This is a genomic window from Tessaracoccus massiliensis, from assembly GCF_000826065.2.
GTDB lineage: Bacteria > Actinomycetota > Actinomycetes > Propionibacteriales > Propionibacteriaceae > Arachnia > Arachnia massiliensis_A.
Genome location: NZ_LN623538.1, coordinates 1 through 56,307 on the forward strand (window position 1 = coordinate 1; position 56,307 = coordinate 56,307).

General features: G+C 67.7%; 54 protein-coding genes and 4 tRNA genes (1 of these 58 only partly in view). 26 read left to right on the forward strand and 32 right to left on the reverse strand.

Annotation, left to right across the window (positions count from 1 at the left end; genetic code table 11):
- Positions 1-140 precede the first annotated feature (140 nt).
- The 6 genes from BN1186_RS00875 to BN1186_RS00895 form a co-directional block, all read right to left on the reverse strand.
- Positions 141-596 (reverse strand): hypothetical protein, encoded by a 456-nt coding sequence (locus BN1186_RS00875; RefSeq protein ID WP_040281666.1) that lies wholly within the window; start codon positions 594-596, stop codon positions 141-143.
- Positions 593-721, reverse strand: coding sequence for a hypothetical protein (locus BN1186_RS16180; RefSeq protein ID WP_281278420.1), 129 nt, complete (start codon positions 719-721; stop codon positions 593-595). Before BN1186_RS16180 ends, BN1186_RS00875 begins: the two co-directional genes overlap by 4 nt.
- A gap of 4 nt (positions 722-725) precedes the next feature.
- A complete protein-coding gene (locus BN1186_RS00880; protein WP_040281669.1) occupies positions 726-1,037 on the reverse strand; it encodes a hypothetical protein in 312 nt (103 codons plus the stop codon).
- Positions 1,038-1,046: 9 nt separating this feature from the next.
- Entirely contained in the window at positions 1,047-1,274 is a 228-nt protein-coding gene (locus BN1186_RS00885; protein WP_040281671.1) for a hypothetical protein, read from the reverse strand.
- A complete protein-coding gene (locus BN1186_RS00890; RefSeq protein ID WP_040281673.1) occupies positions 1,271-2,059 on the reverse strand; it encodes a phage antirepressor KilAC domain-containing protein in 789 nt (262 codons plus the stop codon). Before BN1186_RS00890 ends, BN1186_RS00885 begins: the two co-directional genes overlap by 4 nt.
- A gap of 63 nt (positions 2,060-2,122) precedes the next feature.
- Entirely contained in the window at positions 2,123-2,374 is a 252-nt protein-coding gene (locus BN1186_RS00895) for a helix-turn-helix domain-containing protein (RefSeq protein WP_180348991.1), read from the reverse strand.
- A gap of 96 nt (positions 2,375-2,470) precedes the next feature.
- On the opposite strand from BN1186_RS00895, the gene BN1186_RS00900 reads away from it, so the two are divergent.
- The 4 genes from BN1186_RS00900 (at position 2,471) to BN1186_RS00915 (ending at position 4,185) form a co-directional block, all read left to right on the forward strand.
- Positions 2,471-2,794, forward strand: a complete 324-nt coding sequence (locus BN1186_RS00900) for a helix-turn-helix domain-containing protein (protein WP_040281677.1) — start codon at positions 2,471-2,473, stop codon at positions 2,792-2,794.
- A gap of 34 nt (positions 2,795-2,828) precedes the next feature.
- Positions 2,829-3,239 carry a hypothetical protein gene (locus BN1186_RS00905; RefSeq protein ID WP_139650725.1) on the forward strand — a complete coding sequence of 137 codons (411 nt, stop codon included), beginning with the start codon at positions 2,829-2,831 and terminating at the stop codon, positions 3,237-3,239.
- Positions 3,240-3,252: 13 nt separating this feature from the next.
- Entirely contained in the window at positions 3,253-3,831 is a 579-nt protein-coding gene (locus tag BN1186_RS00910; protein ID WP_052459619.1) for a hypothetical protein, read from the forward strand.
- A gap of 272 nt (positions 3,832-4,103) precedes the next feature.
- Positions 4,104-4,185: transfer RNA gene (locus tag BN1186_RS00915), tRNA-Leu, on the forward strand.
- Between the two features lie 27 nt (positions 4,186-4,212).
- Here the strand turns inward: BN1186_RS00915 and BN1186_RS00920 are convergent.
- Together BN1186_RS00920 and BN1186_RS00925 are read right to left on the reverse strand one after the other, a co-directional pair.
- Positions 4,213-4,866: an IMPACT family protein gene (locus tag BN1186_RS00920; RefSeq protein ID WP_074436873.1), complete on the reverse strand. Its 654-nt coding sequence runs from the start codon at positions 4,864-4,866 to the stop codon at positions 4,213-4,215.
- Positions 4,859-5,338 (reverse strand): peroxiredoxin, encoded by a 480-nt coding sequence (locus BN1186_RS00925; protein WP_040281683.1) that lies wholly within the window; start codon positions 5,336-5,338, stop codon positions 4,859-4,861. The genes BN1186_RS00920 and BN1186_RS00925 overlap by 8 nt, the downstream gene beginning before the upstream one ends.
- A gap of 70 nt (positions 5,339-5,408) precedes the next feature.
- On the opposite strand from BN1186_RS00925, the gene BN1186_RS00930 reads away from it, so the two are divergent.
- From BN1186_RS00930 to BN1186_RS15870, 5 genes are all read left to right on the forward strand, one after another.
- Entirely contained in the window at positions 5,409-5,732 is a 324-nt protein-coding gene (locus BN1186_RS00930; protein WP_040281685.1) for a DUF3618 domain-containing protein, read from the forward strand.
- Positions 5,729-6,052, forward strand: a complete 324-nt coding sequence (locus tag BN1186_RS00935) for a GroES family chaperonin (protein WP_040281687.1) — start codon at positions 5,729-5,731, stop codon at positions 6,050-6,052. Before BN1186_RS00930 ends, BN1186_RS00935 begins: the two co-directional genes overlap by 4 nt.
- Positions 6,053-6,093: 41 nt before the next feature.
- Positions 6,094-6,975 (forward strand): MerR family transcriptional regulator, encoded by an 882-nt coding sequence (locus BN1186_RS00940; RefSeq protein ID WP_052459620.1) that lies wholly within the window; start codon positions 6,094-6,096, stop codon positions 6,973-6,975.
- A 28-nt stretch (positions 6,976-7,003) separates the two neighbouring features.
- Entirely contained in the window at positions 7,004-7,954 is a 951-nt protein-coding gene (locus BN1186_RS00945) for an NAD(P)/FAD-dependent oxidoreductase (protein WP_040281689.1), read from the forward strand.
- Between the two features lie 155 nt (positions 7,955-8,109).
- Positions 8,110-8,589, forward strand: a complete 480-nt coding sequence (locus tag BN1186_RS15870; RefSeq protein ID WP_246043194.1) for a hypothetical protein — start codon at positions 8,110-8,112, stop codon at positions 8,587-8,589.
- Here BN1186_RS15870 and BN1186_RS00955 read toward each other — a convergent pair.
- Positions 8,572-9,879: an ISL3 family transposase gene (locus BN1186_RS00955; RefSeq protein WP_040281693.1), complete on the reverse strand. Its 1,308-nt coding sequence runs from the start codon at positions 9,877-9,879 to the stop codon at positions 8,572-8,574. The genes BN1186_RS15870 and BN1186_RS00955 overlap by 18 nt on opposite strands.
- A gap of 111 nt (positions 9,880-9,990) precedes the next feature.
- Here BN1186_RS00955 and BN1186_RS00960 point away from each other — a divergent pair, with 111 nt between their 5' ends.
- The gene (locus BN1186_RS00960) at positions 9,991-11,784 is read left to right on the forward strand and encodes a heavy metal translocating P-type ATPase (protein WP_246043195.1); all 1,794 of its coding nucleotides are present in this window, start codon (positions 9,991-9,993) and stop codon (positions 11,782-11,784) included.
- Positions 11,785-11,863: 79 nt separating this feature from the next.
- Here BN1186_RS00960 and BN1186_RS00965 read toward each other — a convergent pair whose 3' ends face one another.
- From BN1186_RS00965 to BN1186_RS00975, 3 genes are all read right to left on the reverse strand, one after another.
- Complete coding sequence (locus BN1186_RS00965; RefSeq protein WP_040281695.1) at positions 11,864-12,469, reverse strand: CueP family metal-binding protein; 606 nt, start codon at positions 12,467-12,469, stop codon at positions 11,864-11,866.
- An 85-nt stretch (positions 12,470-12,554) separates the two neighbouring features.
- Positions 12,555-13,646: a sensor histidine kinase gene (locus BN1186_RS00970; protein WP_052459621.1), complete on the reverse strand. Its 1,092-nt coding sequence runs from the start codon at positions 13,644-13,646 to the stop codon at positions 12,555-12,557.
- Entirely contained in the window at positions 13,646-14,335 is a 690-nt protein-coding gene (locus BN1186_RS00975; protein WP_040281698.1) for a response regulator transcription factor, read from the reverse strand. Before BN1186_RS00975 ends, BN1186_RS00970 begins: the two co-directional genes overlap by 1 nt.
- A 156-nt stretch (positions 14,336-14,491) precedes the next feature.
- Between BN1186_RS00975 and BN1186_RS00980 the strand changes: the two genes are divergently transcribed.
- Positions 14,492-15,094, forward strand: a complete 603-nt coding sequence (locus BN1186_RS00980; RefSeq protein WP_040281700.1) for a DUF305 domain-containing protein — start codon at positions 14,492-14,494, stop codon at positions 15,092-15,094.
- 108 nt (positions 15,095-15,202) lie between these two features.
- Here the strand turns inward: BN1186_RS00980 and BN1186_RS00985 are convergent.
- Together BN1186_RS00985 and BN1186_RS00990 are read right to left on the reverse strand one after the other, a co-directional pair.
- Positions 15,203-15,278 (reverse strand) — tRNA-Lys (locus BN1186_RS00985).
- Positions 15,279-15,361: 83 nt separating this feature from the next.
- Positions 15,362-15,694, reverse strand: coding sequence for a thioredoxin family protein (locus BN1186_RS00990; protein ID WP_040281702.1), 333 nt, complete (start codon positions 15,692-15,694; stop codon positions 15,362-15,364).
- A gap of 97 nt (positions 15,695-15,791) precedes the next feature.
- Between BN1186_RS00990 and BN1186_RS00995 the strand changes: the two genes are divergently transcribed.
- Positions 15,792-17,243, forward strand: coding sequence for an HNH endonuclease (locus tag BN1186_RS00995; protein WP_040281704.1), 1,452 nt, complete (start codon positions 15,792-15,794; stop codon positions 17,241-17,243).
- Positions 17,244-17,249: 6 nt separating this feature from the next.
- Here the strand turns inward: BN1186_RS00995 and treS are convergent, their stop codons facing one another.
- The 5 genes from treS to wrbA all read right to left on the reverse strand — a co-directional run bounded on the left by treS (position 17,250) and on the right by wrbA (position 23,752).
- Positions 17,250-19,037 carry a maltose alpha-D-glucosyltransferase gene (gene treS / locus BN1186_RS01000; RefSeq protein WP_052459622.1) on the reverse strand — a complete coding sequence of 596 codons (1,788 nt, stop codon included), beginning with the start codon at positions 19,035-19,037 and terminating at the stop codon, positions 17,250-17,252.
- Positions 19,034-20,053, reverse strand: a complete 1,020-nt coding sequence (locus tag BN1186_RS01005; protein WP_040281706.1) for a DNA topoisomerase IB — start codon at positions 20,051-20,053, stop codon at positions 19,034-19,036. The genes treS and BN1186_RS01005 overlap by 4 nt, the downstream gene beginning before the upstream one ends.
- A gap of 32 nt (positions 20,054-20,085) precedes the next feature.
- A complete protein-coding gene (gene nadE, locus BN1186_RS01010; protein WP_040281708.1) occupies positions 20,086-20,928 on the reverse strand; it encodes an ammonia-dependent NAD(+) synthetase in 843 nt (280 codons plus the stop codon).
- Positions 20,929-20,976: 48 nt separating this feature from the next.
- Positions 20,977-22,941 (reverse strand): heavy metal translocating P-type ATPase, encoded by a 1,965-nt coding sequence (locus BN1186_RS01015; RefSeq protein ID WP_082031051.1) that lies wholly within the window; start codon positions 22,939-22,941, stop codon positions 20,977-20,979.
- Positions 22,942-23,152: 211 nt separating this feature from the next.
- Entirely contained in the window at positions 23,153-23,752 is a 600-nt protein-coding gene (gene wrbA, locus BN1186_RS01020; RefSeq protein WP_040281711.1) for an NAD(P)H:quinone oxidoreductase, read from the reverse strand.
- Positions 23,753-24,155: 403 nt separating this feature from the next.
- On the opposite strand from wrbA, the gene BN1186_RS15875 reads away from it, so the two are divergent.
- The 3 genes from BN1186_RS15875 to BN1186_RS01035 all read left to right on the forward strand — a co-directional run bounded on the left by BN1186_RS15875 (position 24,156) and on the right by BN1186_RS01035 (position 26,829).
- Positions 24,156-24,386 (forward strand): beta-galactosidase small subunit-related protein, encoded by a 231-nt coding sequence (locus BN1186_RS15875; protein ID WP_040281713.1) that lies wholly within the window; start codon positions 24,156-24,158, stop codon positions 24,384-24,386.
- Between the two features lie 22 nt (positions 24,387-24,408).
- A complete protein-coding gene (locus tag BN1186_RS01030; protein ID WP_040281969.1) occupies positions 24,409-25,806 on the forward strand; it encodes an MFS transporter in 1,398 nt (465 codons plus the stop codon).
- Between the two features lie 159 nt (positions 25,807-25,965).
- Positions 25,966-26,829 (forward strand): recombinase zinc ribbon domain-containing protein, encoded by an 864-nt coding sequence (locus tag BN1186_RS01035; RefSeq protein WP_246043196.1) that lies wholly within the window; start codon positions 25,966-25,968, stop codon positions 26,827-26,829.
- Here BN1186_RS01035 and BN1186_RS01040 read toward each other — a convergent pair.
- Both BN1186_RS01040 and orn read right to left on the reverse strand, forming a co-directional pair.
- Positions 26,822-26,897: transfer RNA gene (locus BN1186_RS01040), tRNA-His, on the reverse strand. The two genes, BN1186_RS01035 and BN1186_RS01040, sit on opposite strands and share 8 nt — an antisense overlap.
- Before the next feature lie 65 nt (positions 26,898-26,962).
- A complete protein-coding gene (gene orn / locus BN1186_RS01045; RefSeq protein WP_052459623.1) occupies positions 26,963-27,616 on the reverse strand; it encodes an oligoribonuclease in 654 nt (217 codons plus the stop codon).
- A gap of 58 nt (positions 27,617-27,674) precedes the next feature.
- Here orn and BN1186_RS01050 point away from each other — a divergent pair.
- Positions 27,675-27,747, forward strand: a tRNA-Arg gene (locus tag BN1186_RS01050).
- A 5-nt stretch (positions 27,748-27,752) separates the two neighbouring features.
- On the opposite strand, the gene BN1186_RS01055 is transcribed toward BN1186_RS01050, so the two are convergent.
- The gene (locus BN1186_RS01055) at positions 27,753-28,340 is read right to left on the reverse strand and encodes a 2'-5' RNA ligase family protein (protein ID WP_040281715.1); all 588 of its coding nucleotides are present in this window, start codon (positions 28,338-28,340) and stop codon (positions 27,753-27,755) included.
- Between the two features lie 22 nt (positions 28,341-28,362).
- On the opposite strand from BN1186_RS01055, the gene BN1186_RS01060 reads away from it, so the two are divergent.
- From BN1186_RS01060 to BN1186_RS01070, 3 genes are read left to right on the forward strand one after another with little or no spacing between them, the layout of a single operon-like run.
- A complete protein-coding gene (locus tag BN1186_RS01060) occupies positions 28,363-29,763 on the forward strand; it encodes a PrsW family intramembrane metalloprotease (protein WP_139650733.1) in 1,401 nt (466 codons plus the stop codon).
- The gene (locus BN1186_RS01065) at positions 29,760-31,484 is read left to right on the forward strand and encodes a GTPase family protein (protein WP_052459625.1); all 1,725 of its coding nucleotides are present in this window, start codon (positions 29,760-29,762) and stop codon (positions 31,482-31,484) included. The genes BN1186_RS01060 and BN1186_RS01065 overlap by 4 nt, the downstream gene beginning before the upstream one ends.
- The gene (locus BN1186_RS01070) at positions 31,481-33,112 is read left to right on the forward strand and encodes a GTPase (RefSeq protein WP_040281717.1); all 1,632 of its coding nucleotides are present in this window, start codon (positions 31,481-31,483) and stop codon (positions 33,110-33,112) included. Before BN1186_RS01065 ends, BN1186_RS01070 begins: the two co-directional genes overlap by 4 nt.
- 1 nt (position 33,113) lies before the next feature.
- Here BN1186_RS01070 and BN1186_RS01075 read toward each other — a convergent pair whose 3' ends face one another.
- The gene (locus BN1186_RS01075) at positions 33,114-33,605 is read right to left on the reverse strand and encodes a hypothetical protein (RefSeq protein WP_040281719.1); all 492 of its coding nucleotides are present in this window, start codon (positions 33,603-33,605) and stop codon (positions 33,114-33,116) included.
- Between the two features lie 518 nt (positions 33,606-34,123).
- The gene (locus tag BN1186_RS01080) at positions 34,124-36,253 is read right to left on the reverse strand and encodes a PHP domain-containing protein (RefSeq protein WP_052459626.1); all 2,130 of its coding nucleotides are present in this window, start codon (positions 36,251-36,253) and stop codon (positions 34,124-34,126) included.
- 171 nt (positions 36,254-36,424) lie between these two features.
- Here BN1186_RS01080 and ettA point away from each other — a divergent pair, with 171 nt between their 5' ends.
- Entirely contained in the window at positions 36,425-38,104 is a 1,680-nt protein-coding gene (gene ettA, locus BN1186_RS01085) for an energy-dependent translational throttle protein EttA (protein ID WP_040281723.1), read from the forward strand.
- Positions 38,105-38,108: 4 nt separating this feature from the next.
- Positions 38,109-38,597 carry a hypothetical protein gene (locus tag BN1186_RS01090; protein WP_040281725.1) on the forward strand — a complete coding sequence of 163 codons (489 nt, stop codon included), beginning with the start codon at positions 38,109-38,111 and terminating at the stop codon, positions 38,595-38,597.
- A gap of 105 nt (positions 38,598-38,702) precedes the next feature.
- Here the strand turns inward: BN1186_RS01090 and BN1186_RS01095 are convergent, their stop codons facing one another.
- Together BN1186_RS01095 and BN1186_RS01100 are read right to left on the reverse strand one after the other, a co-directional pair.
- Positions 38,703-41,558, reverse strand: coding sequence for an FAD-binding and (Fe-S)-binding domain-containing protein (locus tag BN1186_RS01095; protein ID WP_040281727.1), 2,856 nt, complete (start codon positions 41,556-41,558; stop codon positions 38,703-38,705).
- Positions 41,559-41,563: 5 nt separating this feature from the next.
- Positions 41,564-42,019: a MarR family winged helix-turn-helix transcriptional regulator gene (locus tag BN1186_RS01100; protein WP_040281729.1), complete on the reverse strand. Its 456-nt coding sequence runs from the start codon at positions 42,017-42,019 to the stop codon at positions 41,564-41,566.
- Between the two features lie 109 nt (positions 42,020-42,128).
- Between BN1186_RS01100 and BN1186_RS01105 the strand changes: the two genes are divergently transcribed.
- Both BN1186_RS01105 and BN1186_RS01110 read left to right on the forward strand, forming a co-directional pair.
- Complete coding sequence (locus tag BN1186_RS01105; RefSeq protein ID WP_040281731.1) at positions 42,129-43,964, forward strand: AMP-dependent synthetase/ligase; 1,836 nt, start codon at positions 42,129-42,131, stop codon at positions 43,962-43,964.
- 3 nt (positions 43,965-43,967) lie between these two features.
- Positions 43,968-44,834: an acyl-CoA thioesterase gene (locus tag BN1186_RS01110; RefSeq protein WP_052459627.1), complete on the forward strand. Its 867-nt coding sequence runs from the start codon at positions 43,968-43,970 to the stop codon at positions 44,832-44,834.
- Here the strand turns inward: BN1186_RS01110 and BN1186_RS01115 are convergent.
- Genes BN1186_RS01115 through BN1186_RS16190 form a run of 4 tightly spaced genes read right to left on the reverse strand, consistent with a single transcriptional unit; the run spans position 44,794 to position 50,260 of the window.
- On the reverse strand, positions 44,794-45,606 hold the full coding sequence (locus BN1186_RS01115) for a DNA-formamidopyrimidine glycosylase family protein (RefSeq protein WP_040281733.1): 813 nt from the start codon (positions 45,604-45,606) through the stop codon (positions 44,794-44,796). The genes BN1186_RS01110 and BN1186_RS01115 overlap by 41 nt on opposite strands.
- A complete protein-coding gene (locus BN1186_RS15880) occupies positions 45,599-45,865 on the reverse strand; it encodes a hypothetical protein (RefSeq protein ID WP_052459628.1) in 267 nt (88 codons plus the stop codon). Before BN1186_RS15880 ends, BN1186_RS01115 begins: the two co-directional genes overlap by 8 nt.
- Positions 45,792-47,783 carry an Lhr family helicase gene (locus BN1186_RS16185; protein ID WP_281278427.1) on the reverse strand — a complete coding sequence of 664 codons (1,992 nt, stop codon included), beginning with the start codon at positions 47,781-47,783 and terminating at the stop codon, positions 45,792-45,794. The genes BN1186_RS15880 and BN1186_RS16185 overlap by 74 nt, the downstream gene beginning before the upstream one ends.
- A complete protein-coding gene (locus tag BN1186_RS16190; protein ID WP_052459629.1) occupies positions 47,690-50,260 on the reverse strand; it encodes a DEAD/DEAH box helicase in 2,571 nt (856 codons plus the stop codon). The genes BN1186_RS16185 and BN1186_RS16190 overlap by 94 nt, the downstream gene beginning before the upstream one ends.
- A 271-nt stretch (positions 50,261-50,531) precedes the next feature.
- On the opposite strand from BN1186_RS16190, the gene BN1186_RS01125 reads away from it, so the two are divergent.
- The 3 genes from BN1186_RS01125 to BN1186_RS01135 all read left to right on the forward strand — a co-directional run bounded on the left by BN1186_RS01125 (position 50,532) and on the right by BN1186_RS01135 (position 53,859).
- On the forward strand, positions 50,532-51,887 hold the full coding sequence (locus BN1186_RS01125; protein WP_139650752.1) for a type 2 periplasmic-binding domain-containing protein: 1,356 nt from the start codon (positions 50,532-50,534) through the stop codon (positions 51,885-51,887).
- A gap of 95 nt (positions 51,888-51,982) precedes the next feature.
- A complete protein-coding gene (locus BN1186_RS01130; RefSeq protein WP_040281737.1) occupies positions 51,983-52,933 on the forward strand; it encodes a carbohydrate ABC transporter permease in 951 nt (316 codons plus the stop codon).
- Entirely contained in the window at positions 52,933-53,859 is a 927-nt protein-coding gene (locus BN1186_RS01135; protein WP_040281739.1) for a carbohydrate ABC transporter permease, read from the forward strand. The genes BN1186_RS01130 and BN1186_RS01135 overlap by 1 nt, the downstream gene beginning before the upstream one ends.
- 72 nt (positions 53,860-53,931) lie before the next feature.
- On the opposite strand, the gene BN1186_RS15325 is transcribed toward BN1186_RS01135, so the two are convergent.
- Both BN1186_RS15325 and BN1186_RS01140 read right to left on the reverse strand, forming a co-directional pair.
- Positions 53,932-54,087 carry a hypothetical protein gene (locus BN1186_RS15325; protein ID WP_180348993.1) on the reverse strand — a complete coding sequence of 52 codons (156 nt, stop codon included), beginning with the start codon at positions 54,085-54,087 and terminating at the stop codon, positions 53,932-53,934.
- Between the two features lie 347 nt (positions 54,088-54,434).
- Positions 54,435-56,307 carry the 3' portion of a beta-galactosidase gene (locus BN1186_RS01140; RefSeq protein ID WP_139650735.1) on the reverse strand. It continues 3,695 nt past the right edge of the window, so 1,873 of the gene's 5,568 nt are visible here — the last part of the coding sequence; the start codon falls outside the window, past its right edge; its stop codon occupies positions 54,435-54,437.

The following is a 56,307-nucleotide window of genomic DNA, read 5'->3' on the forward strand; positions in this document are numbered from 1 at the left end:
GGCCGACGCAGCAGCCGCCATCGCTGAGCGCCTGGACGCCACCATCACCGCAGCCCTGCCTGCCTAACCCCCATAGACCGGGAGGGGCGCTGACGAGCTCTATATGGGGGATAGGGCGCGCCCCTCCCGGTCTATGGGGGTTAGGCAGGCAGGGCTGCGGTGATGGTGGCGTCCAGGCGCTCAGCGATGGCGGCTGCTGCGTCGGCCTTGGCCTCCGCGCTAGCGCGCCACGTCAGGAACTCAGAGCCGGGACGGGCGGCGGCCCACTCGACGACCTCGCCGTCGGCGTTGAGCACGTCGTCGCCGTCGACCTTCAAGCCGGCCTTGAGCGCGGCCAGCGCGATGGGGTCGATGGCACGCACGATGATGTGCGGCGCGTGCTCCTCGGCCCACGCCAGCAGCGCGGCCTCGTCGACGGCGGCGGTGGGCTTGCGGCGGGTGATGGACACGTCACCGAAGCGGGACTCCAGCGACTTGGCGCCGACGGCCTGCCTGTACTCCTCGGCCGCCTCGACCGCGTCAGCCAGCGCGGCTTTCAGGCCGGACTCCAATAGCTTGAGCGCGGCGTAGCGCTCGGCGGGATTGAGTGTGGTCACGACGCCTTCTCCTCCTTCTGCTGGTCGCGTAGGCGTCCTTCGAGGTAGTCGATGAACGTCTTGGCCTCGCGGCTGGTGAGGTCGCCGGTGGTGGCGAAGCGGCCGGAGCCGTCACAGGCGCTCATGCCGTCACGTCCTGCTGGGCTCGTCGTCGGGCTCGTCGTCCCAGGTGTCGGCCAGGGCGAGAGCCTCGGCCACGGCGGCGACCACCGCGGCCTGAGTGAGCCCCAGGCTGTGGGCGACGTGCTCCAGCGGCAGGGTCGGCTCGTCGGCTCGGGCGAGGACGTCGCCGCGTGCAGCATCGACCACAGCCTCAGCAGCGGCGACCAGCTCGTCAACGACGGCGCGGGGCACGGGGCCGTTGCAGGCGTGCAGCTCGGTGGAGTGGGTCAGCAGGGTGGAGTAGAGGGCGTCGATGGCGGTGTTCAGTCTGGTGAGCATGTCGGGCTCCTATGCGTCGGGAAGGTTGTTGATCCACTCCGCGCCGGCGGCTGCGGTCACGAAGCGTTTGCGGCTGCCGGGCTGCCGCTTCGTGGCGAGTGGGGGCCAGCCGTTGACCGTGGTGGTCGCGTTGGCGCAGCGGCGGATGGTGTCGATGGAGTGGTGAGTGAGCGCAGCAAACTCGGCCAGCGATGACAACGGCGGCAGATTCAGCTCGGCGGCGGTGTACTCGGTCATGCGATCACTTCCGCCTCGTCGAGCAGGTCGCTCAGGTCGCTGATCCCGCCGAGCTTGCGGTGCAGCGCGGACAAGCCCTTGGCTGTGATGCGCAGCGTCGGCGCGGGAATCTCGTAATCACCGGTGCGGTGATTCAGGAACGGTCCGCTCAGCTTGTGCGCGAGCCGTCCGGCGTCAATCTGCGCCTGGTAGGCGTGCCAGGCGTTGCGCGGACCTTGGCGGAACGTCCAGCCGATGGTGTGCATGTAGTCGAACAGGCGGTTGCGACCCATGCTGATCTGCGGGTCACGGGCGAGCACCTTGGCCGCATGATCCACGGACATGTCGCCGTCCGTGGCCGCCATGTGCGCCCACGCCCTGGCGGACGGTTCCAGCTCTGCGACCTTCTGCCGCTCCAGCTCCAGCGCATCCTCGGCCTCCACGACCATGAGCGCCAGTTCGCGGCGGGTGAGCTCACGGGCCACGCCGTAGCTGCCGGTCTTGCGGATCGAGGGGAGCACCTCGGTGGTGATCCAGCGGCGGAAGGTTGCTGCCTCGGGCTTGTCGCTGCGGATGACCACCTCGTACATGCCGGCCTCGGAGACGATGGTCGTGTGCTGCGTGCCGCCGGCGGTGGGAAGGGGGTACGTCTGGCGTACCCCCCCGTCCAGGCGGTCCTTGATCTGCGATGCCGAGCGCGTGAGGCCGAGCACCTTAGCGAGGTCATTGAGGACGAACCACGGCTCGCCGTCGATGGTGACAACCCGAACTGGGGTATCTTGGTAGCTGAAGAGTTCAAGATTCATGGTCTTGTCCTTTCTTGGCCCTCGGCGCTGCATACGTCGGGGGCCGTTTACGTGTGTGGCGGGCTAGGCTGCGGCTGTGGAAACGGCGCGCTGCTCGGCAAGCAGGGAGAAGTTGGTCAAGGTGGTGCCAAGCAGTCGTGCGACTGCGGCGAGCTCAAACACGCGGAAGGACTGCGTGCCGCGAAGCTTCCGGTTGAGCGTCACCAGTGGGATGCCTGTCTCGTCGGACACCTCGCGCTGGGTGAGCTTGGCCCCCCTGATGGCCTCTCCGACCACGGCACCCATTGCCTGATCGAGTTGATGAACTGTAGTCATGCGGCACACTCTAGTAGTCAAACGGAACAGGCGCAAGCTCATATCTGCATCTCTTTGGCATTGATATGTAGTCGTGAAGACGTTAAGCTATGCCATATGGAACAGCATGAGTTGGAGCTCTGGGCGCAAGCAGTCGCCGCAGCGCTGCGCGCCGAGCGCGGCGTGGCCGGCATCAGCCAGGCGGAGGTTGAGCGACGCACCGGCATCACCCGGACGTCGTACCGGCTCTACGAGTTGGGCAAGCGCAACCCCGACGTGACGCAGCTCGCGCACATCGCGGAGGCGTTCGGCATCCCCTTCTCGCGGCTCATGGCAGCGATCGAGCAGCGCGCCGCCCTGGCTGTCTCTGACGCCGACGACATGACGATGGCCGCATGGGACAAGCGCCGCGAGCCGGACCACGAGGGCGGCGGGCTCTGAAGGATTGTCAGAGCGCTCTGGTGTGATGCACAGCATGACGGGGGACATCATCTGGCCCGACGGGTGGCGACTCGACATCGAGGCGCTGCCCGCCGGGTTCTATGGCCTGACGGACTTCCAGCAGCGACGCTCGGTTGTCGCGGCAGGGCTGCACCCGTGGCTCCACCGGGCCACGCTCGTGCACGAGTCCATCCATGCCGCCGACGGCCCAGTGCCGCGCTGGCTGGAAGGCCGCGAAGAACGGCGCGTGCACCGCGAGACGGCCCGGCGGATGATTCCGCTGGGTGAACTTGTCCATGTTTTGCAGATCACCACCGACGCTCGCGTGGCTGCTGCCATGCTGGAGGTGCCCGTCGCGCTCGTCTGGGCGCGGCTCCAGGGCCTGCACCCGTCAGAGAGGCACGCGGTGAGGCGTGCGATCGAGAACGCCGCGCATGCGGCATGAAGGAGAGATTGCGATGAGCATCGAAACGACCAAGCCCAGCAAGCCTTGGTACAAGAAGTGGTGGGTGATTGTCCTCGCCGTACTGTTCGTGCTCGGCATGATCGGCAGCCTGCTCGATGATGACACCGACGAGGCTTCGCCGGCGCCGACGCCCACGGTAACGGAGACCGCGGTGGCGCCCGAACCCCAGCCTGAGCCGATGCAGGAGCCGACCACGGAAGAGCCGCCTGCTGAGGAGGCAACAGGGGACGCGCCGGTCGAGACTCAGCCACCCGCAGATGAGCCGTCCGACGAGCAACGCTTGGCCGCCGTGGAGGAGGCGCTGCTCGTCGGCACCGACATGGCCCCGACGTGGACGCTGCCGATTACGGGCATGGAGTTGCGCAGCGACACGCTCTTCGTCCGCTACCAGGAGTCACTGGCCGACACTGAGAAGGTGGAGCTTGGGCAGTACCTACACAACTTCCTGCGTGCAGCGCCGGAGGATCTGGAAATCGACACCTTCGTCATCACCGACACGAGCGGTATCGATTTCAACGTGTTCTGCGGCAAGACGATCTGCGCCGGCAGCATCTGGGACATCGATTCGTGACGCTTGACCTCGTCCTACGGCTGGCGCTCGACGGCGACGACGTGTCCTGCGTCGAGGCGCTCGGCATCCGCCGGCACCTGGTGATCCAGCGGGCGCTCGGGCTGGCCTACGATCCCGCGGTGGCACTCGAGTACCCCGAGCTGGTGCGGCGGTTGAGGGAGTATGCTGCGCAGCGACGGGCGGCTCGGTCATGTACCCGATTGGTACACGATTGGGTACACGCTCAGCCGCCTACAGGGGATGAAACTGGCTCCGACTAGGGTCGGAGCTTCGCGCGAGTGGTGGAATTGGTAGACACGCCAGATTTAGGTTCTGGTGCCTTCGGGCGTGAGGGTTCAAGTCCCTTCTCGCGTACAAATGTGCCAGCGTCTGTGCCGGATGTCAGCCCACCCAGCGTTCGCCCGCTTCGACGGCGGTCAGTGCACCGGCCGACAGCGTGGCCAGCGCGGTGCCGAGTTCCTCCTCACATCCGGCCGGCACGGCTACCCGGATGTGGGCCTTGTCCGACCAGTCCACGCCGTCAACGACGACGGGTGCGCCCGAGGGGAGCACCAGGCCGCGCAGCTGGTCCTCGATGGAGCCGGCCGAGGCGAAGTCCGCGTCGATCCGCAGCAGGCGGCACAGCTGCACCCGGCGTACCCCAACCGCCTCCACGGCCTGCACGACGGCGTCGGAATACGCACGCACGAGCCCGCCCGCGCCCAGCTTGATGCCGCCGAAGTAGCGGGTGACGACGGCCACGACGTCGGTGAGGGCATTCTTCTGCAGCACCTGGAGCATGGGGATGCCAGCGGTGCCTGCAGGTTCGCCGTCGTCAGAGCTGCGGGCGGTGCGGGCGTCGGGGCCGAGCACGAACGCCGAGCAATGGTGCCGCGCGTCGAACTGGGCGGAGCGGCGCTCCTCGATCACGGCGCGGGCCTGTTCCTCGGTGGCGACGCGCCGGATCCGGGTGAGGAAGCGTGAGCGCTTGATCTCCAGCTCGACGTCGACGCCGCGCCCGGGCGCCGCGTCGATGGTGAGGAAGTGCTCAGACACCCAGTTCGCGGCGCAGCTTCGCCACGTGGCCCGTCGCCTTGACGTTGTACTGGGCCACGCGGACCAGGCCGTTACCCTCGTCGTCGACATCGATCACGAAGGTGGAGCGCAGCACGCCCTCGATCTCCTTGCCGTACAGCTTGCGCAGGCCGTAGGCACCGTAGAGGTTGAGCACCTTCTTCTCCGGATCCGCCAGGAGGGTGAACCCGATGTCGGACTTCTCCTTGAACTTGGCCAAGCGCTCAACACAATCGGGGGAGACGCCCAGGACGGTGTAGCCGGCCTCGTTGAAGGCGTCGATGGAGGCCGAGAAGTCGACCGCCTGCGTGGTGCAGCCGGGCGTCATGGCGGCTGGGTAGAAGTACAGGATGACCGAGCGGCCCGCGAAGTCCGTGAGGGACACCTCGTTGCCTGTCTCGTCGGGCAGGGTGAAGGCGGGGGCCGGCGTGCCGGTGGTCAAACGTGCGCTCATGCGGGTAAGTCTAACCATCGTTGCCAGGCCCGCTAGGCTGGTGCCGGAGCACCTATCTAGGAGAACTCGCATGAGCACCCGTTCTGTCGATGAGATCCGCGTCGATCTCGCCGCCAACCGCGCCAAGCTGGCCAACGCCACCTCCGAGGCCGTCGAGGCGATGAAGCCGAAGAACATCGCGAAGGAGTCTGCGGAGCAGGTCAAGCAGTTCGCGAAGGCCGAGTTCGACGCCGCCACCTCCTCGTTCAAGGATGAGGACGGGGCCTGGCGCTCGGACCGCCTGATGCTGATCGGCGGCGCCATCGTGGGAGCCGTGGTGTTCCTGGTGGCGGTCAACTCGATCGCGAAGCACCGCACGATCGCCGCGCACTCGCGCCGGGCCATCGAGCAGTGAGCGAGGCCAGTCTCGCCATCCGGATGCTGCACGACCGCGTCCTGGTGGACGTGGACGCGGTGGCCGGCGAGCGCCGCAGCGGCGGCGGCATCCTCATCCCCGCCACGGTGCAGATGGGCCGCCGGCTGACGTGGGCGAAGGTGGTGGCCATCGGCCCCAACGTGCGCTCCGTGGAGGTTGACGACCGCGTGCTGTTCGACTCCGAAGACCGCGCAGAGGTTGAGTTACAGGCCAAGAGCTATGTGCTGTTGCGGGAGCGCGACATCCACGCCGTCGCCTCCTCCGCGCCGTCCGACGGTGGGACCGGCCTGTATCTGTGAGCTTGAGCGGCCCTCGCCGCTCGCGGGAATAGGCTGAGCACGTGGATAGCTCACCGGGCACGTACACGGTCAGGCAGGTTGCCGCCCTGACCGGTATCGCGGGCACCACGCTGCGGATGTGGGAACGCCGTTACGCAGTGGTGAGCCCCGTCCGGTCCGAGAGCGGCTACCGCATGTACTCGGATTCCGACGTGGCCCGCTTGCGCGCCATGGCATCACTGGTTTCCGACGGTGTCCCCCCGTCGGTGGCTGCACGCAGTCTCGACTCCGTCACCCCACCCGAGGGCGGACCGGCGGGCGACGGGTTGGCCGAGCTTGATCTGGTGACCGCCGCCACCAGCCTGGACACCCCGCGCCTGGACTCGGTGCTGAGGGATGCCTTCGCGCGCGGCCCGGTGGAGCTGGTGGTTGATTCCTGGCTTCTCCCCGAGTTGGCCCGGCTGGGCCAGGCGTGGGAGGACAACAACGTCAACGTGGCTGACGAGCACTTCGCCAGCGGGGCAGTGGCCCGCATGCTGGGGCGCCAGTTCGACGCCACACCCAACCCAGAGACGGCCCCGCAGGTGCTGGTGGGGCTACCTCCTGGTTCACGCCACGAATTCGGCCTGCTGTCGTTCGCCATCTGCCTGCGCAGGCAGGGCGTCGGCGTGGTCTATCTGGGGGCGGATGTGCCTGTCGACGACTGGGTGGCCGCGGCGCACACCCTGCGGCCGCGTGCCGCGGTGGTGGGCGCTCCGCAGTGCACGAGCTCGGACCTCGCCCAGGAGGTGGTGGACGGGCTGCGCGCCCAGTCGCCGCCCGTAGCGGTCTGGGTGGGCGGTGGTGTCGCTGCCACGGTGCAGCGTGCCGAACGCCTTCCCGACGCCGTGGCTGAGGCCGCCAGAGAAGTGGCGTTGGCCCTGCGCGCCGGCCGCCGCCCGTAGCCCGTCCAGGAAGCCCTACGCTGATGGCGTGGATTCCTCTCTCTACGACCTCATCGTCATCGGCGGCGGTGCCGCGGGGCTCAGCGCCGCACTGGTGCTGGCCCAGGGCAAGTGTTCGGTGCTCGTCATCGACTCCGGCAAGGCACGTAACCGTTTCGACGATCACATGCACGGGTACCTCTCGCGCGACGGGATGCCTCCGGAGGAACTGCTCGAGATGGGTCGCGATGAGGTGCGGCGCTTCGGCGGGGAGGTCCGCTCCGGGCGGGTCGCCCGGGTAGCTGCCGTGGGGGAGCCCGGCCGCCCGCGGTTCGACGTCGTCCTGGACGAGGGTGGGCAACTGCGCGCCAAGCGTCTCGTGATCGCCACCGGCATCACCGATACGCTCCCGCCCGTTGACGGCATCGGGGAGTTCTGGGGAGGCGCCGTGTTCCACTGCCCCTACTGCCACGGAGCTGAGATCGAGCCCGAGACCGTCGTCGGCGTGCTCGGTTGCGGCCCCGAGTCGATCGCCAAGGCGCACATGATGCTGCAGTGGGCGAACAGGGTGATCCTGCTCCTCAATGACAAGGTCGAACTCGACGACGAGGCCCACCGCGCGTTGACCACCCGCGGCATCGAGATCGTCGAGGGTCAGGTGAGCGCCGTCGAGGTGCAGGAGGGCACCATCGTGGGCGCCAGGGTGGGCGACGGCGTCGTCGCGCTGGATGAGCTGCTGGTGGCGCCCGAGTCGCACCCCAACCGCGAGCTGCTCGACCAGCTGGGCGTCCGGGTGCTGGACGAGGCGGACGACCTTGGCACGTTGGTGGAGTGCGATGCCAGCGGCTGCACCGAGGTGGAGGGCGTCTGGGCCTGTGGCAACGTGCGTGACAGCAACGCCCAGGTGATCAACGCGGCCGGCCAGGGCGTGCGCGCGGCGATCGCCATCAATGCTTCGCTGACCGAGGAGCACATCGCCGACGCGCTGCGGCAGGGCTGACCAGGGCCGCGGACAAGCGAAAAGCCCCGGCCGAAACCGCGGCTTTTCGAGGTGGTACACCACTAGAGACTGCGATGTCGCTGTCCACAGCTTGAATCATACCCCCTAGGGGTATAAAGTCGATGTTGAACCCGAGGTACGAAAGGCGGGTTGACATGGACAAGCATTCAGACCACCACCACCCCCGCGACCACACACGGACTGACTCAGCGGATCACGCACCGCACGACGGGGTTCCAGGATCCCCGCATGCGGCGCATGGGGAGCACGCCGATCACCCGCACGAATCAGCTCATGGTCAGCAGCCGGAGCGTGATGGTCACATGGGCCACGGCGGCGGGCATGCCGGGCATGGCGCGAATCACGTCGCACAGTTCCGACGGCTGTTCTGGATCATGGCTGCCCTTGCCATCCCGGTCGTCGGGCTCAATGAGATGTTCGCTCAGCTTGTTGGCTATTCATTGCCTGACCTCGGGTGGATACGGTGGGTCTCTCCTCTGCTGGGCACGGTGATCTACTTCTGGGGCGGCTGGCCGTTCCTCACGGGTGCGGTTTCCGAGATCCGCGCCCGGAAGCCTGGGATGATGCTGCTGATTGGGCTGGCGATAACCGGCTCTTCACAATCGAGGGTGTAGTCGGGGTTTGAATCCGCCGGCCTCGAGGAGGCTGCGGGCGATGTAGTGGGTCAGGTTCCGGAAGCCCAGGGCGATACCGCGGAGGTGCTCGAGTCGGCCGTTGATGGCCTCGGTGGGGCCGTTGGAGGTGCCTGGCCGGTCGAAGAACGCGAGCACGTCAGCGGCGCGCCGGTTCAGGGTCCGACCCAGGCTGCGTAACTCCACTAGTGCTGTGGGAACGCCTGTGCTGATGTCATCGATGACCTTGTTGAGCAGGTAGCGGCCGAACTTCTTGTCAGGTTGCCGGTAGGCCACCACCAGACGTTGGTAAATGCCCCAGGTGGCCTCGACCTCGCCATGCTGGTTGTCAGCGAACAGCGCTTCCAGGCGGGCGACCTGCTTGTCGGTGAGCAGATCAACACCGGTCAGCAAGGTGCGCCTGGCCCGGTAGAGCGGATCTCCAGCACGGCCTCGATGTCCGCGGGTGGTTTGCTGAACCCGTTGCCGGCACCGGGTCAGGGCCTCCCCTGCCAGGCGGACTACGTGGAAGGGGTCCATCACCGCGGTGGCATGGGCCAGTTCCTCCGCGGCAGCCGTCTTGTAGCCGGTGAACCCATCCATGGCTACGACTTCGATCTGGTCACGCCAGGCTCGGGGGCGCTCAGCGAGCCAGGTCTTGAACACCTGCTTGGAGCGGCCCTCGATCATGTCTAACAGTCGTGCCGGGCCGGTACCGTCCCTGGTCGGGGTCAAGTCGATGACCACGGTGACGTACTTGTCACCGCGTCGGGTGTGTCGCCAGCAATGCTCATCGACGCCGATCACCTCGACCCCGTCGAACCGGGCAGGGTTGTTGATCAGCATCCGCTGGCCCTCGGCCAGCACCGCGTCGTTGGCGGTGTTCCAGGCCACGTCCAGACCTTCCGCGATCCGGACCATGCTCAAGTGCTGGATCACCAGCCCTTCCAACGCCCACCGCAACGCCGCCCTAGACAATTTCGAACGGGGCTCGGCCGCCTTGCTCAGGTCTTGTCGCCACACCCGACCGCACTCGACGCACCTGTACCGCCGGACCCTCACCTGCAAGATCGTGGGGCGCCACCCCAGCGGAACATGCGACAGCCACCGCACCACAGTGCCTCGAGCTCTGCCCTGGCCTCCACAGTCGTGGCACCAGTCATCGGCGTCGATCACCCGGCAGGCCAACACAGCACGCTCAGACTCGACGCACTGCCCGGTCACCTCCAACCCGAGCCCGTCGAGCAGGCAGAAACTAGTCAGATCAGGGCAGCTGAAGGTAGCGTCAGGCACGTCGAGGTCTTCCAGATGAGGCGTGTAGGAACCTTCATCTTCGGAGGGCCTCGACCCCTTCAGCCAGCCGCCACGCCGCAAACCCGAACAGCGCTACCTACACCCTGGTTTGTGAAGAGCCCGATAACCGTGGCGTTCGTCGCTTCCTGGGGTGCCAGTAGCGGGGTCCTGAGCCACGAGTTGAACTTCTGGTGGGAGTTGGCGCTGCTGGTGGTGATCATGCTTGCCGGGCACTGGATCGAGATGCGCTCCCTGGCGCAGACATCCTCGGCCCTGGACTCGTTGGCCGCGCTGCTGCCCGACGAGGCGGAGAAGGTGGTTGGTGACGGCGTCGTGAAGGTCGCGCCCGCGGAGTTGACTGTAGGTGATGTCGTCATTGTCCGGCCCGGATCGGCGGTGCCGGCTGACGGGAGGATCATCGGTGGATCTGCTTCGATGGACGAGTCGATGGTCACCGGAGAGTCCAAGACCGTGCGCCGCGACACAGGTGACCAGGTGGTCGCGGGAACCGTGGCCACAGATTCCGGGGTCCGGGTCGAGATCACTGCCACTGGTGATGACACTGCTTTGGCCGGTATCCAGAAGCTGGTCGCTGACGCGCAGGCGTCGTCCTCGCGTGCTCAACGCATCGCTGACACCGCGGCTGGTTGGTTGTTCTGGTTTGCTCTGGGAGCCGCTGCGATCACTGCTGTGGTGTGGTCGGTTGTTGGCCTGCCCCAGATGGCGGTGGTGCTCGCGATCACCGTGTTGGTCATCGCGTGTCCACACGCCCTGGGTTTGGCAATCCCCTTGGTTGTATCGATCGCTACAGAACGTGCTGCCCGAGGGGGTGTGCTCATCAAAGACCGCCTCGCCCTGGAGTCGATGCGCTCAGTGGATGCTGTCTTGTTCGACAAGACCGGCACTCTGACGAAGGGTGAGCCAACCGTCACCGCGATCGAGGTCGAGGCTGGTGGGAGCGGGGATCAGTTGCTCGCATTGGCCGCATCTGCGGAAGCCGATAGCGAGCATCCGCTTGCCCGTGCCATTGTGGGTGCTGCACGCTCCCGTAACTTGGATGTGCCTCGGTCCACGGACTTCTCCTCCTCTCCTGCCGTCGGAGTCAGGGCCACGGTCGAGGGCAGGGTCATCGAGGTCGGGGGACCCCATCTGCTCGAGCAGCGTGAGCGGGATGAGTTGCCAGTGGCCGAGGAATGGCGTGGGGAGGGAGCGATCATCCTGCATGTGCTGGCTGACAGCGAGGTGATCGGAGCACTCCGGTTGGCTGACGAGATTCGCCCGGAGTCCCGTGACGCCGTGGAAGCGTTGCATGCAGCAGGTGCGCAGGTCATCATGATCACCGGTGACGCCCAAGCCGTCGCTGAGACCGTCGCCAAGGAATTTGGCATTGACCGTGTATTTGCTGGTGTCCGTCCCGAGGATAAGGCTGCCACGGTCGCCGAACTCCAAGACGAAGGCCAGAAGGTCGCAATGGTGGGCGACGGCGTCAACGATGCCCCCGCTCTTGCACAGGCAGATGTGGGCATCGCCATCGGAGCAGGCACCGATGTCGCGATTGGTTCTGCTGGGGTGATCCTCGCTTCCTCTGATCCTCGCTCGGTGTTGTCGGTCATCGATCTCTCCCGCTCGAGCTACCGAAAGATGAAGCAGAATCTCTGGTGGGCAGCAGGCTACAACCTGGTCTCAGTCCCGCTGGCCGCGGGCATCCTTGCCCCGGTCGGGTTCGTTCTGCCGATGAGTGTTGGCGCGATCCTGATGTCGGTCTCCACCGTAGTTGTCGCTCTCAATGCGCAACTCCTGCGTCGACTCGACCTTGCGCCGGAGGTCAGTACCGAAAAGTTTCTTGATCGTCCCACTGGGGGAGCCCCTGCACTCAGCCACGGGCAGAACCACGCCGGTCAGTGACAGGGAAGGCTCGCCCCCTGATGGGAGCGAGCCTTCCCGTCGGTTAAGCGGCTCATCCGGTTGGATGGGTGGCCGGTCGTTAAGCCAGGGGCAGGGTAGTGACGCAGGTCGCACCTTCGACGTCCGATGAGAAAGGGCTCTCCGCGGTCTTGCCGTCCTTGGTCACCACAATGGTGCCCTTAACGTCCCTGGGAATCCAGAATCCCACGAAGCCGTTGGCGTAAGTGGTGGCGGTCTCGTCGACGAGCACCTCTCCGTCGTCGGTGGTGATGGTCACATGGACGTCCTCACCGTCCAGCTCCCCTTGGCAGGTCCCGACGTTGTGGAAGTAGCAGTCGTGCGTGAACGTTTCGTAGGGCGCCAGCGAGAGGTAGAACTCATCCCCTTCGATTTCAACCACCTCCTCCGTGATGCCGTCGCTGAGGATCACCTGGTCGTAGCGAACGGACCCCATGAAGGCCAGCGGCCGCGCACTTTCCTCCTGATCGAGTGCATCTACGATCTCTCTTCCGCTCTTGCCCTCCAGCCCGGCGGCGGCAAGCAGAGTTCCGGGCGCGGCAGCGTTCGTCGCCGGCTGAGTCGTCGGCGCTTGGGCGACATCGGAGGCGGTGGTGTTGCAGGCAGTCAGTGTGCCAAGTGCCAAGAGGGACAGGGCCAGCGCTGTGGCAAGACGGGAACGGATCATGGTCATCCTTGGGTTAGGAGGTGGAACTGCGTCAACTTTGCCAGGAGTGAACATTCCCTTCGCGCCAGATCTCCTCAAGGTTTGTTCAAGAAACCTCAGGCAACTGGAGAGTAAAGGTGGAACCGCGGCCTACGCCCACGCTGGCCCCGGTGAGGCGGCCGCCGTGGGCCTCGGCGATCGCCCGGCTGATCGTCAGACCTACCCCTGTGCCCGCCCCTTCGTCATGGCGACGGTGCCCGTCGCCCCGGTAGAACCGTTCGAAGATGTGGGGGAGCTCGCCTTCTTTTATTCCGCGGCCATCGTCGATCACCTCGATGCGAACCCACGCTTGGGAGACATCGCTCGCTAGCGTGACTCTAGTGGCCCCGTGCTGCAAAGCGTTGCGGAGCAGGTTGTCCAGGACCTGTCCGATGCGTTGGCGGTCAACGGCCACACACGCGCTGGGGATGGTTGGCAAATCCAGCGACACGCCTGCGGCTTCATACCGAGGCAGGGCGGTGTCCACTGCGGCCCGCAGCACGTCATCGAGCCGGGCGCGCTCGAGGACGACCGGTAGCCTCCCCTCCTCGAAGGCCGATACGTCGCGCATGTCGACGGCCAGGCGGTGTAGCCGCATGCACTGGTGGCGAAGGACAGCGAGCGTTTCCGGGGTTAACTCGGCGACGCCGTCCTCCAGCGCTTCTAGAACCGCGCTGAGGGTGGCGATCGGCGTGCGCAGCTCGTGCGAAAGGTCAGTGAGCATCCTCCGCCTGGTGGCCTCGGTAGCGCCCACCTGCGAGGCCAGGGAGTTGAGGCTCTTTGCCACGGTTCGCAACTCGTGCGCGCCGTCTGCAAGCTCAATCGGTGCTGAGTAGTCACCATCCGCTACCCGCTCGGATCCCCTTCGTAATTCAGCGACAGTAGTTCCAAGACGTCTGCTCAACCAGACGTTGGCAATGACAGCGCCCGCCAGCGCAATCGCAATCCCCCCGCCCAAGGAAGTAAACAGGCCTAGTCGGAAGGCTTCCTCCGCGTGCTCCAATACGTCAGGTTGCGCGCCATGCCCAGTCATGCGCATGTGTCGCTCTGCCGCCGGCGGCCCCACGATGGCGGCCACCACCACAACGGTGAGCGCCATCGTGCTGACGACCAGCACTTGTGCGCCCAGTAACTGGCGTGCCAACGAGCCCGGCTGCATCACGTCCCCGTCCCCAATTTGTATCCGACCCCGCGGACGGTAAGGATGAAGCGCGGCTCCACAGGCTCGCCTAGTTTCTTCCGGAGGTTGCCCACATGGACATCGACGACGTGGTTGTCTCCCACCCAGCCCTCGCCCCACACTTCGTCCATCAATTCGCGTCGAGTGAGGACGGAACCCGGTTTGGCAGAGAAGGCGAGCAGCAGATCGAACTCCGTTCGCGTGAGTTCGATGGGGGAGCCCGCCATGCGGGCTTCTCTCGACTCCGGATCGACGGTTAAGTCACCGAACGTTCGCTGGGGATGGCGCACCTTGTAGCGCGGCCGTCTGAGCATCGCTTCTACGCGGGCCACCACTTCGCGGACGCTGAATGGTTTCGTCACGTAGTCGTCGGCACCGACGGAGAGTCCAGCCAGTGTGTCATTCTCCTCATCTCGGGCGGTGAGCATGATGACGTAACAATCGCTGAACTGGCGGATCCGGCGGCACACCTCCACGCCGTCGAGGCTCGGTAGCCCGAGGTCGAGTAGCACCACGGATGGCTCCCACTCACCGACAACGCGCACAGCTTCTGCGCCATCGCCGCAGACTCGTGCCTCGAAACCAGTACGGTCCATATAGTTGGCAACTACGCCCGCCAGCACTGTCTCGTCGTCGACGACGAGGATGCGAGTCTTCTCCGCTTCCATCAGCCTCCAGTCCTCACTTCGGATAGTCCCGCAGCACACATGACGTAGATCGATCTGGATGCATCTTGAGCAATTCTTGACCTAAGACGAGCCGTCGCTGGGTTTGCGGAACATAGCGTTTGAGTGGACCATTCATACAGTCCTTTGGAGCATCCTATGAAACAACCCCGCCGCATCGTCCTTGTTTTCAGTGCGCTGGTGACCATGGGGTCACTCGTCGCGTGCGGAACCACGACACAACCCTCTGAATCCACAACACCCGCGGTTGTCACTGCATCTGTTGAGCAGGTGTCAACTCAGCACAACGACGCCGACACGATGTTTGCGCAGATGATGATCGTTCATCACGAGGGTGCCATCGACATGGCTGATCTCGCGCTGACCAAGGCTGACAGGGACGAGGTGAAGGCACTCGCGGAGCGGATCTCAGCAGCGCAGGGCCCGGAGATCGAGCAGATGTCCGCTTGGCTTGAGACGTGGGGCGAACCCACCGACGCCGGTGGACATGCTGGCCATGGGGGCATGGACATGAATGGAATGACGCAGGAAGAAGTGATGGGCCAGTTGGAAGGCTTGTCCGGCGCCGAGTTCGACGACTCCTTCCTCAAGGCTATGATCGCCCACCACGAAGGCGCTGTCGAGATGTCCGAAAGGCAGTTGGTCGACGGTGAGAATCCTGAAGCCCTCGCCTTGGCCGAGACGATCATCGCCGATCAGAAGGAGGAGATCGCAGAGATGCAGGGCCTTCTAGAGGGCTGAACCGTGCTGAGTTGAGCTTCACCAGTGGCTTCAGTTCGGTGCTGCTGCGTTCCCAGAGCAAAAACAACCGTTGCCCTTGTCTCCCGGGAGACAAGGGCAACGGTGGGTTGGTACACCACCAGGGACTCGAACCCTGAACCCGCTGATTAAGAGTCAGCTGCTCTGCCAGTTGAGCTAGTGGTGCGCGCGAGGAATAACTCTAGACCTCGCGAATCGAGTTGTCCAATCGAGCTCGCTTCGAGGGTGAAAGGCCTTGTGGGGGCCGAGTTAGTCGATGATGTTCGGCAGGGCCCGGTCCAGCGCGTCCTCGACGTCGAGCCGGGTCTCAGGGCGGGTCACGCGGGAGACCTCCTCGCCGTCGCGCAGCAGCACCATGGTGGGCCACAGCTTGATGCCGAAGGAGCGACCCAAGGGGAGGCCCTTGCCGTCGGCCACCTTGATCCGCTTGATGTCCGGGCGGTTGTCCAGCGCGTCATTGAGGGCGGGGGCCGAGGCGCGGCAGTAGCCGCACCAGTTCTGGCCGAACTCTAGGGCGACAAGGCCGGACGTTGCGTCGATCTCGTCACGGGTGGGCTGTTCATCCTGGTATCCGAGCGTCATGTCCACAGCCTAATGCGCCGTGCGGGCGGCGGAAAAGGGTCAGACAAATCTTCGGTCAGGGCTTCCCTCGGTCGAATAGATGGGCTAATATATAGGCATGGAAAACGGTGATGCACGCGAATTAGCGGAGAGGCTGCTCGAGGAGCACCTCGCTGAGCGCCGTGCCCGTGCCAACCAGGTGCTCCTGGTCGCGGAGTTGGCTGAGCACTACATCCTCCCGGCCGGTGCCGAGGTGGTGCACGGCGTGATGGTGGATGCCCTGGTGGAGGAGGTCTATCCCATCGGGGGGCCCGGCGCGCCCAACATCTCCGAGTTCGCTCCCCTCGAAATCGCGGCGCTGCTGCGGATCTCCAAACGCAAGGCTGCCGTCATGATCGAAGGTGCGGTCTTCCTCAAGTGGCAGCTGCCCACCCTGCATCAGAAGGTGGAGCGCCTCCTGGTGGATGCTGACCGCGCCGTCCAGGCGGCCTATGCGGTCTCCCATCTCCCGCGTGAGCTGGCAGAGGTTGCCATTGAGAGGTGGTCACTCATCCAGGAGCGGTACTCCTGGGCAGGGGCCTTCAAGAGGCTGGACGAGATCATCGCAGAGGTTGATCCCTGGCGTGTCGTGGACGAAGAGAAGGCGCTGGAGCAGCGGGAGGCAAAGGTGTCCACCGGCTCACTGCTACCGGGCCAGGCGGTGTTGGGGTTCGTGGAGGCCACCGTCGACGTCATCGACGCCAAGCTGTTTGACGCCGCACTGAGCCAGATCGCGGAGCTGTTGAAGAAGGTGCAGGGGGATGAATCGACCCTGGACGTGCGCCGCTCCAAGGCCTTCGGAGTGCTGGCACGCCCCGCCTACGCGTTGGCGTTGCTCCAGCAGGGAGCCAGGAACCTGTCCGCAGAGGATCAGTTGCCTCTGGAGCCGGTGGGTGATGACGGCCTGCCGCTGCATGCTTCCGCCGAGCGCTACCTGCCCTCAGGATGCGCCGGCCATGTGTGCGGCACCATCGATGTGCCCCTGGAGCGGCTGATGCCCAAGGTCAGCGTCGACGTCGTGGTCGAGGCTGACGCGGTGGGCGCACATGCCATCGCCCGCATCGACGACGCCGTCACCATCGCCGTGGAGTCGCTGGGCGACGTGCTCGAGGGTAAGAACGTCAGGCTGCGGCCGGTCATCGATCTGCCGCGGATGCCGGAAGAGGATCAGTACCGGCCCAGCGTCGCGATGAGGCGGGCAGTCCTCACCCGGTGGCGCACGGAGTGCTTCCCCTTCTCGAATTCCAGATCGATCAAGAAGGATCTGGACCACATCATCGAATGGGTGAAGAGCAGGGGTCCCGGGCAGACGAATCTCTGGAATCTGGTGCCTGAGCCCAGACGGTTGCATCGCGCGAAAACAGCGGGGCTGTGGATGCTTTTCATGGATGAGTACGGCCGCGCCATCTGGACGAGCCCGCTGGGGTTCCGCTACGTGGTCACCCCGTACGGGACCGAGCCGTTGTTGTCGCTGAGTCGTTACGGCCGCGACTACACGCGGCACACGATCCCCCTGTCCCGTGCTTCGTGAATTCCCTCAGGCCTCTTCCGCAGGGGGATCAGTGAACAGCAGCCATGCGTAGCCGTACGGCGGCAACTCGATGCGGTAGTTCTGACCGATCACCTGAGGAGCCTCGGGGATGCTGCCCGACAACACGGCCGGCGTCTGCCCCTCCAGTCCGGGGAGTGTGAACCCCGCCATCTGCGGCCAGGCCGTGAGGTTGTTCACGCACACCACCCGGGTGCTGCCCTGCCGGCGCTCGAAGGCCAGCACCTCCTCCAAGCAGTCCAGCTCGTGGTACGCGCCGATGCCGAACACCTCGTGCTTGCGGCGCTGTTGGAGGGTGTGGCGCAGCCAGTTGAGCAGCGACTCGGGGTTGGCCTGCTGGTCCGCGACGTTGACCGTCTGCGCCCCGAACGGGGGCGCGCAGGGGATGGGCTTGTTGAACAGATACGGGTTCGCCTCCGAGAAGCCGGCACCGGGCATCTCGCTGGTCCACTGCATTGGGGTGCGCACCCCGTCGCGGTCCGGCAGCCAGATGTTGTCGCCCATCCCGATCTCGTCGCCGTAATAGAGCACGGGGGAGCCGGGCAAGGCCAGGAGCAGCGCGTGCATCAACCTGATCTGCCGCTCGTCGTTGTCCAGCAGCGGCGCGAGGCGACGGCGGATGCCCAGGTTGAGGCGCATCTTCGGCACCGGGGCGTACTCGTTCCACAGGTACTTGCGCTCGTCCTCGGTCACCATCTCGAGCGTCAACTCGTCGTGGTTGCGCAGGAACGTGGCCCACTGGCAGCCGTCCGGCAACTCTGGGGTGTCGGCCAGGATCTCGCTGATCGCCTGGCGTGAGCCCTGCTTCAACGCCATGAACAGCCGTGGCATGACGGGGAAGTGGAACGCCATGTGGAACTCGTCGCTGTCTCCGAAGTACTCCACCACCTCACGCGGCCACTGGTTCGCCTCCGCCAGCAGCATCCTGCCCGGATACTCCTCGTCCACCATCGCGCGGATCTTCTTCAGGATCTCGTGGGTGCCTGGCAGGTTCTCGCAGTTGGTGCCCTCTTCCTCGACCAGGTAGGGCACGGCGTCGAGCCTGAACCCGTCGACGCCCAGGTCCAGCCAGAACCGCAACGCGTTGAGGATCTCCTCGAGCACCTTCGGGTTCTCGTAGTTGAGATCGGGTTGGTGGCTGTAGAAGCGGTGCCAGTAGAACTGCTTGCGCACAGGGTCGAACTCCCAGTTCGACTCCTCCGTGTCGAGGAAGATGATGCGCGCGTCCTGGTACCCGGTGTCATCGTCGCGCCACACGTAGTAGTCGCCGTACGGGCCGTCGGGATTCTCGCGCGACTCCTTGAACCAGGGGTGGTCCGACGACGTGTGGTTGAGCACGAAGTCGCTGATCACCCGGATGCCGCGGGCGTGCGCCTCCCGTAGCAGTTTCTTCATGCTCTCCTGGGTGCCCACCTCCACCTGGACGCCGGTGAAGTGGTCGACGTCGTAGCCGCCGTCGCGTTCGGGAGAGGGGAAGAACGGCGGGATCCAGATGCAGTCGACGCCCAGCCACGCAAGGTAGTCGAGTTTGCCGATCAGACCGTTGAGGTCCCCGGTGCCGGTGCCCGTGCTGTCGGAGAACGAACGCACCCACACCTCGTAGAAGACAGCCTTCTTGAACCACATGGGGTCATCGCTGAGGCCGCGGGCGGGCGGCGCCGCGGCCTCGGGCTCTGGGGCGGGAACGGCGGGGCTGACGGCGGTCCACGTGGGCGTCGCCGGCGACGGGTTCGTGGGCGAGGGCTGGGGGATGATCCCAGGCTGCGGTTCGGTCATGGCTGAATCTTCCGCGATGATGACAACAACTCAAGGACGGCCTGCTCCAGGCTGCTCTGGCGGGCGTTGGTGGTGCTGTAGCGCTTCTTGGCCGCGTCGACGATGGTCTCGCCCGATTCGTAGGCGTCGATGATCCGCGGGTCGATGTAGGACGAGCGCGCCACCGTCGGCGTGTTGCCCAGGTAGCTGGCCACCTCCTGTACCGCCTGGGTCACGGCCCTCTTCCGCGAGGCCTTGGTCTTGGCGGGCTCCTCCGACCAGGCGAGCACCTCGGCCGCGATCACCGTGGCGTGCCAGGTGCGGAAGTCCTTGGCGGTCAGCGCGCCGCCGAACAGGGTGCTGAGGTACTCGTTGACGTCGGCGCTGCTGAGGTCGTGCCAACTGCCACCCTCCTTGTAGGCGAGCAGCCGCTTCGAGTCGCTGTGCCTGCTGCGCAGCTTCTCCAGCGCCTCGATCGCGGGCTTGTCGTCGACGGCGATGCTGTGCGCGATCCCGGATTTGCCGGTGAAGGAGAACACCAGATCGGAGCCCTTGCGCCGTACGTGCTGACGCTCCAACGTGGTCAGCCCGAACGAGCCGTGGGCGTCGGTGTAGGCGTCGTTACCGATCCGGAAGTAGCCCACGTCCAGCAGCCGCACCGCGGTGGCGGCGGCGCGCTCGAACGGCATGTCGTCCTGGTTCAGGTCGCGGGCGATCCGACGGCGGGCCGACGGGAGCATCTCCGCCGCCGTCGCGATGCGCTGGAACTTGTCGCGGTCCTGCTTGATCCGCCACTGCGGGTGGTACAGGTACTGGCGGCGCCCCGCCTCGTCGGTGCCGGTGGCCTGCAGATGCCCGTTGGGGTAGGTGCAGATCCACACGTCGGTCCAGGCCGGCGGGATGGCCAGCGACTTGATCCGCTCCACCTCTTCCTTGGGCAGGGCGTCGCCGTCGGCATCGGTGTAGCTGAACCCCTTGCCGCGCTTGCGTCGCGTGTAGCCCGCCTGCCGCGGGCTGACCCTTCTGAGTCTGACCATGAGTGAAGGGTAGGGGTCAGCGACGCCACCTGTCAGGGGTTCAACGTGGATGAGTCGCGCCACCAGGTGTCGAAGATGGTCACCGGCACGGTGCGCTTGTGCCGGGAGCGCAGCCAGGTGCGCTCGATGTGCGCGGCGGCCTCGTCCGGTACCTCGCGACCCTCCAGGTAGGCGTCGATGTGCTCGTAGCTGACGCCCATCTCCACCTCGTCCGGCTGGCCGGCCCGCTCGTCGAGGAGGTCCGCGGTGGGCACCTTGGCCCACAACTGCTCCGGAGCCCCCAGATGCCGGAGCAGTTGCCGGTTCTGGCCCTTGTCGAGGCCGAACAGCGGCAGGATGTCCGCCCCGCCGTCGCCGAACTTGGTGAAGAAACCCATCACGGATTCCGCGCCGTGATCGGTGCCGATCACCAGCAGGTTGTTGTCACCGGCCACGGCATACTGCGCCGCCATGCGCATCCTCGCCTTGACGTTGCCCTTGTTGAAGTCGGTGATCTCCGCGCCCACGCTGGTGGTGTACTCGGCTTCGAACGCGTCGACGGCGGTGCCGATGTTGAACGTCACCTCCCGGTCGGCGGCGACGAAATCCATCGCGGCCTGCGCGTCGTGCTCGTCGTGCTGCACGCGGTAGGGCAGGCGCATCGCGAAGAATGTCGCCTCCCCGCCCTGCTCGCGGACGCGCTCGGCCGCGAGTTGAGCCAGGCGGCCGGCCAACGTCGAGTCGAGGCCCCCCGAGATGCCCAGGACGAAGCCCCTGGTGCGGGTCGTGGTCAGGTAGTCCGCCAGGAACTGCACCCGGCGCTCCACCTCCTGGGCCGGATCAATGACGGGCTGCACCCTGAACTCCTCGACGATTCTTCGCTGGATCTCACGCATGGCACCATTGTCGCTGATGGTGACCAGCGCAGGGTCATCGAGGCGACGCTAGGCGTGGGCGTGCGTGCGCTCGTCGCTGCCACGCTGGAGTACCTGGCCACCGGCCGGTGACGCGCCCCGAGGCAGCCGCGCGGCGCGGAGCCCGTTGAGGATCACCAGCACCTCGGCCACCTCGTGGATGAGCACCACGGCCGCCAGCCCCAGCACGCCGGTGACGGCCAACGGTGGCAGGACAGCGATGATCGCCAACGACAGCACGATGTTCTGATCGATGATCGCCCTGCCCCGCCGGGCATGGTCGAAGGCGGTGGGGATGAGGCACAGGTCGTGGCCGGTGAAGGCGACATCGGCGGATTCGACGGCGGCGTCCGAGCCGCGTGCTCCCATCGCGACACCGACGGTGGCCGCCGCCAGCGCCGGCGCGTCGTTGATGCCGTCGCCGATCATCGACGTCGGCCGCTGCCTCGACCAGTCGGCGACGATACGGGCCTTGTCCTCGGGGCGAAGCTCGGCCTGCACATCGTCGATCCCGGCGTCGCGGGCGAGGGCCGCTGCGGTGCGGGCGTTGTCGCCGGTCAGCATGCTCACTGTCAGCCCGAGTTCGCCGAGTCGGGACACGGCCTCGGCGGACTCCGGGCGCAGCTCATCGCGCACACCGATCGCCCCGGCCACCTCGCCGTCGAACTCCACCAGCACGCAGGTCTGCCCGGCGGCCTCCATCCCCGCCACCTCCTGACCCAGAGGACCCGCGTCGATCCAGCGTGGGCTGCCGACGGTGACCCTGCGGCTGTCGACGGTGCCGGTCACGCCCCGTCCCGCCTCCTCGGTGACGCCTGCCGCGGGGGACGGGGTGGGCACGGCGTCCGCGATCGCGGTGGCGAGGGGATGGGTACTGTGTCGCTCCACCGCCGCTGCGGCCGCCAGCACGTCGCCCTCGGCGAACCCTGGTGCGGGGACCACGCGGGCGACGGTGGGCTCGTTGCGGGTCAGCGTGCCGGTCTTGTCCATGGCGACGTGGCGGATGCGGCCCATCTCCTCGAAGGCGGCGCCGCTCTTGATCACGATGCCCAACCTGCTCGCGCCGCCGATCCCGGAGATGACCGTGATGGGCACTGCGATGGCGATGGCGCAGGGCGAGGCGGCCACCAATACGACAAGTGCGCGCGTGATCCACACCGTCGGGTCGCCGAGCAGCGAGCCGATGATCCCCACCGCCAGGGCCAGGAGGATGACGCCTGGCACCAGCGGCTTGGCGATCCGGTCCGCGATGCGCGCACGGGTGCCCTTCTCCGCCTGGGCCTGCTCGACGAGGCGCACGATGGTGGTCAGCGAGTTGTCGCTGCCCGGCGTGGTCGCCTCGACCTCCAGGGCGCCGGAGGTGTTGATGGCGCCGGCCGGCACGTCGCTGCCGGGCTCGACCTCCACGGGGATGGATTCGCCCGTGATGGCGGAGGTGTCCAATGCAGAGTGGCCGGAGCGCACGACGCCGTCGGTGGCGACGCGTTCCCCCGGCCGCACCAACAGGACCTGCCCGGCCGCCAGTTCTCTGGCTGCGACCTCCCGTGGCGCGCCGCCCACCAGGACGGTGGCCGTCTCGGGCACCAGGCGCAGCAGGGAACGCAGCCCGCTGCGCGCCCGGTCCATGGCCTTGTCCTCCAGTGCCTCCGCGAGGGAGTACAGGAAGGCGAGCGCGGCGGCCTCCTCGACGTAGCCGAGGATGACGGCGCCCACGGCGCTGATCGTCATCAGCAGGCCGATGCCGTAGCTGCCCCTGGTGACGAGTTTGCGGACCGCCCCCGGCACGAATGTCCAGGCTCCCAGCAGGAGGGAGATCCAGAAGGAGGCCAGCGCCGGGAGGTCCGCATCCAGCCAGTGGAGGAGAAGGCCGAGCACCAGGAAGACGCCGGAACCGATGGGCAGTATGAGGCCGGGGTCGCGGTACCAGGGCCTACGCTCCTCGTCCTCCTCGACCGCCACCGGTTCGTCATGGCTGCAACCGCACGCTGAGCTCACACCCGCCTCCTTCGCGTCCGCGATGACTCTATCGCATTACCCCATGGGGTATCAGCCGGGCTGGCTCAGTGGGGTCGTTCATGGTGGAAAGCTCATCACTCTCTCCGCGCTGTGTCACTGCTGCACGCCGCCATCCTATCGCCGCGACCGCGCGCAGAAGCGTCGGGGCGCCACCTCAGCGGTGACGCCCCGACACAGAATCAGGAGTGGCTCAGCCGGCCAGCTTGCCGCCGACCTCGATGACGCGCTGGGTCATGTGCTCGAGCGCATCGATGGTGGCCTGTTCGAGTTCGTTCTGGTTCTCGGCGCCGGTGACGTGCGAGACGCCGTACGGGTTGCCGTCGACGAACTTGAGACCGTCGGTGTAGCCGGGGGCCACGATGATGCCGCCGAAGTGCATCACCATCTGGTAGATGTGCTGCAGCGTGGTCTCCTGGCCGCCGTGCCGGGTCTGCGACGAGGTGAAGGCCGCGTAGGCCTTGTTCGCGAGCTTGCCCTCGGCCCAGAGGCCGCCGAGCGTGTCGATGAACGACTGGAAGGAACCGGTGACGTTCGAGTAGCGGGTGGGGGAGCCGAAGATGACCGCATCCGCCCAGACGATGTCGTCGCCCGTGGCGGACGGCAGGTCCTTGGTGGCCTCGTAGTTGGCGCTCCACGCCGGGTTGTCCTTGAAGACCGACGGATCGACGGTTTCCTTGACGTGGCGCACGCGCACCTCGGCGCCCGCGGCCTCCGCGAACTTCTCGATCTGCTGGGCCATCTTCGTGCCGTGGCCGGTGGCTGAGTAATAGATGACGGCGAGCTTGGTCATGTAGGGCTCCTTCTGAGGTTGGTGACACAGCATCTGCCACGCTAGTGGGGGACCCAACCGCCGGTCAGAAATCCATGTGACTAGTAGGATTTCTCTGCCAGCGCGTCAACCCCGTGGTGTAATGAGCTATGTCTCACCGTCGAGAACCCACCGCCGCGCAGTCGCGCCGTCCGCTGCCAGTCCTGCTGGCCCTGAGTCTCCTCGTCGGGGTCATGTCCCTGGTACCCGACACGCCCGCCGCCGCGCTGGACCCGGACCTCGCCCAGTTCGGCCAGGCCGCGGCCTCGGCGGAGCAGTCCGACCGCGACGGGACGTTCCCCGCCAGCAACGCCATCGACGGCGATCCGGCCACCCGCTGGGCCAGCGGCAACGGGCCCGACGAGGCGGTCTGTCCCTCACCGCCGTGGGGAGCGAGACCTTCTCCTTCAACGCCTCCCCTTACACGCAGGACGGGCTGGCGAGACGTGCCCACAGCTATGAACTCGTACCGGCGGGCAGCACCGTTTTGTGCCTGGACCACGCCAACGCCGGGATCGGGTCCAACAGCTGCGGTCCTGAACTCCTCGAAAAGTACCGCGTGGATGCCGAGACGTTCCGGTTCGACATCACCGTGATTCCCACCATCGAGCAGTGAACTAGTGAAGGGTCACAACGACGTGCATGCCACCCAAGAGAAGACGTACCTCAAGTGGTACAACAAGATCGGTTATGGATCGGGCGATGTCGGCGGGAACGTCGTGTATGCGTTCCTTTCCGCGTTCGTCATGATCTACCTCACCGATGCCGTGGGCTTGAACCCAGGCATCATCGGCACATTGATCATGGTCTCCCGGCTTTTCGACGGGGTCAGTGACCTCTTCTTCGGAAACCTCATCGACCGCACGCATACGAAGATGGGCAAGGCACGTCCGTGGATGTTCTGGGCGTACTTCGGTTGCGCCGCCACGCTCATCGCCACCTTCGCGATCCCGACCAACGTCGGCCAGACCGCGCAATACGCCTGGTTCTTCATCGCCTACACGCTGCTGAACGCGGTCTTCTTCACGGCCAACAACATCGCCTTCTCGGCGTTGACGGCGCTCATCACCAAGAACGGTGCCGAGCGTGTGCAGATGGGCTCCATCCGCTTCATGTTCGCCTTCGGGACGAGCATGCTCATCCAGACCTTCACCGTCGCAGGTGTGCAACAGTTCGGTGGCGGCGCCGAGGGCTGGCGCACGATCGCCATCATCTACGCCGTGATCGGGCTAGCCGTGAACTCGCTGTCGGTGTTCTCGGTGCGCGAGCTTTCGCGCGAGGAGCTTGCGGACCGGCCGGGCGCCCACCATGACCCCGCGGAGCTCGCCGAGGTGGAGGTGACCAGCTTCAAGGAGGCCGCGAAGCTCGTGGTGGCCAACAAGTACTACCTCATCATCCTACTCGTGTTCCTCCTGGCGCAGATCTTCACCGCGACGCTCAACATGGGGATCTACTTCATGACGTACATCCTCGGCGACGCGAACCTTCTCGGAGTCTTCGCGTGGGCGATCAACGCGCCGTTGATCATCGGTCTGCTCTTCACCCCGTTCCTCGTGAAGCGGTTCGGTGAGATGTACCGGGTGAACATCACCGGGTATGTGATCGCGGTCGTCGGCCGGCTCGGTGTTCTCGTCGCGGCGTACATGGGCAGCATTCCCCTCATGCTCCTCTTCACGGGCCTGGCCTCGCTCGGGATGAGCCCGCTGCAAGGCACGTTGAACGCACTGATAGCCGAGGCGTGCGAGTACACCTACCTCACCAAGAACCGGCGCATCGATGGGGTCATGTACTCCTGTACCTCGTTCGGCGTTAAGCTGGGCGGCGGAATCGGGACGGCACTGGCAGGATGGCTGCTCGCATGGAGTGGCTACGTCGGTGGTGCGGACACGCAGCCGGAGTCCGCGCTGCAGATGATCAGCTTCATGTACCTGTGGATCCCGGCCATCATGAACTTCATCATCCTGCTGCTGCTGACGCGCCTCGACGTGGAGAAGGCCAATAGGAGGGTCAAGGCGGAGATCGCCGTCACCGCGTGACGCCTCGCGCTCTTTCCGAAGACCCTGCTCGAGTCTGCTTCTTCACGGGATGGTTGTGCTGGGGTTCCGCAGCTGATTTCGTGGAAAGAGAGCGGATCGGGGGGTTGTGGGGGATTGCGTGATCAGCTGCTGACACGTCGTGTCACTAGGGGCGGGGGTTTGCCGGCTCTTCCCAGACACGAGGCAATCGTCCCGAACGAGGTGTGGGATCAGGTGCAGACCGTGCTCGGCACCCACCGCTCGGCCGCGGACGCTACCCAGGTGCACGAGCACTACTTGAAAGGCACGGTGTTCTGCGGGCAGTGCGGCTCGCGCCTGATCGTATGTAACGCGAAGAGCAGCCAAGGCACGATCTATCCCTACTTCGTGTGCGCGAGCAGGCACGGCGGCAGGGGCGACTGCACCCGACAGGCGATGCTGATCGAGCAGGTTGAACGACTCATCGAACGCTTCTACGCCAAGGTGCAGATCGACCCGGAAACGATCGAGGCGGTCTCGGCGATGATCCATGCCCGGTTCGACGAAATGATGGCCGAAGGAGCCGCTGAACTCGCCGACCTCGCGTCCCGGAGGACCCAGCTCGGAGGCGAGCAACAGAAGCTGCTCCAGGCTCACTACGCGGGGGCGATCCCGCTCGACCTGCTCAAGCGGGAACAGGACCGGATCACCGCGTCGCTGGAGACCATCGAGTACCGGATCACCGCGCACCACGACCACTACGCCGACGCGAGAGCGAACCTCGACGACTCACTGAAACTACTGTCCAACGCCGCCGACATCTACGAGCATGCCGACGATGCGAACCGTCGGCTCCTCAACCAGGCGCTGTTCAAGACGATCGACATCGACGAGGACAACGACGTGCGCGTCGGCTACCGCAACCCGTACGACGGGCTGAGCATCCCCGGCCTCCATGCCGACGCGCTGAGCTGGGCCGCCGAGGCAAAGAAGATGGGCCAGGCTGAACCCTCGACCAAGGGCGGACCCTTGGTCGCGAGTTCACACCTGACCCGTTTGGGGTGAGTAACGGGATTTGAACCCGCGACATCCTGGACCACAACCAGGTGCTCTACCAACTGAGCTATACCCACCATTGCCGGTTGCCCGGCAGCGACCAATGTTAGCGCACGGGCGGCAGACTTGCGAAATCCGCGGCTCAGCCCTGCGCAGGCTTCTTCACGGGTGTGTGTGGGGCGGGCTCTGGGGCGCCGGTCAGCGAGCCCCGGTGCCGGGCCGCGATCTCGCGCAGCAGCTCCGACGACGGGCCGGGCTGCGGCAGGAACAGCGCCTCGCGGTAGTAGCGCAGCTCCTCGATGGACTCTTGGATGTCAGCCAGTGCCCGGTGGTTGCCGGACTTCGCCGGGGCGAGGTACTGCACGCGGGGATACCAGCGGCGGGCCAACTCCTTGATGGAGGACACGTCCACGTTGCGGTAGTGCACCCACTGCTCGAGTTCGGGCATGTCGCGGGCGAGGAACGCGCGGTCCGTGCCGATGGTGTTGCCGGCAAGCGGCGCCTTGCGGGCCACCGGTACGTGCTCGCGCACATACTCCAGCACCTGCCGCATCGCGTCGTCCATCGTGGTGCCGGTGTGCAACTGATCGAGGAGGCCGGACTTGGTGTGCATGTCGCGCACGAAGTCGCCCATCGCAGCGAGTTGCTCGTCGGACGGCTTGATGAGGACGTCCACGCCGTCGCCCAGTACGTTGAGTTCACCGTCAGTGACCAGCGCCGCAACCTCGACCAACGCGTCGGTCTCCAGATCGAGGCCCGTCATCTCGCAGTCGATCCACACCAGTTTCTCACTCATGCCACCCAACCTATTGGGCTGGGAGCACAAACTGCCAGCGGGCTACACTGAAGCGCCGGCCCCCGTGGCGCAATGGATAGCGCAACGGCCTTCTAATCCGTGGGTTGCAGGTTCGAGTCCTGCCGGGGGCGCTGTCTCACAGGGACCAGTTGGCCAGCTCGACCCAGTCGAACCAGCCCAGCTCGGGCCGCACCGTCACCGAGACCAGGTGGACCTGCCCGATGTGCACCGTGCCGATCGCCTGCGCGGATTCCAGCCGACGGTGGACCTCGGCATCCTCGACGTCACCCGTCGCGTACGCGAGGGTCAGGTGCGGCGCGTGGGGCGGGTCGAAGACCTCACCGCCGAACAGCTCGGCCGCGCGGCCGGCGGCGCCGATCAACGCCTCCCACCCGGGTGATGCCTCCGCGACGCACTCCACGGCCCGCTCCTGCACCTGCGGGGCGCCCACGTTGAGATCGAAGGCGGCCACGTCCTCCAGTTCGGCCGTCACCGCCTCGGCCAGCCGGCTGAGTTCGGCATGCTTCAGGTCGTCGAACTGGGCCAGCCGACGCACGGTGAAGTGTCGCCACGCATCGGGCACGAGCGGCAGGTGCGGCACCCCGTCGATGAGGGCGGCGGCTTCGTCCAGCCGCTCGCGCACGGCGTCATCGGGGAGTGCGTACAGGTGGAGGGAACCGTCGTTGCGGTCCCATGGGGGCATCTGTTCGAAGAAGCTGCGCATGCGGTGAGGGTACTCTGACCGGGTGAGTACCGCGCAGATCAGCCCGAGCCGGCGCGAACGATGGCTCAACGGCCTTCCGCAGACCGGGGGTCGTCGTCCCTGGTGGCAGCGACTCCTGCGCAGCCCCCTCTTCTGGATGGCGCTCATCCTCCTCCCGCTGTACTACTGGATGCTGTACGACCAGTACTGGCTGCTGCACCCGGACCGCGAGTTCGAGGACGGCACCCGGGCGCTCGGGCTGACCAACGAGTCGATCAAGCTGGGCGCCTACTGGGCGATGTGGACGCTGCTGGCCTACACCGCGTTGTTCATCCTGCTCGACAGATTCCGCGCCTCGAACCCCGTGGTGTGGCTGCTGTCGTTGGGGTGGGGCGCCTGCGCCTCCACCTGGTTCTCCATCTACGTCAACACCTGGATGGGCACCGCCATGGCCACCACGCAGGCCAACGCCGACGCGGGCTCGCGCGCCGCGGTCTTCTCTGCGCCGTTCGTGGAGGAGTTCGCCAAGGCCACCATCCTGGTCCTGCTGGTGATCCTGTGGCGCAACAAGATCGTCTCGCGCCTGTCGATCATCACCCTGTCCGGCCTCTGCGCCGTCGGCTTCGCGTTCACCGAGAACATCATCTACTACGCCCGCGTCTGGATGCAGGCCACCAACGACATCACGATCGCGGAGCCGAAGGAATCCTTCATGGAGCTCGTGATGCTGCGCGGCCTCTACACCTCGTTCGGCCACCCCCTGTTCACCATGATGACCGGCGCCGGCCTCGCCATCGGGTTGGGCGCCCGGTCCAAGTGGGTCCGCGTGATGGCCCCGGTGGCCGGCTATCTGCTGTCGTGCGCCGGGCACATGCTGTTCAACGGCCTGGCCTCCACCAACCATCCCGACAACCTCATGACGCAGTGGTACATGGCGCTGGGCCTGGTGGGTGTCATCATCGTCTCGCTGATCGTCAGCATCATCGGCAACGCCCAGCTCATCCGCGCGCGTCTCACCGACTACCAGCGGGCGGGCTGGCTCACGGAGCGCGACGTGGAACTCTTCGGCCGCCCCACCCGCCGCTTCAAGCTGCTGCTGTACGCGCTGTTCCGCGGGCCCCGCACCTGGTGGCGCACGTCCAAGCTGGTGCGCCGCGTCACCGAACTGGCCTACCTCCGCAACGCCATGACCCGCGGCACCGTGGCAGCACCGGGCGACGACCACGCCCACGACCTCATCCTCGAGATCCACGAGCTGCAACAGGTGGCGTTCAGCGACTACGCCGGCCACCCCATGATCCCGCCGCGCAAGAACAAGCGCAGCCAGCTCCCGCCACCGCCGCCTCCGCAGGACGGTCCGGGCGGGCCGCTGACCAGTAACTACGCCCAACCGTCCGCGCCTGGCCCGGCCGGCGTCGGCGGCAACTATCCTGTGCGTTCATGAGCGGTACACAGAGGCTTGTCGAGGCGTTCCACCTCCTCGATTCCTCCCTCCCAGCGGCGCAGTTCCCGCTTCCCCTCGACGGCGCGGAGTCGCTGCGCAGCCTCGCCGGCTCCCTGGCCCACCAGGTGCGCGACTACCTCCTGCCGCGCGCCTCCCGGCTCGACGCGCCGCTGCTGGCCGTCGTCGGCGGCTCCACCGGGGCGGGGAAGTCCACCCTGGTGAACTCGCTGCTGCGCGCCGAGGTGACCCGTCCCGGCGTGCTGCGCCCCACGACGAAGTCGCCGGTGCTGATCTGCCACCCCGACGACGAGGAGTGGTTCCGTTCCGACAAGGTGCTGCCCGGCCTGGTGCGCACCGACACGCAGCTCCACGACTCCCGCGCGCTGCACATCGTGGCGTTCCCGGACCTGCCCCCGGGCCTCGCGCTGCTGGATGCGCCGGATATCGACTCCATCGACGACGCCAACCGCGCGCTCGCCCGCCAGCTACTGCTGGCCGCCGATCTCTGGGTCTTCGTGACCTCGGCCGCCCGCTACGCCGACGCGGTGCCCTGGGACTATCTGCAGCAGGCCCAGGAGCGCAACACCATGCTCGCCGTCGTCGTCAACAGGTGCCCGCCCGCCGCCATCAGCCAGGTCGCCGGGCACCTCGCCCAGATGTTGGCCGAGCGCGGACTCGCCTCCGCCAAGCTGTTCGCCGTCGCTGAGCGCGCGTTGCCGCCCGACGGCATGCTACCGCTGGCGGATGTGGGCGGGCTGCGCCAGTGGCTGGGGCAGTTGGCCACGCAGTCCGAGGCCAGGGCACAGGTGGCCACGCAGTCCTTGGCCGGGTCTGTGCGCTCCCTCGACCCGCAACTGCGCGAGCTGATCGCCGGCATCCAGCGCCAGGACGAGGCACTGCAGGAACTGCGCGAGCAGTCGGTGGGCACCTACCGGCAGGCGGCCGCCGAGGTGGCCGAGGCCGCAGGCGACGGCACCATGCTGCGCGGCGAGATCCTCAGCCGCTGGCAGGACCTCGTGGGCACCGGCGAGTTCATGCGCAACATCGAGGAACGCATCAGCGCCTTCCGGGACCGGATCACCGGCTGGTTCCGCGGGGAACCCAAGGTGGAGGCCGTCGAGGTGGCGATCTCGGACAACCTGGCAGCCGTGCTGAAGGAAAAGGGGCAGTGGGCAGCCGAGGACACCGCGGTAAAGTGGTCCCGCACCCGCTGGGGTCGCGACATCATCGCCGCCGAACCCGCGTTGGCCCGCCCGTCGGCGGGTTTCGACGAGGCCGCCACCGCCGCCATCCGGGCCTGGCAGTCAGACGTGATGCGCCTCGTGGAGGACCAGGGCCGCGGCAAGCGCATGAAGGCACGCGTCCTGGCGCTGGGCACCAACGTGCTGGCGCTGGCCCTGATGATCGTGGTCTTCGCCGCCACCGGCGGCCTCACCGGTGCCGAGGTGGGCATCGCCGGCGGCGCCTCCGTGCTGGCCCAACGCCTCCTCGAGGCCGTCTTCGGTGAGGGCGCCGTGCGCAGGCTCGCGGAGCAGGCGCAGAAGGATCTCGCCGGCCGCGTCGAGGGCGTGCTCGCCGTCGAACTGGCCCGCTACGGGGCGATCCTGGATTCCCTCGCCGTGGACGAAGGCGCCACCGCACAACTCGAAACCGCCGCCGCCGCGCTGCGCGACGCCGCCCGCAGCGCGTTCGACGACCTGACCGCCCCGGACCTCACATGAGCCAGATCTCCGAACAGCTCACCACGCTGGGCGAGGTGCTCGACCTCGCCCAGGGCCGCGTGCCGGCGGAGGCCGAAGGGCGCGCCCGCGCCATCCTCACCCACGCCCCCCGCAGGCTGGCCGCCGGCGCCCAGACCGTCGTCGCCATCGCCGGCGCCACCGGTTCCGGCAAGTCCAGCCTGTTCAACGCGCTGACCGGCACCCGCCTCGCGGAGCAGGGGCCGCGCCGCCCCACGACGTCGCTGACCATGGCCGCCAGCTTCTCCGCCACCAACACCCAACTGCTGGACCTGCTGGGGGTGACCCGCCGCCACGAGGTGGCCCCACCCGTCGAGGGCATGGCCGATCTGATCCTCCTCGACCTGCCGGATCACGATTCCACCGCCACCGCCCACCGTGAGGAGGTGGACCGGCTGGTTTCGCTCGTCGATCAGTTCATCTTCGTGCTCGACCCCCAGAAGTACGCCGACGCCGCCATCCACACGTCCTACCTGCGGCCGCTGGCCCGGCACCGCGAGGTGGTCACCGTGGTGCTCAACCAGGCGGACCGGCTCTCGCCCGAGGACCTGGCGCGTTGCCTGGCGCACATCCGCCGGCTCCTGGACGACGACGGGCTCCACGACGTGCCCATCCTCGCCACCTCCGCGGTCACCGGGCAGGGGGTCGACGACCTGCGTGCGCGCCTCGCCAAGCTCGCCACCGGCAAGCGGGCCGCCACGATGCGTCTGGAGGCAGACGTCGCCGTCGCCGCCCGCGAACTGGACGCGGCGATGGGCCGCTCGTCGACCCGCGAGGTGCGCAAGGAGACCGTGGCCCGCCTCAACGCGCAGCTCTCGGCCGCCGCGGGCGTGCCCACGGTGGTCGACGCCGTGCGCAGCTCCGTCAAGCACCGCGGGCACCTGGCCACCGGGTGGCCGTTGGTGAAGTGGCTGAGCCGGCTCAGGCCGGACCCGCTCAAGCGCCTGCGCCTGGGCACGGCGGCCGTCCAGCAGATCACGACAGGCTCGAAGGAACCGGCGGGGCAGGAGTCGACGGGGCTGACCCAGCGCAGCTCGCTGCAGACGCGCTCGGCCGCGGCGTCGTCGCACCTGTCGACGGGCCTGCGGGGGCTCACCAACGAGTTGGGCGAGGACATGCCGCCCGGCTGGCAGGAATCCATCGGGCGCGCGGTCCACACCTCCGAGGGAACGTTGGGGGATCAGTTGGATCGTGCCATCGTCGTCACCGACCTCAAGGTGGACCGCACCCCGGCGTGGTGGCAGCTCATCCGCGGCCTGCAGTGGGCGCTGATCGTCGCCGTGGTGGCGGGCGCGCTGTGGCTGGCGCTCAACGTGGTGTTGAGCTACTTCGGGCTGCCGAAGGTGGAGATCTACCCGCTCGGCCCCGAGGGCGGGCTGCAGGTGCCGGTGCCGTCGATCATGGTGATCGGCGGCGTGCTGCTGGGCATCGTGTTGTCCGCCGTGTCGGGGGTGGCCATCCGTATCGCCGCCAACGGAGCCGCGAAGCGGGCCCGCAAGGCCCTCGACAAGGCCGTGGCCGAGGTGGGGGCCCGCCACGTGGTCGCCCCCGCGGAGGCAGAGGTGCAGCGCTACGGCAAGGCGCGCGAACTCCTCGATCGCCTCCTCTGAGCTAGCCCGCGTTGATCGCGACGGCGGGCTCGGGCTTCTCCACCCGGCCACCGCGTTGGAGGCCCACCCATTCGCGGACCGGGCGGGCCGTCAATGCCAGCAGGACCAGCACGCTGAATGACGCCACCACGACGGTGCTGAAGCCCGCCTGATAGAGGACGCTGGCGTCGGTGAGTTCCGTGACGCTGTTGAAGGCCACGAACAGCATCAGCAGGATCTTCGCCCACCGCACGCGCACGATCGTCAGGCCCGCCAGCACCACCGGCACGAGGATCATCAGTGCGCCGAAGACGTTGACCAGGCCGCGGCCGGCGTCGGTGAAGGCGCCGGAGAGGTCGAAGCCCCACCAGTACACGGCGAAGAGGATGGCCTGCAGGCCGATGAGGCCCACTGCGAGCAGCAGTTGGAACGGCGGGAGGTGGTGGCGCTGCGTCCGGTTCTGCGGGGTCACCTGGGCGGGGTGGCGCCGCGCGGCGCCGTCGACCTCGAGCACCGGCAGGTTGCCGTCGGTGGTGATCCGGTCCCCGCCGCCGTTGCGGTGGTGGTAGGCCGTCGAGAACTCCTTGAAGGATGTCCGCCTCGTCGCCGTCGAGGGCGAGGTTGACGGGGTCGCCGAGGAGGCCGTCGGCGGTCCGGGACCGGCCGATGAAATAGTCGGGCACGTAGAGCAACGTGAACAGTTGGTGAAGGCGGGGGAGGGCGAGGTAGGCCACCAGCGCCCAGAACACGATCAGCAGCAGCATCCGGGTGGGGGACCAGGAGAAGCCGTGCACCAGCAGCACCCCCGCATACCAGAGCGTCAACGCCAGGGACACGACGATGAAGATGCCGTCGAACAGTTCGTAGACGCCCACGCGCCGACCGCCGGCCACCTTGGCTGGCGCTCGGCCGTACGTGGGTGGACGCACGGGGACGGGGTATCTCGATGGCACGGCTCCCATTGTGCCAATCCGGGCACGCCCGCGGTCTCCGGGCGGCGCAGTGACCGCCCGGAGGCTCTGGGCTGTCAGTTCAGCGCCCGGTGGAGGGCAGGCCCGGGCGCGCTGGCCGGTCTGGCGAGCTCGGGGTAGGTGTGCTCGGGGTGGCGGTGGGTGCGGGCCCCTCCGCGGTGGGTACCGGCGTGGGGCTCGGAGGAGGTGCGGTGGGCGACGGTGAGGTTGACGGCACATCCGGAGAGGGCACGGGCGGCCCGACCTCAACGAACACAGGGTTGGCGTAGAACCACGTGTCTATCCAAGGATTCCCCGCCCGGGGGTCGTCGCTGTGCATGATCGGGCCTCGGGGATCCACCTCGACGCCGTGGTAACCGACGCCGTGGCGATTCCCATCGGAGCCACGGAAGCGGATGTAGAAACTGTCCTGCACATCGTCGAAGATGTGCGTGAGCGTGTAGGTGCCCGTTCGGCCACCCGTGTCGAAGCTGCGCAGCACCCGCGTGTGCGGCGCATGCACTGTCTCCCTGTCCTCTGCCGTCCCGGTGATGGGGCCACCGATGATGTCGACGAAGGCGAGTTCCGGGACCCACTCGGCTGCCCTGGTCGGATCCGTGGCGTCCGGATCGTCGGCGCTCATGGCGATCGAGCGCACCGGCCTGGATGCAGCGGTGATGGTCATCTCAACCGTGACGGTGGAGCCCTTCGGGGCGGTGAGCGTGCCGCCCAGCGTCACGGCGTCCGTGCCGTCTGCGCTGACCTTGACGATGAAGGCGTCGAGCAGGCGGCCGTGGTCGGCCCACACCCGGCCCGCCCGCAGCGCCGCCATGACCGCCGGATAGCTGCGGTCCGTGGCGCCGGCGTGGATGCGGGTGAACTGCCCCGGCCAGAAGTCCGAGCCGCCCTGCGTCTCGATGAGTGGATGCGGGTACTGCGGGGACTGCCCTCCGGGCGTGTCTGCGTCGATCTCGGCGCGGATCCGCTCGGCATCCCGGTACCGCTGCGCGTGCACTTCGCTGCGGATCAGGTCGCCGGAGATGGTGGTCGAGCCGTCCCCGTTGGAGATGAGCAGATCGCCTGCGACCTCCCCTGTGTCGGTGTCGATGGGATGGGGACGGCGCCCACCGAGGAGACGCATCTGCTCGTGCTCGGATCCAGCGTCCCGGTACTCCGGGGTGTCGGGGTAGTCGCCCAGCCGCCAGGTGTGCCAGGCGGCAAGGTGTGCATCCGAGTTGGCGGTCACGAAGAAGCGGCGCCCCTCGGCGAGCATTGAGTCCCAGAATCCGCCGACGGTGGCCGTCATCCAGTCCCAGCCTCCGTAGGTTCTCATGTGTTCGACCGTGTAGCCGGGGTAGGAATCGGCGCGTGGCTCGTTGACGTACTCACCGCGCTGGTCGCCGTAGCCGACGTTGCGTCCGTAGGGGTAGCCCTGAGCTCCGGGGGCGCCCTCCATCCCGATCATGATGTGGGGATCCGCGTCGTTCCAGAGCCGGAACTCGTCGGGGGAGTCGATGCCCAGACGCATGGGGTGATTGGCGATGATCAGAGCGTCGTCGATGGCACCGTCGCGCTTCTGCTGACCGAGCCATGCGATTGCCTCGGCTGCCTTCTGCTCCTGGAAGGCCTCATCCTCGCTGCCCACGGGGGGCTTCTCCCATCCGTTCAGTTTGCCGTCGTAGACCAGTTCGAAGGCACGCAGGATCTCCGCCTCGCGCTCACCGGTGACCATGACGGTGCAGTGCTCTGCGGCAGGGATGTACCACTCGATGCCCTGGAAAATCAGTATGTCCGGCCTGGCTGCGCGCTCAGCCTTGATCTCCGCGAGGGAGTTGAACACGCCCGGATCGGCGTGCTGGAAGTTCGAGTGCTCGGTGAAGACTATCCAGTCGACCCCGAAGTGCTCGGCCGCGTCGAGCTGATCCTTGATGCGGTACTTCGCATCGTGGCTGTACTGCGTATGCACGTGGTGATCGCCGACGAGCCAGAGCAGCTGATCCGGATTCACGGGCTGGGGTCCATCATCGGCTGTCGCCCGCCGAGCCGAGAACGTGAGGACGGCACCGGGGATGGCCGACGCCGCCGTCGCGGCCATGCCTGCGCGCAGGATGGCTCGTCGGCTGTAGCCGAGGCGACGCAGCTCCGCGTCGCCTCGACGCCGGACGTCTGCCAGTTCCTCGGGGGTGAGTTGATGGTCATCGTGGTGATGCATGGGGTTCCTTCCGCTGTGGCATGAGGTTAGGAAGGTGAGATGACCGTCAGGGGAAGGGGAAGTGAACCGATGGGGAACGGATGATGGCGACGGAAGCAACTCGTTTTCGGTGTTGTCCTCGAAGCGGCATACACTGGCCAGCGGTCCGCTACGAAGGGAAAGCCGATACCAGTGGCTGAGTTCATCTACAGCATGCAGAACGTCCGGAAGACCGCAGGTGAGAAGGTCATCCTGGACAACGTCACCCTCTACTTCCTCCCGGGCGCCAAGATCGGCGTCGTCGGGCCCAACGGTGCGGGCAAGTCCACCCTCCTGAAGGTGATGGCCGGGTTGGAGCGCCCCAACAACGGCGAGGCCGCCCTCAAGAAGGGCGCCACCGTCGGGATCCTGCTCCAGGAGCCCCCGCTGGACGACGACAAGACCGTCATCGAGAACGTGGAACTGGCCGTCGCCGACACCAAGGCGATGCTCGACCGGTTCAACGAGATCGGCGTCGAGATGGGCGAGCCGGACGCCGATTACGACAAGCTCCTCGAAGAGATGGGCACCCTCCAGACGGAGCTGGACCACCGCGAAGCGTGGGAACTCGACTCCAAGCTGCAGCAGGCCATGGACGCACTCCAGTGCCCGCCGCCGGACGCCCCCGTCGACGTGCTCTCCGGTGGTGAGCGCCGCCGCGTCGCGCTGTGCAAGCTGCTCCTCGAAGAGCCTGATCTGCTGCTCCTCGACGAGCCCACCAACCACCTCGACGCCGAATCCGTCGACTGGTTGGAGAAGCACCTCAAGAGCTACCCGGGCGCCGTCCTGGCCGTCACGCACGACCGCTACTTCCTCGACAACGTCGCGGAGTGGATCTGCGAGGTGGACCGCGGCCGCCTCCACCCGTACGAGGGCAACTACTCCACCTACCTGGAGACCAAGCGCCAGCGCCTCCAGATCGAGGGCAAGAAGGACGCCAAGCGCGCCCGCATCCTCGAGAAGGAACTCGAATGGGTGCGCTCCAACCCCAAGGCCCGCCAGGCCAAGAGCAAGGCCCGCCTGGCCCGCTACGAGGAACTCGCCGCCGAGGCCGAGCGCAACCGCGCCGTCGACCTGGCCGAGATCAACATCCCGCCCGGCCCGCGCCTGGGCTCCGTCGTCCTCGAGGTGCGCGACCTCAGGAAGGGCTTCGGGGACCGCGTCCTGATCAAGGACCTCTCGTTTACCCTGCCGCGCGCCGGCATCGTGGGCATCATCGGCCCCAACGGCGTCGGCAAGACCACCCTGTTCAAGACGATCACCGGCCAGGAGGAGCCCGACGAGGGCACCGTGAAGGTGGGTGAGACCGTCAAGTTCAGCTACGTGGACCAGGGCCGCTCCGGCATCGACCCGAAGAAGAACGTGTGGGAGGTCGTCTCCGACGGGCTCGACCACATCAAGGTCGCCAACTTCGAGATGCCGTCGCGCGCCTACGTCGCGTCGTTCGGCTTCAAGGGCCCTGACCAGCAGAAGCTGGCCGGCGTGCTGTCCGGCGGTGAGCGCAACCGCCTCAACCTGGCGCTGACGCTGAAGCAGGGCGGCAACGTCCTCCTGCTCGATGAGCCCACCAACGACCTGGACGTCGAGACGCTGCAGTCCCTCGAGGACGCGCTCCTCGAGTTCCCCGGCTGCGCCGTCGTGATCTCCCACGACCGCTGGTTCCTCGACCGTGTCGCCACGCACATCCTCGCGTGGGAAGGCACCGACGAGGACCCGGCGCAGTGGTTCTGGTTCGAGGGCAACTTCGCCGATTACGAGCAGAACAAGATCGAGCGACTCGGCCCGGTCGCGTCGCGCCCGAAGTCGACCGCCCACCGCCGCCTCACCCGCTGATCCCATGATGTCCACCGAGGTCCCTGTGCCGCGTTATCCCCTCGGGGAGTACGCGTACCAGGGCCTGTGGTTGGGCATCGTGGCACTGCCGGGCGTGCTGGCGATCCTGCGGGTGCTGACCGCGCCCACGGACATGACGTTCTTCCTGTTCGCCGTGATCGGTATTCCCGCCATCATCGCCGGGCAGGTGATCGCCGGGCTGCTCGCCTGGATCTTCCGCCGCCGCCAGTGGCGCCACTGGCTGGGCCCGGTCGGAGCGAAGCTCTCCTTCGCCTACTACGGGGCCTGGGTGCTGCTCGCGCTGGCGGTGCCCGAGTCGAACCCTGGCGAGATGTACCCGTCCCTGTTGATGCGGATGTTCGGCAGGGGGTTCGCGGAGGGGTTCTCCGCCGTCCTGTTCTGGGTGGTCCCCCTCCTGTATCTGGCGCTGTTGGCCGCCATCGCCGTGGAGGGCCAGCGCGCCGTCCGCCGTTGGGCCGGCCCCCGGGCGTGAGCGCCAGCCGATCTGATGCCTCAACCACGAGGGTTCAGGTCTTAGGCATGCTGCGGGGGCCCTTCGTCGTGCCCGGCTCGTTCCTCGCGGGGCACGCTCAGAGGGCTAATGCGTGGCGAGCAGTTCCGCGAGCGACATCGACGCGCGGCCGGCCAGCGAGGTCAGCTGCGTCTGGCACGAGAAGCCATCGGCCAGCACGATCGCGTCCGGATGTGCCTCGACGGCCGGGCCGAGGTCATGCTCGAACACCTTGACGCTGACCTCGTGGTGGCCGCGTTCCACGCCGAAGTTGCCCGCCAGGCCGCAGCAACCACCCACCTGCACCAGTTCGGCGCCGGTGGCCAGCAGGATCGCCTGGTCCTTCGCCCAGCCGATGACCGAGGCGTGGTGGCAGTGCGGCTGCGCCACGATCGTGTGACCGCTCAGATCGGGGGCCGTGAAGTCCGGATCGGCGGTCAGGAACTCGGCCAGCGTGAGGACCTTGCCCTCCAGCGCCGCGACGTTCGCATCGTCCGGCAGCAGCTCCGGCGCATCGCTGCGCCACACCGCGGTGCACGAGGGCTCCACGCCGACGATGGGCACGCCGTCGCGCACATAACGCGCCAGCACCGCAGCGGCGTTCGAGATCTGCCTGCGTGCGCCGTCGAGCTGGCCGGTGGAGATCCACGTGAGGCCGCAGCAGGCGGTCTCGTCGAGCACCTCCGGCTCGTAGCCCAGACGCACGAGGACCTGCACCATGGCGGCGAAGGACGTGGACTCGAAGCAGTCCGAGAACGAGTCGACCCAGATCAGCACCCGCCCCTTCGAGCCGTCGGTTGAGCCGGCTGCTTCGCGCCCGCTCGAAGGGCCCTCCACCGTCCTTCGATCTGCCTGGCTCGCAAGTTCGCTGGGCAGGCTCAGGAAACGGTCCCTCTCCGACGTGGCGGCGAAGCGGGGGATCTGACGGCGGCCGTCGACGCCGGCGGCGAACTTCAATGCCCGCCCCAGCACCGGCGCCCTGCCCACCACGTTGATCAGCGGGCCGAGGCCGGGGATGCGGGTGATCAGGCGACCCCAGCGCGGCAGCCAACCCAACGCGTAGTGGTTGCGCGGACGCAGCCTGCCCTTGTAGGTCTCGTGCGTGACGCGGGCCTTGTAGGCGGCCATGTCGATGCCGGTGGGGCAGTCCCGCGCGCAGCCCTTGCAGCTGAGGCACAGGTCGAGCGCGGCGTGCACCTCGGGCGAACGCCAGCCGCCGGTGATCAGCGAGCCGTTGACCATCTCCTGCAGCGCCCGCGCACGGCCCCGCGTCGAGTCCTTCTCATCTCGCGTGGCCTGGAAGCTGGGGCACATCACGCCGCCAGCTGCCGTCGAGTTGGCCAGGCACTTGCCCACGCCGGAGCACTGGTGGACGGCCTCCACGAAGCTGGCGTCGCTCAGCGACAGGGGTGATCGACTGGCCGCCACCATCCGCAGGTCCGCCTCGACGGGGGCGGGATCCACCAGGACGCCGGGGTTCAGGAGCCCCTCGGGATCGAAGATGCGTTTGACCTGGGCGAACAGCTCAAGCGCCTCGGGGGAGTACATGTGGTGCAGCAGCGCGGAGCGGGCCCGGCCGTCGCCGTGCTCGCCGGACATCGAGCCGCCGAACGAGGCCACCAGCTGGGCGGCCTCCTCGACGAAGGCCTTGTAGCGCTCGGCGCCGTCCGGGGCATCGAGCGGGAAGTCGATGCGGCAGTGCACGCAGCCGTCGCCGAAGTGCCCGTAGGGCAAACCCTGCAGGCCGTGCCCCGCGAGGAGGGCGTCGAAGCGGCGCAGGTACTCGCCGAGGTGCTTCGGCGGGACCGCCGCATCCTCCCAGCCGCCGTAGGCGGGCCTGTCCAGGCTGACGCCGGCCAGGCCGGCGCCGTCGGCGCGGATCTTCCAGAGCATGGCGGCGCGGGCGGGGTCCTCGACGACCCAGCCCTCCGTGGCCTTCGATTCCTCGACGACGGCGTGTGCCCGCTCCAGCACCTCATCGCGGTTCTCGCCCACGAGTTCGAGGAACATCCAGCCGTCGCCGGCGGGCAGATCGCCGACGGACTCGGGGCCGTTCTTGGCCACCACCACGTCGACGATCCGCCGGTCCAGGCCCTCGCAGGCGGTGGGCTTGAAGCGCAGCAGGTTGGAGATGTCGTCACCAGCGTCGGGCATGGTGGGGTAGCCGAGCGCGACCATCACCGAGTGCGGTGCGTCGGCGACGAGCTGCACGGTGGCGCGCACGATCACCCCGAGGGTGCCTTCGGTGCCGGCGAAGAACTTCGGCAGGTCGAACTTGCGCTCCGGCAGCAGGTGTTCCAGCGAGTAGCCGGAGACCTGGCGGATGAACGTGCCGAACTCGGTGCGGATGGTGCCGAGGTTGGCGGCGACCAGCGCTCGTAGCTCGGGTACGTCGTCGAGGCCGAGGGTCAGGAGTTTGCCGGTACCGGTGACGATGTCGAGCGAGACCACGTTGTCGGCCATCCGGCCGTAGCCCAGTGCCCGCGGGCCGCAGGCGTTGTTGCCGATCATCCCGCCCACTGTGCAGCGGTTCGACGTGGAGGGGTCCGGGCCCAGCCGCAGCCCGTGGGGGCGCGCGGCGATCTGGAGTTGGTCCTGCACGACACCCGGGTCGATGACGGCGGTGCGCGTGGCAGGCTCGATGGAGTGGATGGTGTTGAGGTGCCTGGCCACGTCGATCACGAGGCCGGGGCCGACGGCGTTGCCGGCGCACGAGGTGCCCGCGCCGCGGGCGGTGATGGGGGTGCCCGTCTTCAGCGCCGCCCGCACCACCGCGATGAGTTCCTCGGAGGTGCGGGGATGCGCGACGGCCTGCGGCTCCACCCGGTAGAGCGAGGCGTCCGAGGAATACAGCGCCCGCGTGAGCGTGGTGTCGTCGACGATGTGCGCGAGTTCGCCGAGTTCGCTGAGGAGCCTGGCGTGGGGGAGGGAGGCGACTGTCACGCGCCCTAGTCTGCCACCGCCAGAGACGCCTGCATGGCGCGGCCCAGCGCCGCGTAGTCCTCTGGCGCGATGGCGTCGACGAAGACGCGGCGCACCGAATCGACGTGTGCGGGGGCGGCACGCTTGAGCAGCGCGAAGCCCTCGTCGGTCATGGTGGCCTGCACGCCGCGGCCGTCGGAGTCGCAGGAGGTGCGCGAGACCAGGCCCACGCGCTCCATGCGCTTGACGGTGTGGGTCAGCCGAGAGCGGGAATGCCCCACCGACGACGCCAGTTCGCCCATGCGGAGGGTGCGGTTGGGTGACTCGCTCAGGCGCACCAGCACCTCATACTCGGGCAGCGACAGGTTAAACTTCTGCAGCGCGGCGTCAAGGTACTCGTTGATGTGGGTGTTGGCCAGGAGGAAGCTCCGCCAGACCCTCTGCTGGCTCTCGGTGAGCCAGCCTGCAACTGGTTCAGACATAAGGGCCAGAATAGCACATGGTTTATGTTTCAAGTAATTGATCTGGGTTTTCTCTGGCCCCTGGGGCGCCATCACGTTAGCCTTGCGTCCAAACGTGGAAAGGGACCCCATGGGACTTCGTGATGAGATCATGCAGCGCGCCGCAGATTCGGTGGGCCACATGCTGCGACGACGGGTGGAGGAGACGCCCGACAAGCTGGCGTTCATGTACCCCGACGGGGCCGCTGAGGGCCCCAACACGTGGAGCAAGCTGACCTGGCGCGAGTCCGAGACGATCATCGACAAGCTCGCCGCGGGCCTGCTGGCCCGCGGCCTGGGGTACGAGGATCGGGTCGCGATCTGCTCCAGCACCCGTCTCGAGTGGCTGTTCCTCGATCTCGCCATCGCCGTGGCGGCGGGCGCCACCACCACCGTGTACCCCAACACCGCATCAGGCGACGTGCACTACATCGTGGGAGACTCCGGCTCCAAGGTGTTCGTCGCCGAGAACGCCGAGCAGCTTGCCAAGGTGCTCGACACCCCGGACTTCGACGATCAGCTCCACACCATCGTCGTGATCGACGGCACCGGCGTGACCTTCGACGAGCGCATCATCGCCTACGACAAGCTCCAGGAGTTGGGGGAGCAGTACCTCAGGGACAACCCGGACGCGCTCAAGGAATCGATCGCCTCCACCAACCACGACACCCTCTCCACCCTCATCTACACCTCCGGCACCACCGGCCGTCCCAAGGGCGTGCGCCTCAACCACATCTCGTGGGTCTACGAGGGTGCCTCCACCAAGTACCTCGACATCATCGGCCCCGACGAGCTGCAGTTCCTGTGGCTGCCGCTCAGCCACGTCTTCGGCAAGGCGCTCATCGCAGCGCAACTCGACTACGGGTTCGCTTCGGCCGTCGACGGCCGCATCGACAAGATCGTCCAAGGCCTGGGCGAGGTGCACCCCACGTTCATGTGCGGCGCGCCGCGCATCTTCGAGAAGGTCCGCGCCGCCGTCCTGACCGGCAACACCGGCCTGAAGGGCAAGATCGCCCGCTGGGCGTTCTCCGTGGGCTACAAGTCCATCGACGACCGGCTCGCCGGCCGCCCCCTCAAGGGCGCGCTCGCGATCCAGTACAAGCTCGCCGACAAGTTGGTGTTCTCCAAGCTCAAGGAGCGCCTCGGCGGGAAGATGAAGTTCATGATCTCCGGCTCGGCCAAGCTGAGCCCGCAGATCCAGAAGTGGTTCTACGGCGCGGGCATCCTCATCGTCGAGGGCTACGGGGCCACCGAGACCAGCGCCATCGCCTGCGTCGACCTGCCCGCGGATCCGCACCTCGGCACCGTCGGCCCGCCCATCCCGGGAATGGAGGCCAAGTTGGCCGACGACGGCGAGCTGCTGCTGCGTGGCCCCATCATCACGCCCGGTTACCACAACCTGCCGGACAAGACCGACAAGGCCATCGACGCCGACGGCTGGTACCACACTGGCGACATCGGCGAGATCGCGCCGAGCGGCCACATCCGGATCACCGACCGCAAGAAGGACCTGTTCAAGACCTCGGGTGGCAAGTTCGTCGCGCCGCAGAAGGTGGAGGGCGCCATCCAGGCGAACATCCCCTTCGTGGCGCAGTCCATCGCCATCGGCGAGGGCCGCAAGTACGTCTCTGCCCTCGTAGTGATGGATCCGGCGCTGCTGCAGAAGTGGGCGGACAAGCGGGAGCTGGGCCACTTCAGCTACGCCGAACTCTCACAGCGGCCCGAGATCCGCGCCTCCATCGAGAAGTGGATGGCGCGCGTCAACGCGAAGCTGGAGAAGTGGGAGACGGTCAAGACCTTCGCGATCCTCGACCACGAACTCACCGTCGAGAACGACGGCGTCACGGCCAACATGAAGATCCGCCGCGGCGCGGTCACCGAAAAGTACGCCGACATCGTCGAGACGCTGTACCCGCAGGAGGACTAAGCCTTGTTCCGCTGGGAGTGCCCCCTGCGCTGGTCCGACATGGATGCGCAGGGGCACGTCAACAACGCCGTGCTCGTCGACTATCTGCAGGAGGCCCGCGTGGTCTTCCTTCGCCGGGGCTCAGCCTCCGCGTTGCTCGACGAGGGCATCATCGTGACCCGCCACCAGGTGGAGTACCGCCGCCCCGTCGAGTACGACGACGGCGACGTGGTGATCGAACTCGGAGTCTCGACGCTGGGCGCCTCGCGGGTGGAACTGGCCTACGAGATCTCCCAGGGCGGCGACGTGGCCCTGAAGGCCCGCACCATGCTGTGTGCATTCAGCTTCGACGAGCAGAAGCCCATCAAGCTGAGGCCGGAGTACCGGGCGTTCTTCGAGGGCCACCGCACCGAGGTGGAGCCGCTGCGCGAGCTGACGGCCCCTCCGCTGGAGGGAGCGGGCACCCCGGTGACGCTGCCCGTGCGCTGGACGGATCTCGACAGCTACGGCCACGTCAACAACGCCAAGGTGTTCGACTACATCCAGCAGGCCCGCGTCGAGGCCACCACGCAGTGGGACCCGACGATGGCCCGCGCAGGCTCGAAGGGCTCGCAGTACCTGTGGTTGGTCGCCCGCCAGGACGTCGACTACCTCGCGCAGCTCGAGCATCGGTTGGAGCCCTACGAGGTTCGGGTCGCCCCCGTGCATCTGGGCACCTCATCGATCGTGCTGGCCTCTGAACTCGTCGACCCCTCCTCGGGGACCGTGCACAACCGGGCCCGGACCATCCTGGTCGCCGCCGATGCGGAGATGCACAAGGTGGAGCTGCCTGAGTCGCTTCGCAGGAAGCTCACACGGCACCTGCCTGACACGTCGGGCACCACCAGATGATGCGCTCCTGACCGGCGTCCGGGCTGGTCACCGACGTGCCGCCGCCCAGGGTCGACGATTCGATCCGCGTGCCGCACCGTCGGCACGGGCGGTGCTTCCTGCCGAAGACGAAGGTGTTCTCGCCCGCGCGGTGGATGCCGGTGAACGTGCGCATCGGCGTGGTGAGGTTGGCGCGCATGAGCTTGGCGGCCAGGTCGATCACCGCGCCCACGTCGGTGTGCGAGACAGGAACGGCCGGGTGTAGGCCCTGCAGGAAGCACACCTCGGCGCGGTACTCGTTGCCGATCCCGGCGAGATTGCGCTGATCCAACAGGGCCTCGCCGATGCTGCGCTGCGGGCGGTCCAGGATCCGGCGCAGCGCCTCGTCGCGGCCGGCGGCGGCCCAGTCGGCAGCCAGGATGTCCGGACCCAGGTGGGCGGTGCGCCGGCCGTACTCGCGGGCCGGCCAGAGCTCCACGATGCCCAACGAATGGCCCACCAGTTCCACGCCGTCGATCTGTAGGACCAGGCGGGCGGTGTGCGCGGGGGCCGACCAGCGGTCGCCGACAGCGTGGCTGCGCCACGTGCCGTCCATCAGCAGGTGCGTGTGCAGGATGCGTTGCCCGCACTGCCAGTACAGGTGCTTGCCGTACGGCCAGATCCGGCTGATCCGCTCGCCCGCCAGCGACGCGGTGGCCAGCGCCGGCACGCGGAAGTCGCTGTGGTGAATCACCCGCCCGACGAGGGGCTGGAAGCGCTCGGCGAGGCGCCAGATGGTGTCGCCCTCAGGCACGCGGAGCCTCCACGACGATGCCCTTGGGCGTCACCTTGGCGCCTGCTGCCAGCAGTGCGTCCTGCACTCCGGAGGCGGCGACGCGCTCGCCGTCGACCTCCTCGATCCGCACCCGCTCCATCCGGCCCTCCGCCACAGCCTGCTGCAGGGCCCGCACCACGAGGGCGGCATGCTGCTCGCGGTCCTCACCCGCGGCGAAGAGCGTGAGGATCCGGCCCCCGCGGGTCAGGTGCGCCAGGCATTCGCCGTCGGCCAGCACGACGAGGGCCCCGGCGGCGCGCGACGGGTGCGCCGTCGGGTGCGGCGGCCAGGGGAGGATTGAGCCGTACGGGTTGGCGGGGTCGAGGGCGGCCAGGAGGATGGGGGTCGAGGGCGGCCAGGAGGATGGGGGTAGGGCTGGTGGGAAAACTGCGGGGGCCCTTCGTCGTGCCCGGCTCGCAAGCTCGCGTGGCACGCTCAGGGACCGAGTGCCTGCGGAGTTGCTCGATGATCTCGGGGGTGCTGAACTGCGCGCCGCCCAGGCCGTCGACGAGGTAGCCGCGCAGCATCTTGCCCGAGTCCTCGAGTGTGGCCAGCAGGCGGTAGGCCGTCGAGAACCCGCCGGGGGTGCCGTCGGCGGTCACCCCGCCGCGGGTGATCACCCCGAAGCGCTCCAGCCACGACGACGCCAGGGCCAGCGCGGCGTCGGCGGGGGAGGGCAGCGGGTCGCGGACGCGGTACCAACGGCCGGAGACCTGGAACGGAGTCAGGGAGCCCTGGCCGCTGAGCAGCGCCCGCGACGGGCGGGGCAGCCGGGCGCGCCGGCGCGGCGACGGGCGGCGGGCCCTGTGTGCGCCGCGCGAGGCGCCGCCGACGCGGGCACGGACCGGGGCCATCGACGACGGGGCCACCGCGCCCTCCTCGGCTGCCCGCCACAACTGATCGGCGAGCTCCGCGGCCGATTCGGAGCCTTGGAGGGAGGCGAAGGTGCCGTCGCTGAGCGCGAGTCGCTCGGCCAGCGCCACCGCCTCCGCCGACGGAGCCGCGTCTGGCGGGCCGAGCAGGTCCAGGTCGTCTGCCGGCACCAGCGCGACGAGCGGGTCGTTGGGCCCGGCCGAGCCGCGCACGCGGATGACCACCTCGCCCTCCGCCAGCAGCTCGTCGAGGTGGGCACGCTCGTAGCCGCGCAGCCGGGCGGGCAGCACGTGGGTTTCCCACGCGCTGGCGGGCAACGCCGCCCCGGCGAGGCGCTGCAGGGCCAGCAGCACCTCGTCGGCGCTGGAGCGCGGCGGGTCGTCGACGTGGTGGGACGCGGCGAGGAACCGCGCGAATCCCGCCTGCGGTACGGGCTCCACCTCCGAGCGCGCCTTGGCCAGGGAACGGATCCGCAGGCGGCGCAGAACCGTGGGGTCGACGAACTCGGCCTCGCCCGCTGGAGTGAAGCGACCCTCGACGAGCCGCTTGGCGACGCGTTCGCGCTCCAGGACCAGACCTACGGTGGCCACACCCAGGCCGAACGCGTCGGCCACTTCCTGCGCGGTGAACGGGCCGTGGGTCCGCGCAAAGCGGGCGATGAGTTGGGTGAGCGCGTCGCGGCCCTCGGTGGGGGGCGCGGAGAAGCCGGCGGGGACGGGGATGCCCAGGGCGTCGCGCAGCAACCCCAGGTCGGTGGCCGCCACCAGGTGGGGGCGGCCGGCCAACTGCAGGACGGTGGTGTCGGCCCCGCGGGGATCGCTCAGGGCAGCGGATTCCTCGGGCACCACCCGGTCGGGCAGTTCGGCGAGGGGGATCGGGCCCAGCTCGCGGGCGAGGGCGGGCAGGTCGTCGATCCGCACGCGGCGGTTCGAGGCGGTGTGCTGCAGATCGGCGACCACCTCGGCCAGCACCTCGGGATCCAGCACCTCGCGGAGATCCAGCGTGCCGAGGGCTGCGGCCAGCAGTTCCGGGTCCATCGACAGCAGCGCGGCCCGGCGCTCCGCCAACGGCGCGTCGCCGTCGTAGATGAACGCGCCGGGGTAACGGAACAGGAGCGTCGCGGCGAAGGGGCTGGGCTGCTCGGTGACCACCTCGATGAGCCGCACGGCGCCGGAGCGCAGGCCGCGCATCAGCTCGACCAGCCCCGGCAGGTCGTAGGCGTCCTGCGTGACCTCCCGGACGGTCTCGATGATGATTGGGAAGCGTGGGTGGTGCCGCGCCACCTCGAGGAGTTGCGCGGCGCGTTGGCGCTGCTGCCAGAGCGGGGCCCGGCGGCGCACTCGCGGAACCGGGCGGCGAACAGGGCGGTGCCGCCCACCTGCTCGACGACGATGCGGCCCACGGCGGCGCACTCGCGGAACCGGGCGGCGAACAGGGCGGTGCCGCCCACCTGCTCGACGACGATGCGGCCCACGTCGTCGGGGTCGGCCAGCAGCAACTCGGGGAGGCGGTCGACCAGATCCGAATCCGGCAGGCGCAGCACGATGCCGTCGTCGCCGGCCACCGGCACCGCGTCGAGGCTGACCTCACGGCTCAACGCGTCGGCGATGATCAGCGACCACGCGCCCAGCACCTGCCGGCCCAGCGGGGAATGGACCACCACGCGCCAGTCGCCCAGCTCGTCGCGGAACCGCTCCAGCACGACGGTGTGCTCGTCCGGCACCGCCCCCGTCGCGGCGCGCTGCTCGGCCAGATAGCGGGCGAGGTTGCCGCGGGTGAACTCGTCGATGAAGGGGCGGGTGAGCCGGGCGTCGTCGCGGGTCGCCTCCCGCTGCAGCCGCCCGATGTGGCGCCCCAACTCCGCCGGGCGCCCCTCGTCCTCGCCCCGCCAGAACGGCAGCCGCCCGGTGTTGCCCGGGGCGGGGGTGACCAGCACCCGGTCGCGCGTGATCTCCTCCACCCGCCAGGAGGACGCGCCGAGCGTGAAGACATCGCCCACCCGGGACTCGTGCACCATCTCCTCGTCCAATTCGCCCACGCGCCGCGCGCCGGCCTCGTCGCCGGCCAGGAACACGCCGAACATCCCGCGGTCCGGGATCGTGCCGCCCGAGGTGGCGGCCACGCGCAGCGCGCCGGGCCGCGGATACAGCCGGTTGTCGTCGCCGACGGCGAGGCGGGCGCGCAGGTTCCCGAAGTCCGCCGACGGGTACGCCCCGGTCAGCAGCTCGACCACCGAATCAAGCAGCGCCCGGTCCAGGTCCGCATACGGCCGAGAGCGGGTCACGGCGCCGAACCACTCGTCGACGTCCAGGCCGTCGTCGCCCTCCGCCGCCACGGCGGCCACGGTCTGCTGCGCCAGCACGTCGAGCGGATGCTGCGGGATCTTCAGCTCCTCGATGTCGCCGTCGAGCATCCGCTCGGTGGCCACGACGGCGGGGGCGAGGTCGCCGCGGTGCAGCGGGTAGACGTCGCCGGCCGAGGTGGCTCCCACGACGTGCCCGGCCCGGCCGATGCGCTGCAGCGCGCTCGCCACCGACGGTGGGGCACCCACCTGGATGACGCGGTCCACCGCGCCCATGTCGATGCCGAGCTCCAGCGAGCTGGTGGCCACCACGCACTTGAGCTCGCCCGATTTGAGCGCCGCCTCGATCTCGGCGCGCTGCTCCTTACTGACCGAGCCGTGGTGCGCGCGGGCGATCACCTGCGGCGCGCCGCGGGTCACGTCGAACGGGGCCATGATCTGGGCCGGCGGCCTGGCCGGGACGGGTGGCAGCGTCTCCGGGTCGTGCTGCTCGGCCCACATCTCGTTGAGCCGCCCGGTGATCCGCTCGGCGGCGCGGCGCCCGTTGGTGAAGATCAGCGTTGAGCGACCTCGTGCCACGGCGGCGTAGAGCTGCTGCTCCACGTGCGGCCAGATCGACGGCGTCGTACCGCCGCCCGAACCTTCGGCGAGGAGATCCAACAGTTCTGGGGCCTCACCGCTGGGCGGGTTCAGTGGCCGGATGTCGGTGAGGTCCTCGACGGCGGTGCGCACCGTGACGTCCCAGCTCTTGTGGGCCGTAGGCGCCACGACGGTGACCGGGCGGTCGCCGCCCAGGAAGGAGGCTACGCGTTCGATGGGGCGCACGGTCGCGGACAACGCCACCCGCTGCACGTCGCGGCCCGTCAGCCTGTCGAGGCGTTCCAGGCTGAGCGCGAGATGGCTGCCCCGCTTGGTGCCCGCCACGGCGTGGATCTCGTCAACGATCACGGTCTCGACGCCGGTCAGCGTGCACCGGGCCGAGCTGGTCAGCATGAGATACAGGGACTCAGGTGTGGTGATGAGGATGTCCGGCGGGCGGCGGATGAGACGGGCCCGCTCTTTCTGCGGGGTGTCACCTGAGCGCACACCCACCGTGATGTCGGTCCACGGCGTGCCCAGCCGCTCGGCCGCCAGCCGGATGCCGGTCAGGGGAGCGCTGAGGTTGCGTTCGATGTCGACGCCCAGTGCCTTGAGGGGTGAGACGTAGACGACGCTGGTGCCCGCCGTCGGATCCTTTTCGGGCCGGGAGGCGAGCCGATCGATGGCCGAGAGGAAGGCTGACAACGTCTTGCCCGAGCCTGTGGGGGCGACCACCAGGGCGTGCTCGCCGCGGGAGATGGCGTCCCACGCCTGCGCCTGCACCGGGGTGGGAGAGGAGAAGACCGCGTCGAACCACTCGCGCGTGGGGCGCGAGAAGCTGGGCGGGAACCGGTCGCCGCCGGAGCCGGTTGTCGACACCCCGCGATCCTATCGGGTGAACGACAGATGATCGTTTGATGTCAAGACAGCTCGTCGCCTGATAACGTTTCGATCACTGGCTGACGGCCCAATGGCGAGCTTCGGTCACGAAATGATTACGAGTCGCTCAATTGGCACGCCCAAATTGACGAAGTATGTGAGCGTTAACAGACCCGCGTTGTCACCGTCGAAGGTTGGCGGTGTACGGTCATCAGTAGGAATAGCTCCTGCTCGAAGTAGATCCGGAGGATTAATGACTTTCAAGCGCTACATGAAGGCCGGCGCCGTGCTGGCCGTCGCCGCCCTTGGCCTCACCGCCTGTGGTGGGGACACCACCGACCCGGCCGAGACCACCCCGGCCGGCGATCCCACCGCCGCCGTGGAGACCACGACGGCTGGGGAGACCACCCCGGCCGAGGAGCCCGGCGAGCCCGTGCAGATCGACTACCTGCACCGTCTTCCCGATGGGGAGGGCATGACCCCCGTCAGCGAGATCGTCCAGCGTTGGAACGACGAGAACCCGAACATCCAGGTCACCGCCACCAAGTTCGACGGCGATGCCCAGGAGATGATCACCAAGCTCGAGACCGACGTCAAGGCCAACAACGCCCCGTGCCTCGCGCAGCTCGGCTACTCCGAGGTGCCGGACATGTTCGTCAAGGGCCTCGTCGAGGACGTGACCGAGGAAGCCAAGAAGTACGAGGGTGACTTCGGTGGCGCGTTCGGCCAGATGGCCGTGGGCGAGACCTACGTCGGCCTGCCGCAGGACTCCGGTCCGCTGGTCTACCTCTACAACGCCACCGAGTTCGAGAACCTCGGCATCGAGGTCCCCACGGATTCGGCTTCCTTCATCGAGGCGGCCAAGAAGGCCGCCGCTGAGGGCAAGTACATCGCCAGCTTCACCCCGGATGAAGCCACCTACTGGCTGTCCGGCCAGGCCGCCGGCGCCGGCGCCACCTGGTACAAGGCTGAGAACGACCAATGGGTCGTCGACACCAAGGGCGAAGCGACCCAGGCTGTTGCCGCCCTGTGGCAGGAACTGCTCGACGCTGAGGCCGTTGCCACCCACGATCGTTGGGGCGACGCCTACGGCGCGGCGATGGTCGACGGCACCCTGATCGGTAACATCGCTGCTGCGTGGGAGACGGGCTTCGCGCTCGACGGCCTCGACGGCACCGAGTACGAGGGCCAGTGGCGCGTCGCCCAGATGCCCGCGATCAACGGCTCCGAGATGACCGGCCCCAACGGTGGCTCCGGCGTCGCTGTGATGAAGGGCTGCGAGCACCCGGCCGAGGCCATGGAGTTCAACGCCTGGTTCAACACCCAGGTCGAGGACCTCGCGCAGCAGGGCCTCGTCCCGGCCGCCACCGCCGCTGCCAAGACGCCTGAGAAGATGTCGCGCCAGTTCGGTGGCCAGGACGTCATGGCTGAGCTGGTCAAGGCCAACGAGCGCATGAGCACCGACTTCGGCTACATCCCCGGCTTCCCGGCCGTGGGTGCTGAGATGAACAAGGTCGCTGCCGCCGTCGCCAACGGCTCCGGTAAGGTCGCAGACATCTTCGAGGCCGCTCAGACGGCTTCGATCGCGGCACTCGAGGACGCCGGTCTTCCCGTTGCCCAGAGCTGATCACACCGTGACTCAGTGACACCGGGCCTGGGTGTGGGAAGCTCCCACACCCAGGCCCGGTTTCCGTCCCCCACCCATATGTTTTAGGAGAAAACATGAGTTCGCCCAGCGTTATCGCTGAGCCGAAACGCAGGAAGTGGAGTCGCCAGGCTAGGCATCAAGCGATCAGCGGCTGGGCCTTCGCGCTCCCGTTCTTCCTCGCCTTCTGCCTGGTCTTCGTCGCCCCCATCCTGTCGGCGGTCAGATCCTCGGTCTACACCGTGAAGGCCTCAGGCGGAGGCCTCTACGGCGGCGGCGAGATGAGCGAGGTCTTCGTCGGCCTCGAGAACTTCCAGATCGCAGCCAGCAGCAGCGAGTTCTGGAGCGGCATCGGCCGCGTCTTCCTGTTCGGCATCGTGCAGATCCCCGTCATGATTGGTGTCGCGCTCATGCTGGCGCTGCTGATCGACTCGTACCTCGTGCGGCGCCCAGGCTTCTGGCGCCTCTCGTACTTCCTGCCCTACGCCATCCCCGGCCTCGTCGCGGCCATCGTCTGGGGTTACCTCTACATTCCTGAGGTTTCGCCCTTCGCGGACATGCTGCCCGAGATCCAGGGCTCCCCGTTCTTCCTGTCGCCCCCCGTCGTGCTGTGGTCTATGGCCAACATGACCACCTGGACGTTCACGGGCTACAACATGCTGATCTTCCTCGCCGCCCTCCAGGCCATCCCCGGTGACCTGTATGAGGCCGCCCGCATCGACGGGGCCTCGGGCTGGAAGATCACCACGCAGATCAAGATCCCCATGGTGGGCAGCGCGGCGCTCCTGGCGGTCCTGCTGTCGATCATCGGCACCGTGCAGCTGTTCAACGAGCCCACCGTCGTCGCAACGCTCGCCACCTGGATGCCCAAGGATTACACCCCGATGATGATGGCGTACAACACGATGATGGGCACGCTCACGCCCAGCGGCGCCGGCATGGCATCGGCGATCTCCATCCTGATGGCGCTGATCGCCGGCACGCTCGCCGTCGTCTACTTCCTCGTTCAGCGGAGGCTTCAGAAGTAATGGCAACCAAGACTGCAAACGGCAAGCTGGCCACCACGCCGGACGGCCTCGAATACCGCCCCTCGCACGAGGGCCTGCCCCCGCGCTCCATCGCGCCGAGCAAGCTGGCCCGCACCCTCACCCTGGTGGTGCTGGGCTTCGTCGCGCTGTACTTCATCCTGCCCATCATCTGGGTGATCTTCGCCTCGTCCAAGACCAAGGGCGGCCTGCTGAGCTCCTTCGGCTTCTGGTTCGGCGACGACATCGCCTGGGGCGCCAACTGGAACGCCCTGATGGCATGGACGCAGAACCTGTTCCCGCGCTGGGTGCTGAACTCGATCTTCTACTCGACGGTCTCGGCCATCGTCGGCACCCTGCTCTCGGTCGCCGCCGGTTACGCCATGGCCAAGTTCCAGTTCCCCGGACGCAACGCGATGCTTGGCATCGTGATGACCGGCCTGCTGATGCCCGTGGCGCTGCTGACGGTGCCGATGTACCTGCTGTTCTCGCAGCTGGGCATCACCAACACCATCTGGTCGATCCTCATCCCGTGCATCGTCTCGCCGTTCGGCGTGTTCCTGGGCAACGTGTACGCCGCCAGCTCGGTGCCCACGGAGCTCCTCGAGGCCGCACGCATCGACGGAGCGGGCGAGGCCAGGATCTTCTTCACGATGGTGCTGCGGCTGTTGGCCCCCGCCATGGTGACGATCTTCCTGTTCATCTTCGTGGCCACGTGGAACAACTTCCTCCTGCCGTTGATGATGATCAGCTCCGCTGAGCTGAAGCCCGTCACGCTGGGCCTCTACGGCATGATGAGCTACTTCGATCCCAACCGCGGTGCGGTCATGCTGGGCGCCCTGCTGGGTGTTCTCCCGCTGATCGTGCTGTTCCTCCTCCTGCAGCGCTTCTGGCAGGCCGGCCTCGCGGCTGGCGCCGTCAAGGGCTGATCAGGGACGGATCGCACGCGCAGGCGCGGGGTCGGGCGAAAGCCCGGCCCCGCGTTTCTTTGTGCGCTCGGGTCAGCAGCTTGGATCCTTCCGGATGATCTCGGGTAGCTCAGGGGCGGGCGAGGCCGGGGCTGGGACGAACTCGTTCATGCCCGGCACCTCCGTGGCGTCCTTGAGATGGCAGCGGGAATCTGCCGAGCCGTTGCGGTGGTCGCCGAGCACGAACATCTGCCCACGAACATCCGCAGCAGCGAGGCGATGACCAGCGCACCGACGATGATGAGGGTCCCCTCAGCGAGTCAGCCCAGCACTTGGCGGCCGACGCTGGGCTGTGACTGCTGCTGTTGTGTCTCGGGGTCCATGCGCTTCGTCTCTTCTAGTGTCGGGCTCCATCATGCCGGAGTCGCCTCTGCTCCCTGAGCGTTCGCCAGCGAGCCAGCGGCCCCCGCAGCCGAGCTGTCACCTCAACCACAAGGAACGTCCCCAGCACCTTCATTCAGGTGCTGGGGACGCTTCAGGGGTTTCGACACGGTCGCGGTCCTCGCAAGCTCGGACGTGACCGGCTCAACCAACCGCTATCGCAGTTCGGGGCCTCCGAACATGACGATGTTGTTGAACACCCACTCGTTGGTCTGCGAGAACACGTAGCCACCCTCTGGCTTCGCCGTGGCCCGGTAGACCGTCACAAACGTGTAGGAACGGCACCCGTCGCGACCGGTGCGCGCGGTGTCACACTCGGTCAGCCAGTTGCGCTGGTCCGTGGTGGCGGTCCATTCGCCGGTGTTGGCCAGCGGGTTGGCGCCCCAGGCCTCGCGGGTCATGTAGGGCAGGTAGGTGAGGTTGTTGAACGTCCAGCCGTCCTTGCGGACGAACTGACCGTTCTCGATCACCACGATGGTGGCCCAGATGTCGGTGCGGCACCGCTCGGTCTGCGAGTAGGGCTCGCAGGTGGTGTTCCAGTCACGACCGTTGAGGCCCTTGTGCAGGCCCGGCAGCGTGTACGGCGCGGTACGCACGTACTTCTTCACCGGAGGCGTCGTGGGCTTCTGCGTCGGCGGGGTGGTCGGGTCGTCCGTGGGATCGACCGTCGGGGTCACCGTAGGATCCTCCGTCGGATCAACCGTCGGGGCTGGAGCGACCGTGAAGGTGAACGACGCCGTCGCCTGGTTGCCCGCGGCATCCTCCACAGTGACGGTCACGTTGGACGTGCCGGCCTCGGTGGGGGTGCCGGTGATGGCGCCCGTGGTGGGGTTGATCGACACGCCTGCCGGCAGGCCGGTGGCGCTCCAGGTGAACGGCCCGGTGCCGGTGACCGACGGCTGGATGGACACCGCGGTGCCCACCTCGCCCGTCTGCGCACCGATGGTGCCCAGCGTCGGGGCGGCCGGGGTGGTCGCCTCGCCGGAGAGCTGGATCTCAGCGGCGCTGGACCATGCCTGGCCGGAGTTGGCGCTCGTGGAGACGAACTTCACGTAGCGCGCCTTCACCGGCTCGTCGAACTCGACGACCTCGGGACCGGTGCTCTGTCCGCCGAAGTTGCCCTCGGCGACCTTCGTGTAGGTCACCCCGGCCGGCTCGGCGTAGGCCACCTGGCGGAGTTCCTCGGCGGTGGGGGAGACGAAGTCGCCCTCCGTCGCCACGAACACCTGGTAGCCGTCGACCGTGCCGTTGCAGGCCGGCGGGTTGTTCGGGATGCCGCAGCCCGTGCGCGGGATGTACGTCAGCGACGAGACATCCTGCACGGAACCCAGGTCGAGCACCACGTAGTGCGGGAACGGCGTGGTGCCGCCGCTCCAACGGCTGTGCCAGTGCGTGGCGGTGTTGCCGTCCGCAAGGGCGGTGATGTAGCCGTTCGAGCCACCTTCCTGAGGCTCGGCGGTGTTCCACGCCACGATGCCGTCGATCTGCAGCACACTCGGATCGGTCAGCCTGATGGCCTGACTTGCCGAGGCCGTGCGACCCTCGGGGGTGCGCAGCTTGGCGGTGATGGTGCCGCTGGTGCCGCTGGCGGGGGCGGTCACCAGCACGGTGGCCGTATCGCCCGACGTGGTCTGCGTGGCAGGCGTCACCGTCCAGCCCTCAGGGGCGTCGACGGTGAGGGTGCTGCCGGCAGGTACGTTGGTCAGCGAGTAGGTGATCGTGCCGGTGGTGCCCCAGTCGAGCTCGGAGGGAGCCGAGGTGATGGCGATCACCGGGGTGGTGCGCACGCCCTCGAGGTACTCCGCCTGGTCGATGGCCGGGTAGGGCTCGAAATCGGCCGGGGCGCCCGTGGTGGAGTGCACCGGGACGAGACGGATCATGTTCGGGCCCTGGTCGACGTCCTTGGCGTCGACGGCGACCGCGATCTCGTTGGTGCCCATCGGGTCGACGAACCCGGCGGGGATGGTGAACGAGCTCTGCGGGCCGACGTCGCCGATGAACACGCCGATGTTCCAGCCGTTGACGTAC

Excerpts from the sequence above, each read along its gene's own strand:
- BN1186_RS16180 (WP_281278420.1), bottom strand. The coding sequence starts at position 721 with ATGAGCGCCTGTGACGGCTCCGGCCGCTTCGCCACCACCGGCGACCTC.
- BN1186_RS00880 (WP_040281669.1), bottom strand. The coding sequence starts at position 1,037 with ATGCTCACCAGACTGAACACCGCCATCGACGCCCTCTACTCCACCCTG.
- BN1186_RS00885 (WP_040281671.1), bottom strand. The coding sequence starts at position 1,274 with ATGACCGAGTACACCGCCGCCGAGCTGAATCTGCCGCCGTTGTCATCG.
- BN1186_RS00890 (WP_040281673.1), bottom strand. The coding sequence starts at position 2,059 with ATGAATCTTGAACTCTTCAGCTACCAAGATACCCCAGTTCGGGTTGTC.
- BN1186_RS00895 (WP_180348991.1), bottom strand. The coding sequence starts at position 2,374 with ATGACTACAGTTCATCAACTCGATCAGGCAATGGGTGCCGTGGTCGGA.
- BN1186_RS00900 (WP_040281677.1), top strand. The coding sequence starts at position 2,471 with ATGGAACAGCATGAGTTGGAGCTCTGGGCGCAAGCAGTCGCCGCAGCG.
- BN1186_RS00905 (WP_139650725.1), top strand. The coding sequence starts at position 2,829 with ATGACGGGGGACATCATCTGGCCCGACGGGTGGCGACTCGACATCGAG.
- BN1186_RS00910 (WP_052459619.1), top strand. The coding sequence starts at position 3,253 with ATGAGCATCGAAACGACCAAGCCCAGCAAGCCTTGGTACAAGAAGTGG.
- BN1186_RS00925 (WP_040281683.1), bottom strand. The coding sequence starts at position 5,338 with ATGAGCGCACGTTTGACCACCGGCACGCCGGCCCCCGCCTTCACCCTG.
- BN1186_RS00930 (WP_040281685.1), top strand. The coding sequence starts at position 5,409 with ATGAGCACCCGTTCTGTCGATGAGATCCGCGTCGATCTCGCCGCCAAC.
- BN1186_RS15870 (WP_246043194.1), top strand. The coding sequence starts at position 8,110 with ATGGACAAGCATTCAGACCACCACCACCCCCGCGACCACACACGGACT.
- BN1186_RS00965 (WP_040281695.1), bottom strand. The coding sequence starts at position 12,469 with ATGATCCGTTCCCGTCTTGCCACAGCGCTGGCCCTGTCCCTCTTGGCA.
- BN1186_RS00970 (WP_052459621.1), bottom strand. The coding sequence starts at position 13,646 with ATGCAGCCGGGCTCGTTGGCACGCCAGTTACTGGGCGCACAAGTGCTG.
- BN1186_RS00975 (WP_040281698.1), bottom strand. The coding sequence starts at position 14,335 with ATGGAAGCGGAGAAGACTCGCATCCTCGTCGTCGACGACGAGACAGTG.
- BN1186_RS00980 (WP_040281700.1), top strand. The coding sequence starts at position 14,492 with ATGAAACAACCCCGCCGCATCGTCCTTGTTTTCAGTGCGCTGGTGACC.
- BN1186_RS00990 (WP_040281702.1), bottom strand. The coding sequence starts at position 15,694 with ATGACGCTCGGATACCAGGATGAACAGCCCACCCGTGACGAGATCGAC.
- BN1186_RS00995 (WP_040281704.1), top strand. The coding sequence starts at position 15,792 with ATGGAAAACGGTGATGCACGCGAATTAGCGGAGAGGCTGCTCGAGGAG.
- treS (WP_052459622.1), bottom strand. The coding sequence starts at position 19,037 with ATGACCGAACCGCAGCCTGGGATCATCCCCCAGCCCTCGCCCACGAAC.
- BN1186_RS01005 (WP_040281706.1), bottom strand. The coding sequence starts at position 20,053 with ATGGTCAGACTCAGAAGGGTCAGCCCGCGGCAGGCGGGCTACACGCGA.
- nadE (WP_040281708.1), bottom strand. The coding sequence starts at position 20,928 with ATGCGTGAGATCCAGCGAAGAATCGTCGAGGAGTTCAGGGTGCAGCCC.
- wrbA (WP_040281711.1), bottom strand. The coding sequence starts at position 23,752 with ATGACCAAGCTCGCCGTCATCTATTACTCAGCCACCGGCCACGGCACG.
- orn (WP_052459623.1), bottom strand. The coding sequence starts at position 27,616 with ATGAGTGAGAAACTGGTGTGGATCGACTGCGAGATGACGGGCCTCGAT.
- BN1186_RS01055 (WP_040281715.1), bottom strand. The coding sequence starts at position 28,340 with ATGCGCAGCTTCTTCGAACAGATGCCCCCATGGGACCGCAACGACGGT.
- BN1186_RS01065 (WP_052459625.1), top strand. The coding sequence starts at position 29,760 with ATGAGCGGTACACAGAGGCTTGTCGAGGCGTTCCACCTCCTCGATTCC.
- BN1186_RS01070 (WP_040281717.1), top strand. The coding sequence starts at position 31,481 with ATGAGCCAGATCTCCGAACAGCTCACCACGCTGGGCGAGGTGCTCGAC.
- BN1186_RS01080 (WP_052459626.1), bottom strand. The coding sequence starts at position 36,253 with ATGCATCACCACGATGACCATCAACTCACCCCCGAGGAACTGGCAGAC.
- BN1186_RS01090 (WP_040281725.1), top strand. The coding sequence starts at position 38,109 with ATGATGTCCACCGAGGTCCCTGTGCCGCGTTATCCCCTCGGGGAGTAC.
- BN1186_RS01100 (WP_040281729.1), bottom strand. The coding sequence starts at position 42,019 with ATGTCTGAACCAGTTGCAGGCTGGCTCACCGAGAGCCAGCAGAGGGTC.
- BN1186_RS01105 (WP_040281731.1), top strand. The coding sequence starts at position 42,129 with ATGGGACTTCGTGATGAGATCATGCAGCGCGCCGCAGATTCGGTGGGC.
- BN1186_RS01125 (WP_139650752.1), top strand. The coding sequence starts at position 50,532 with ATGAAGGCCGGCGCCGTGCTGGCCGTCGCCGCCCTTGGCCTCACCGCC.
- BN1186_RS01130 (WP_040281737.1), top strand. The coding sequence starts at position 51,983 with ATGAGTTCGCCCAGCGTTATCGCTGAGCCGAAACGCAGGAAGTGGAGT.
- BN1186_RS01135 (WP_040281739.1), top strand. The coding sequence starts at position 52,933 with ATGGCAACCAAGACTGCAAACGGCAAGCTGGCCACCACGCCGGACGGC.
- BN1186_RS15325 (WP_180348993.1), bottom strand. The coding sequence starts at position 54,087 with ATGTTCGTGCTCGGCGACCACCGCAACGGCTCGGCAGATTCCCGCTGC.